This is a genomic window from Streptomyces sp. NBC_00273, from assembly GCF_036178145.1.
GTDB lineage: Bacteria > Actinomycetota > Actinomycetes > Streptomycetales > Streptomycetaceae > Streptomyces.
On sequence record NZ_CP108067.1, the window covers coordinates 5,020,424 to 5,076,432 of the forward strand.

The following is a 56,009-nucleotide window of genomic DNA, read 5'->3' on the forward strand; positions in this document are numbered from 1 at the left end:
TGTACGTGGCCTTCCAGACGGCCACCGGACTGGCCCCCGCCAAGAGCTACACGGGCTGCCCCGAGCACCCCAACGGCGCCCTGGACCCCGAAGCGCCCGAAGGCTGGGGCCGCTGCCTCATCTGCAACGACCGCCGGCGCCTCGGACAGCGCCGCCACGGCGGCCCGCCCGCCGCCCCCGCCGGAGAACAGCGGCGCCTCGGCTACCCCGTACCGGACCCCCCGTACACGCTCGAGCGGCTGCGCACCTACCTGCGCACCGTCGAGGACCAGCGGTTCCACCTGGGCCTGTCCTCGCCCGCGGACGACTTCGTCCGCATCGCCGACGACCTCCACCGCGCCTTCATCGTCGCCCGCGAACTTTCCCGGCCGCGCAACGCCTCGGGATGCGCCGAACATCCCGGCGCGCCGATCGACCCCGACGCTCCTCCCGGTGAGGCCTGTATCTTCTGCGCCGGACGCAAGAGACGCGCGCAGCGCTCCCCGCAGACCCCGGAGATGCTCCCGCGCATCCGCCGGGGCGAGCGCAGGCAGCTACAGCGCCGATTCGAGCGCCCGCCGGGCTGACAACCGACGGGACCACAGAGGCAACGAGCGCGGACCCAACTCTCCCGGCTGTCGCACGGTCCAGCCATGACGAACACGAACCCGACCCTCGTTAAGGTGAACCACTTGGCTTCCTCCCCTCCTTAGCAGGAGGGGGTTCCCACACTCACGCGTGGGGATTCCCGTTTCGCCACGGACCGCCCCGACCGAGAGGAGGACTCCCGATGAGGTCTCGCATCCGCTCCACAAGCAGCCACACGGGTGCGCGCCTTGATCCGGTTGTTGCTGCCCTCCGCGGAGCGGAACCCACTGCGGGTGTACTCGGCGCAGGCACGCGACTTCCGCTTCGAATCGAATCGCGGATGCTGGGACCGCTTCTCCCAGGTCTTCTTCCACGCGGTGAGCATGGCCGATGCCTGCCCGAAGCCCATCCGCTCGCCGCTCGCCTTCCAGGCCTCGGCACGGGCGGCCAGAGCCGGGTCGTAGACCTTCCGCACGCACCCGAACGTCCGCGACAGTTCCACGGCTTGCGCGTCCGTCGGATAGAAACGGTACTTGAACGACCGCTTCACGGAAGGAAACCCCACACCGCGGAGGCTACGGTCGGTCACGATCCGAACAAAAGCACAGGTCACAGCCTCACGCTGCAGCACTCCGCCGCAGCGAGGCTCCGAGCCGGAACTGCGTTTCCTCACCCGGCTGAAGCCGGGGGCTTCCACACAAGGGAAATACGATGAGCTCTCCCGCCCGCTTCGACCGCGGCCACACCGACGATCTGATGACCTTCCTGACGGCCAGTCCGTCGCCGTACCACGCCGTGGCCAACGCGGCGGAGCGGCTGGAGAAGTCGGGCTTCAGGCAGTTGTCGGAAACGGACGCCTGGGATGCGGGCACCGGGGGCAAGTTCGTGCTCCGCGGCGGTGCGCTCATCGCCTGGTTCGTCCCCGAAGGCGCGGCCGCACACACCCCGTTCCGGATCGTCGGCGCGCACACCGACTCCCCGAACCTGCGGGTCAAGCCGCTGCCGGACACGGGCTCGCAGGGCTGGCGGCAGATCGCCGTCGAGATCTACGGCGGCACCCTGCTCAACACCTGGCTGGACCGCGACCTGGGACTGGCCGGGCGGCTGACCCTGCGCGACGGCACCGAGCGCCTGGTGAACGTGGACCGCGCACTGCTGCGCGTACCCCAACTCGCCGTGCACCTGGACCGGTCGGTCAACAGCGACGGCCTCAAGCTCGACAAGCAGCGGCACATGCAGCCGATCTGGGGGCTGGGCGATGTGCAGGAGGGCGACCTGATCTCCTTCCTGGAGGAGGAAGAGGGCCTGGACCAGGGGTCGGTGGCCGGCTGGGACCTGATGGTCCACTCCATCGAGCCGCCGTCGTACCTGGGCCGCGACCGCGAGCTGGTGGCCGGACCGCGCATGGACAACCTGCTGTCGGTGCACGCGGGCGTCGCGGCGCTGGCCGCGGTCTCCGCCGCCGACAAGCTGGACCACATCCCGGTGCTGGCCGCCTTCGACCACGAGGAGAACGGCTCGCAGTCCGACACCGGCGCGGACGGCCCGCTCCTGGGCAACGTGCTGGAACGTTCAGTCTTCGCCCGCGGAGGCTCGTACGAGGACCGCGCGCGGGCCTTCGCGGGCACCATCTGCCTGTCCTCGGACACCGGGCACGCCGTGCACCCCAACTACGGTGAGCGGCACGACCCGACGCACCACCCGCGCGCCAACGGCGGACCGATCCTGAAGGTCAACGTCAACCAGCGGTACGCCACCGACGGCAGCGGGCGCGCGGTGTTCGCCGCCGCCTGCGAACGGGCCGGCATCCCGTGGCAGACCTTCGTCTCCAACAACTCGATGCCCTGCGGCACGACGATCGGCCCGATCACCGCAGCCCGCCACGGCATTCAGACCGTGGACATCGGCGTCGCGATCCTCTCGATGCACAGCGCCCGCGAACTGTGCGGCGCGGACGACCCGTTCCTGCTGGCCAACGCCCTGGTGGCCTTCCTGGAGGGCTGAGCCCCCAGGAAGGCCGGCGCCGCCCGGCTACCCCTCGGCGTCCATCCCGGCGAGGACGAGGGGCAGCCGGGCGGCGCCGTCGGCGGTGACCCGAACCGGAACGCCCCAGTCCTGCTGGTGGACGTGGCAGGCCGGGTACTCGTTGGCGGGGTCGTCGTCGCAGGACGCCGCCATCGCCGAGACGTGCAGGACGCCCTCGGTGACGTCCGGGTTCAGCGCGAGCTCCCGGAACAGGTCGGTTCCGGCGCCCTCGCCGCCCGCCAGCAGCTCGGGCGGGGTCGAGGAGACGAGCAGCCGGGTGGAGGGCCCGTAGCGGGTGTCGAGCTTCTGCCCGGCCGGCGCCTGGAAGACGATGTCGAGGCGGAGCGTGCCGGGCGCCACCTCGGTGGCGGCCCGCTGCGTACGGTGGGCGACCGCGTCCACCCGGACCGCCTCCTCCGGGAGGCGCAGCCGGGTCAGCCGGTGCCGGGCCGACTCGACGACCACGATGTCCTCGCCCACCAGCACGGCGTCGCTGGGCTCGCGCAGGTCGGTCGCGAGGGTCGAGACCTGGCCGGTGGCCGGGTCGTAGCGGCGCAGCGCGTGGTTGTACGTGTCGCACACCGCGACCGAGCCGTCGGGCAGGGCGGTCACGCCGAGCGGGTGCTGGAGCAGGGCCTGGGCGGCGTCGCCGTCCCGGTGTCCGAAGTCGAACAGCCCGGTGCCGACGGCGGACTTGATCACGTACCCCTCGTCGCCGGCTTCCACGTACCGCAGGGCGCTGGTCTCGGAGTCGGCGATCCACAGCCGGTCCCCGGCGGCCGCGAGCCCCGAGGGCTGGGCGAACCAGGCCTCGGCGGCCGGCCCGTCGAGCAGCCCCTCGTTGGTCGTACCGGCCGCGACCTCGACGGTCCCGGCCTCCGGGTCCCAGGTCCACAGCTGGTGCACACCGGCCATGGCGATCCAGACCCGGCCCTGCCACCAGGCCACGTCCCACGGCGAGGACAGGTCCACCTCCAGCGCCGGCCCGGAGGTCGGCGACCCCTGCCACCACTGCCGGCCGGTCCCGGCAACGGTCTCCACGTGCCCGGTGGCCGGGTCGTAGGTGCGCAGCGCGTGGTTGACGGTGTCGGCGACGACGACCTTGCCGTCGGGCAGCAGCGCGAGGCCCTGCGGCTCGCTGAAGCTGTCCCCCGCGAAGCCGCGCTCGCCGCTGCCGATGCGGCGCACGACGCTCTCGCCGTCGGCGGCCAGCTCCACGAGCTGGTGCCGGGTGGAGTCGGAGACCAGCAGGTTCCCGGACGGCAGCAGCAGCGCCTTCCCGGGGAAGCGCAGGGCTCCGGCCACCGGCTCGGGCGCCACGTACGGCCCGTCGCCGCGCCGCAGCGTGCCCTTGGCCTCGTGCTCGGCCTCCAGCTCCTCGACCAGGCGGGCGATGGCGTGCGCGTGCCCCTCACCGGCGTGCTGGGCGACGATGTACCCCTCGGGGTCGATCACGACGAGCGTGGGCCAGGCGCGTACGGCGTACTGCTTCCAGGTCGCGAGCTCGGGATCGTCCAGCACGGGATGGTGCACCTGGTACCGCTCGACGGCATCGACGACGGCGGCGTGCTCGGCCTCGTGCACGAACTTCGGGGAGTGCACGCCGATGATCACGACGGTGTCGCGGTGCTTCTCCTCCAGCTCGCGCAGCTCGTCCAGGACGTGCAGGCAGTTGATGCAGCAGAAGGTCCAGAAATCTACAACAACGCACTTACCTCGCAGGTCGGCGAGGGTCAGCACTTTGCCGCCGGTGTTCAGCCAGCCGCCCTTGCCGATCAGCTCGGGGGCACGGACTCGGGCACGTCGGCGGGGCTCGGGCGCGGGGGTGGGCGCCGTGGCAGCATCGTTCATCCTTCAAGCTTGCCATCCTGGTATGAACGTCGTATCACGCGCATGCGGCAGGCCACGGCCTACGACGGGGGAGCGACGGATGACCGCGGACGGGAAGACGGCAGGGTTCATGGCGCTGCCGGGGGGCGAGGAAGACCGGCGGGAGGTGTTCGCCAGGTCGCTGGCGGACGTCTTACGGCTCCTCGGGATCGGGGTCGCTGCCGAGCCGGGGCCGGGGCCGGAGCCGGCCGACGGACTCACCTGGGAGCGCCGTGCCCGGGCGGCGCTGCGCAAGGTCTGGCGGGACGGCGTGGTCCTTTCCGAAGAGGCCTTCGACGCACTGGTCAAGGCGGCGGTCCACGACCCCAACCCGAGTTTCAACCGTCAGTTCGTCGAGCCGGCCCTGAACGCCTTCGGACACCGGCGCGTCCAGGCCGCGCTGCTCGCCTACCTGCGCACCGGTACGGATCCCGAGCGGGCGGGCGCCGCGCGGGCCTGGTACTGGTCGGCCCTGACCCTGGAGATGCCGCGCGTGCGGGCCGAGCACCCGGCACCGGCCGACGAGGGCACGAAGGTGTTGAAGGAGTGGCGCGAGGCCGCGCTGCGCGAGTTCGTGCGCAACGAGCACCTGGACGTCCGGCGCTGCATCCTCCCGCTGCTGAGGCTGCGGAAGTCCTCGTATCCGGCGGAGCTGCACGACCTGGTGGACGAGGCGGTGGCCACGGCCCGCTCCCACCCGGACGAGTACATCCGCCATCGTGTGGAACACCAGGTCGGCGACTGAGGTCCGCCACGACGGCTCGTGGCGAAGTGCACCCGCAGGGGTGACGACGGGCTACGGGACCCCGTGGGAGCCTGGTCCCAGGAAGCAAAGGGAGGCGTCCGGAATGACCACCGCGCACGACTACAGCGAAGGCGTCGATCCCGAGCGCGCGCTGAAGTACGCCATCCAGCACCACAGCGGGGACCGCACCGAGATCGTCGAAGGGGTCATCAGCAACGTGACGCCGAGTTGGGACCACGAGCGCGCCGCAAAGATCGTGCGCCGCCAGATCGAAGGCCGGGTGGACGAGCTCGACTGCGTAGAAGGCTCGGGGAACCTGGATCTGCCAGGATCGTCGAACTGGTACGTGCCGGACATCGCGGTTGTGCCCGAGCAGCTCGCGCTCCGGGGCAAGGCGCTGGTACCCGATCAGACACTGCTGATCGTCGAAGTCACCTCCGAGTCCAACGCCGAGACCGACCGCGTCGTCAAGCGCAAGCGGTACGCCGAGTACGGAGCTCCGCTGTACCTGCTGGTCGACCGGGTGGAGGAGACCGTCACGCTGTTCGCGCTGCCCGGGCGGCTCGGATACACCAAGGTGGACGGGCCGCACCCCTTCGGGACGCCGGTGCGGTTGCCCGAGCCGTTCGGGATCGACCTCGACACCAGCGGGCTCTAGCCGGCACCCGGTAGCGTGCGGAACGTGACGGTCAGCACGCCGCCGGGCGGGTGGACGGCTACGCGTGGTCGAAGAGGGCGCTCAGCCGGGGCAGTCGGGCCGATATCTCGTCGGTGTCGTCGAAGTCGAAGTCCCAGGACGGGTCCAGGGCCGGGTAGCTGATCGTGAAGGAGTCCGCGGGCAGTTCGCGGCCGGTGCCGGCCTCGTAGGCGGTCCAGGCGATCGAGAGGGCGGACTCGTCCCACAGTTCCAGGCCGTGCTCCGCGGCCTCGCGGACCGCGGGGTGCGCGGCCAAGGAGTCGGGGTCGGCCAGGGCCGTCTCGAAGACCTCCCGGCCCTGGGTGAGGAGCCAGCCGCGGAAGTAGTCGAAGCCGTCGTCCGAGCAGCCCCCGTTGATCACGTAGGCCGCGGCCCAGAGCGGCGCCCGGTAGGACTCCGCCAGCAGGTCCCACAGCACCTGCTGGGACGCGGCTATCTCCGTCGCCGCCCGGTCCGCGAGGAGCTGCGCCGCGCGCGAGGCCACCTCCTCGGGTTCCGCGTCGGCGCGGGCCGTCTCGATCAGCTTCCAGAACGTCTGCTTGTCCATGGGGAAAGCCTGGCAGCCGGGTCTGACATCAGGCGGTGGTGCTGAGGAAGGTGTGGAGGGATCTTGTGAGCGCGCCGACGAAGGCGTCCTGTACCGGCGCCGGGACGAGGTCCAGGGACAAGTACGGGTTCAGGTCCTCCAGTTCGACCAGGAGCAGTTCGCCGGACGGCGCCCGGCAGGCGTCGACGCGCTGGATGCCGTGGTCGAGGGTGTTCCAGTCGACGAAGGAGCGGGCGAAGGCCAGGTCGGCCCCGGTCGGGGCGTAGGGCGCGAGCTCCCAGCGGCGGTCCGGATCGGGGGCGTACAGCGCGTACTGGAAGGCGTCGTCGACGAAGTAGAAGGACACCTCGTACGCGAAGTCGATGCGCGGCTGGATCAGCACGGACCCGGCCGGCCCGTCCGGTGTCGCGGTGAAGGTGAGGCCGATGGAGTCGGCGCCCTGCTTCGGCTTGACCGCGTACTGCGGCACCTGCGGCAGTTCCGCCAGCCGGGCGGGGTCGTCGACCGTCGGGATGACCGGGTAGCCGGCGGCCGTCAGGTCGAGGAGGTACTGCTTGCCCGCCATGTCGCCGCGGCCGGTGAGCGGGTTGTAGACGCGGGCCCCGGCGGCGAGGGCGGCCGCGCGGAAGGAGTCGTAGGCCTCCTGGTAGTGCAGGACCGGGCCGCTGTTGCGGACGATCACCGCGTCGAAGCCGAGCGGCAGCATGGCCTCCGCGTCCGCGGGATGGCACAGGGCCAGGTCGAACGCGGCGCGCAGCCGGGACGTGAGGAATATGTCCTCGTCGCAGTAGCGGCGGCCGCGTGCGGGGTACGCCAGGTCGGTCACGTAGAGCAGGGGCATGAGGGCAACCTATCGCGGGCACTGATCAGCGCATGAAATGCCCCGTAGGGGACAAAATGCTGGCCGTCGGGGACGACTGCTGGATCGAGGACGAGGACGGCCGGCACGCGTTCCTCGTCGACGGGAAGGCGCTGCGCTTCCAGGACGCCCTGGAGCTGAAGGATCCGGACGGGCCGATCCTGATCACCTTGCGGGGGAAGCCGTTCACCCTGCGGGACCGAGCTCGACGCCAGCGCGTACGCGGTGGACGTGGTCCGGGAGGACGCGGACGCGGCGCTGCTGATCGCGGTCGCGGTGTGCGTGGTCCGGTTGGCCGAGAAGGAGCGGGAGGGCGGGGTCAGTCCCGATGGTGTTCCCGGGCCGTGAGCTGACCCTGGACGTAGGCGTCGGCGTCCGGTGCGTACGGGCCTCCGTGGTCGAGGAGGAGGTCGGTGATGCGCTGCCACTCCGCGGCCTCGGCGCGGACGGCGGGGTCGGCGGACTCCAGGTCGTCGCCCGCGTCCGCCAGCACGGCCTCCAGGGCCGCCTGCGCCGTGTGGTGGGTCATCCCGGTGGCCCGCTCCCGGACCCGCCGGCGGGCCTCGACCTCCGCGGCGGAGGGCTCGTGCGGCTCCAGGGCGGCCTCCAGCACGGCCTCTGCGTCGTCCGTCACGGCGTACCCGCCTCCTCCTCGTGGCCCCGGCGGCCGGCGCCGCCCGTCCCCATCGTCTGCCCGGAAACCCCGGCGCCAACCGGGGTCTCCGGGCCGGCGTCAGCGGCCCAGGCGGCGGTCCTTCAGGGCCGGGAACTGGGAGCGGGTGTCGGGGACCTTGGCCGGGTCCAGGTCCACGGTGAGGACCTCCTCGCCGGGGCCCGCCTCGGCCAGGACCTCGCCCCACGGGTCGACCACCAGGCTGTGCCCGGCCTGCTCCACGCCCGCGTGGGTGCCTGCCGTCCCGCACGCCAGGACGTAGGACTGGTCCTCCACGGCGCGCGCCCGGTTGAGTAGGGTCCAGTGCGAGCGGCGGCGGGCGGGCCAGCCCGCCGCGACGACCATCGTGGTGGCCCCGGCGTCGACCAGGCCGCGGAACAGCTCCGGGAAGCGCAGGTCGTAGCAGGTGGCGATGCCGAGTGTCTGCTCCGGCAGGGTCACCGTGGTCAGGGAGTCCCCGGCCGACATCAGCACCGCCTCGCCCTGGTCGAAGCCGAAGCGGTGGATCTTCCGGTACGTGGCGGCGAGCTCGCCCGCCGGGGAGAGGACGAGGGCGGTGTTGTAGAGGGAGCCGTCGCCGGCGCGCTCCACGACCGAACCCGCGTGCAGCCAGACGCCGGCGTCGCGCGCCGCCTTCGACATCGCCTCGTAGGTCGGACCGTCCAGCGGTTCGGCCTCGGTCTCGAACTGCTCGTAGGCGAACGCGCCGACCGGCCACAGCTCCGGCAGGACGACGAGATCGGAGCCCGCCTGCTCCCGTACGAGTTCGGCCACGCGGACGCGTCGGGAAGACACCGACTCGCCCTCGTTCACTGCGATTTGGATCAGCGAGGCGCGCACACTACCACCGTCCTGGCGTTCAAGCCGTCAACTCGGGCCTACGATCGTCACACGAAAGCACTGCCGGGGTGCTCACCGGCAGCGTAGTTTTGGAAACTGAGTCCACCGCTTCCGAAACGCGCCATTGAACAGCACCGCGAGGGGTCCCGTTGACCGTCCAGCCGCATCCCGCCCTCCAGCCCTATGCCGACGCCTGGACACACTCCATCGAGGCGATATCCGAGTTGGTCCTCCCGCTGACGGAGGGCGAGTGGAACCGGGCGACGCCGTGTCCCGGCTGGTCGGTCCGTGATGTCGTGTCCCACATCATCGGCATCGAGTGCGAGCAGCTCGGGGACCCGCGGCCGATCCACACCGTGGCACGGGACCTGCGGCACGTGGTGGACGAGTTCAGCCGGTACATGGAGGTGCAGGTCGACGTGCGGCGCCACCACACCGCGCCGGAAATGACCTCGGAGCTGGAGTACACGGTGATCCGGCGCTCCCGGCAGCTGCGGAACGAGAAGCGGGATCCGGCCACGATGGTCCGCGGGCCGCTCGGCGACCAGGTGACGCTGGAGCAGGCGCTGCGGCTGCGGGCCTTCGACGTGTGGATCCACGAGCAGGACCTGCGGGCGGCACTGGGGGCACCGGGGAACTGGGACTCGCCGGGCGCCTACGTGGCGCGGGACCTCCTACTGGCCGGCCTGCCGAAGGTGGTGGCCAAGCGGGCGGGCGCGCCGGCGAACTCGGCGGTCGTCATCGACGTCCACGGGCAGCTGGAGTTCATGCGGACGGTACGGGTGGACGCGGACGGCCGCGGCACGGTGGACAAGTCGCCGTCGCTCGGTCCGGCGGTGACCCTGACGCTGGACTGGGAGACGTACGTCCGCCTGGCGGCGGGCCGGGTACGGGCGCACGCCGTCGCGGACCGGGTGAAGGTGGAGGGCGACGTGGAGCTGGCGGACGCCATCCTCACGCAGTTCTCCGTGACCCCGTAGGGCCCGGGCCGACCAGGGCCGCACCGTCCAGCCGGGTGGCCCGGGCGGCCGTGCGGCGGAACGCGGTGGGGCTGATCGCGTACGCGTCCCGGAAGGCACGACTGAAGGCCGCGGCATTGGTGAAGCACCAGCGGGCGCCGATCTCGTGGACGGGCCGTCCGGCCAGCTCGGGGCGGGCCAGGTCGGTGCGGCAACGCTCCAGGCGGCGGCGCCGGACGACGGCCGCGACGCTCTCCGGTCCCTCGCGGAAGAGCCCGTGCAGGGCGCGTACGGAGATGCCGTGGGCGGCGGCGATCAGGCCGGGGGTGAGCGCCGGGTCCCCGAGGCCGTCCTCGATGAAGGTGTCGATCCGCTCGCGCAGGGCACGGGCGCGGACCTCGGCGGGCAGCTCCCCGTAGGCGTCGAGGCGTTCGGCGAGGCAGGCGGCGGCCAGCTCGATCGTGGCCGTGCCGAGGTGGCGCAGCTCTTGCGGCCCGCAGTCGGAGCCGTGCCGTCCGAGCGAGGCGACGAACCCCGCCAGAACGGCCCCCAGACCGCTCTCCGCGCCGATGCGGTGGCCGAGCAGCGGATCGATCCGGCCGGCGCGCAGCGGCAGCACGGTCTTCGGCAGCTGGACGACCAGCGCCCGGAGGGTGCCGTTGCCCGGTCGGCAGTCGGCCTCGAAGGGGCGCGAGGTGTCCCAGAGGATCATGTCCCCGGGGGCGAGCTCCGCGTCGCTGCCGCGCTGGGACATCCACATCCGGCCGCGGGTCAGCAACGCCAGCTGGTACTGCTCCGGGTCCGAGCGCCGGATCAGGGCGGGGGTGCGGCGTGAGCGCACGTGGGAGTACTCGAAGGAAGAGACCTGTACGGCGCCCAGGTCCAGGACCGCCGCCTCCGCCTGGAAGTCGGCGGAGCGTTCGCTCCTGAGCGCGGTGGGCATCAGCGAGTGGGAGATGACGTCCGTGAACCAGTCGAACCTCTCCGCGGTCGGCACGGTGCCTGCGGACAGCTTCGTCCACATCTGCGGCGGATCCCCCTCCCGACACCGCTCTCCCGGGGGACGGCGGCGGACCTACGGCGCCTCGCGCCCTGCTGTTTCCGGGAGGGGACACGCACGGGACACCGGTTCCGGTTCCGGTTCCGGTTCCGGCCTTGGCTCCGGCTCCGGCTCCTGCGCGGGGACGGTGACGCGACTCCGGGCGGCTTCACGGGACAGGGCCAGGGGTCGCAGGCGCAGGATGCTGATGACTCCCACCGCTTCGAGGACGAAGACCGTGGAGAAGGCGACGCGGTAGTTGTCGCCGGTGGCGTCCAGCAGGACGCCGACCGTCAGCAGGGTGGTCATGGACGCGATGAAGCCGCCCATGTTCGTGATGCCGGAGGCGGTGCCCTGGCGCTCCGCCGGGTTGGCCGGGCGGGCGAAGTCGAAGCCGATCATCGAGGCCGGTCCGCACCCGCCCAGGACCAGGCACAGGGTGACCAGCAGCCACATCGGCGCGTGCTCGCCCGGGTAGGCGAGGACCGAGGCCCACAGCAGGGCGGTGAGGCCGACCGTGCCCAGGGCGAGCGGGATCCGCGCGGACTGGCGGCGGCCGACGAGCTGGCCGTAGACCAGCCCGAGCACCATGTTCGAGGCGACGACCAGCGTCAGCAGCCCGCCCGCGGTGGTCCGCGCCAGCCCCTGCGCCTCGACCAGGAAGGGCATGCCCCACAACAGCAGGAAGACCATCGCGGGGAACTGCGTGGTGAAGTGCACCCACAGGCCGAGCCGGGTGCCCGGTTCGGCCCAGGACTCCCGGATCTGGCGGCGCACGAAGCCCCCCGGGGCGACCGGAGCGCCCGGAGCCCCGGCGGCGCGGGGCGCGGGCCCGTACCCCTCCGGGTGGTCCCGCAGGAACAGCACCAGCGGCACCAGCACCACCAGCCCCGCCGCCGCGCTGCCCGCGAAGGCGGCGGTCCAGCCGACCCCGTGCAGGACCGGGGCGAGGACGAGGGTGGAGACGAGGTTGCCCGCCATGCCGACCAGCCCGGCCAGCTGCGCCATCAGCGGCCCGCGCCGGGCCGGGAACCAGCGGGTGCCGAGCCGCAGCACCGAGATGAAGGTCATCGCGTCGCCGCAGCCCAGCAGCGCCCGTGCGGCGAGCGCCATCCCGTAGGAGGGCGACAGCGCGAAGCCGAGCTGGCCGGCGGTGAAGAGCACCGCGCCCAGGGTCAGCACCCGCTTGGTGCCGAGCCGGTCGACCATCAGGCCCACCGGTATCTGCATGCCCGCGTAGACCAGCAGTTGGAGGAGGGAGAAGGTGGCCAGCGCCGAAGCATTGACGTGGAAGCGGTCGGCGGCGTCCAGGCCGGCCACGCCCAGGCTGGTACGGAAGATCACCGCCACGAAGTAGACGGCGACGCCGATGCCCCACACGGCGACGGCCCTCCGACCGCCCGGTGGATCGGAGGGTATGTCGGCCCTGGCGGGGGAGGCGTTCACCGAACCGCTCACCGAACCGCTCACCGGCCCGTTCACCGGCCCGGCCCCCGCACCAGGGCCTCGACCCGGCCGATGTGCCCGCGGACCGCCGCGGCCGCCGTGTCCGCGTCCCCGGCGCGCAGCGCGGCCAGGATCTCCGCGTGCTCGGCGAGGGTGCGGTCCAGCCGTTCGGGATGGGCGTGCAGCAGGGCCACGCCCATCCGCAGCTGCCGGTCGCGCAGTTGGTCGTAGAGCCGGCACAGGATCTGGTTCCCGGCGCTGCGCACGATCTCGGCGTGGAAGCCCCGGTCGGCGGCCATCATCGCGGCGAGGTCGCCCTCCTCGGCGTGCCGGCGCTGTTCGTCGAGCAGGGCGGCGAGCCGGTCCAGCAGGCCCGGTGGGGCCGGCACGGCCCTGCGGACGGTGAACTCCTCGACCAGCAGCCGGGTTTCGAGGACGTCGGTGATCTCCTGCACGGAGACCTGGAGGACCAGGGCGCCCTTCTTCGGGTACAGCTTCAGCAGCCCCTCGGTCTCCAGCCGCAGCAGCGCCTCGCGGACGGGCGTACGGGACACCCCCACGGCGGCGGCCAGTTCGCCCTCGGTCAGCAGGGTGCCGCCTTCGTAGCGGCGGTCGAGCACCCCCTGCTTGACGTGCTGGTAGACGCGGTCGGCGGCGGTCACGGCAGTGGCGGGGGCAGGCATGCGCACAGGATAGATACAACAGGGGTGGAAGCCCTGCCGGGTCCAGGATGCGGACCCGGCCCGGACGGAACCCCGGGTGTGGTCCGCGGGCCCTCCGCTGCATCGAAGGATGTAGCGCGCCTTCGTCCGCCCGCAGGACGTACGGGGCCGCGCGCGCCGAGACGCTGAAGTCATGGCCCACACCCTGCTCGCCCCGGTGGTACGCAAGACCGCCCGGCTCCCCCTCCTGGACGTCCTGCGCGGCGCCGCGATCCTCGGCACGCTCATGACCAACGTCTGGATCTTCACCTCGCCCGGCTCGGAGTGGGGGGTGCTCCAGGGCGGTCTGAAGCTGCCCGACCCGATCGCCGACCCCTCCGCCGCCCACCTCGCCGAGAGCGTCTTCCGCTTCCTCGCGGACGGCAAGTTCCTGGCGCTGCTGACGGTCCTGTTCGGGGTGGGCCTGGCCATCCAGTTCGACTCCGCAGCCCGCCGCGGCGACCCCTGGCCCGGCCGCTACCCGCGCCGCGCCGCGTTCCTCTTCGTCGAGGGCACCGTCCACTTCGTGCTCGTCTTCGCCTGGGACGTGCTCATGGGGTACGCCGTGACCGCCCTCCTCGTCGCCTGGCTGCTGGCCCGCTCCGAGAAGGTGCGCAAGGTGGCCATGTGGACGGCCGGCGGGCTGCACCTGGCACTGGTCTCCCTGGCGACCCTCGACGCACTGGCCCGGCCCGCCGGCGCCCCGAAGAGCCCGGACCCGGCCGCCGTCGAGCTGTACGCCCACGGCGGCTATCCGGCCCAGATCGCCCTCCGCCTGGAACACTTCCTCGCGCTGCGCATCGAACCGGTCTTCTCCTTCGGGCTGCTCGTGTTCCTCTTCCTCCTCGGCGTACGGCTGCACCGCGCGGGCGCCTTCACCGCCACCGCCGAAGGCCGCCGCATCCGGACCCGGATGGCCGCCTGGGGCCTGGGCCTCGGGCTGCCGCTGAACGCCGCGACCACCCTCGGCGGCTCCGACTTCTACATCCTGGGCCGCTACGGCGCCGCGCCGCTGCTCGCCCTCGGCTACATCGGCCTGATCGGCATCGCCCTCGACCGGCGGTGGATCCCGACCCCGGTGAGCCGTGCCCTCGGCTCCGTCGGCCGCACCGCCCTGTCCTGCTACGTCGCCCAGAACCTGCTCTGCATGCTGCTCTGCTACGGCATCGGGCTGGGCCTCGCCGAACGGCTCGGCGGCAGCGGCCCCTGGTGGGTGATGGGCCTGTGGGCCGGCGTGAGCCTGGCCCTGGCCGCCGGATCGTGGCTGTGGTTGCGCCGCTTCGACCACGGCCCCCTGGAAGCCGTACAGCGCACGGTCCTCAAGAGCCGCCGGTGAGCGCCGCCACCTCCACGTCCAGGACGAACTCGTCGTAGGGCGCCTCGTCCGGGTAGGGCGGCCGGACCTGCGCGAAGCGGATCCGGGCCCGGCTCCCGCCCGGGGGCCGGGCTCGGACCACGTAGGTCCGCTCCACCGGGGCCCCCGGCAGCGGGGCCGCCCCACCGGCCCCGGCGCCGGCCCCGGACCCGGGAGCCTCCGCCACCGTCACCGCGTCCGCGTCCCCGGTGACCTGCCAGGTCCACACGTACCCGCGCGCGCCGCGCCCGGTGAGCCGCAGCTCGTACGACTCGTCCGGGCCCAGCACGATGCTCCGTACCTCCACGCCCGCCCGGTCCTCTCAGACGGGGCCGATCACCGACCCCTCGTGCCAGCCCGCGCCGTCGCGCCAGTAGTGCTGGAGCCGGCGGTCGGTGCGCAGGACGATGACTTCCAGGTTGAACCCGAAACTGCCCTGGAGCATCCCGGTGACGGAGGCGACGTCGTGCCCGAAGACCGCGCTGCGCCGCCAGGGCGAGCCGACCGCGTTGCCGCGCCACCAGTGCTCCACGCCGCCGCCGGCGACGGCCACGCACAGCTCGTAGTTCCCGGCGGTGTCCTCGTCCGCGGCCCCGAACTGCCCCTCGATCAGGCAGGGCGCGGAGACGGCCGCCGTACCGCTGCCGAAGATCTCCCCGGCCCGCCAGGCGAAGCCGTTCGGATCGTCGCGCCACCACAGCTGCATGCGGCCGTCGGTGCGGGTGGCGACGAGGTCGAGGTGGCGGCCGCGGGTCTGGACGAGGGCGGGCCCGTAGTGGGCGATGCCGGAGGCGAACCGGCCGCCGTCGTTCCAGTTCCAGGGGGCGCCGTTGATCCGCCACCAGTGGTTGAGGCGGCCGTCGGCGGTCCGGACGACGACCTCGAAGTTGCCCGGCTTGCCGTAGTCGCTCTGGATGAACGCCGGGGTCGAACCGACGGCCGCGTCGCCCGGCCCGAAGACGCCGCCGTCGCGCCAGGCCCCGCCGGACTGCTCGTAGTACCAGTGGCGCAGCCGGCCGCCGGTGGTCACGTGCAGGGACTCCATGTTGCGGTTGTAGGTGGTGCCGGTGAAGGCGGGCTGTCCGGAGGCGTCGGCGGCGAAGGTGCCCGCGCGGGCCCAGGCGAACGGGGAATCGCCCTCGCGCCACCAGTGCTGGAGGCGGTCTCCGGGGGCGGTGGCGAGCAGCTCGAAGTTGCGGTGGGCGCGGCCGTTGCCGCTCTCGTAGACGTTGCCGGTGTGCAGGCGGCGCTTGGTCCACGGGTCGGGGTTGGTACCGCGCAGGCCGCACTTGGCCCAGTAGTCGATGTTGACCTCGCCGTAGGCGATCCGGCCGTAGCCGCCGACGTGGTAGCCCGTCCCCCAGGAGTTCTTGAACAGCCAGCACCCGGCCGCGTCGTCGTAGCCGACGATCAACACGCAGTGGCCGCCCGCGAGATGGTCGCTCGTACGGTGGTACACGCCGGAGCCGAGGCCGAAGAAGTCGTCGTACACGTCGAAGCAGGCCGTCAGCGGGCCGACCGTGTCCAGCCAGACCTTCTGCTGCTCCACGTCGCCGAGCCGGACGTAGTCCGTGATCCGGACGGTCCGGCCGGACCGGTCCCAGCTGGGCGTGTACTCGGCGCGCCAGGCGTCGCGGCGGGCGGCCGGCAGACCTGCGGGCGGGGTGCTGTACGGCCAGCAGTCCGGGTCCGCGAGCCCGCCGTTCGCCCTGATCCAGTCGAGGGCGGTCTCCGGATTGCTGCCCTGGCCGCAGGTGAAGCGCAGGCCGTCGTGGACGTCCCCCTCCGAGCGCTCCGCCCATACGTCGTGCTCGATCCGGGCCATGGACTCCACCAGGCCGGTGGCACCGAAGGCCCAACAGGAACCGCACGGGTTCTGGTCCTTCACCTTGGTGATCCACGGCCAGCCCCAGCGGCTGCGCCAGTCCACGGCGGCGGGCCGGGCCGAAGCGGCCGTCCCCCGGACCCCGGGCAGCAGCCCGTGGGCGGCGCGGCGCCGGGTCAGATGCGGATTGCCGCTCGCGCGGCCGATCGTCCCCGGGAGGTCGATCACCCCTGCGTCCTCTGCGGTGGTCAGGTTCGCCCCGGGCTCCAGACCGAGCGAGGGCCGCGGCACGGGCTCCTCGTCGGCGAGGTGCTCCAAGACCGACCAGCGCGCCCCCTGCGCGATGAGCTGCGCACGCAGCTCGCCCACCGACTGGACAGACTCCTCCGGCATAGCGGCCCCCCAGCTGCAACCGTTCGGATCCAAGACCCGGGAGCGTCTCCCCCGCGCCCGGGGGCGTCAAGGGGGTCCGCACGGTCGCGCGGGGGCACGAGGGGGCGTGCCGTGCCGCGGGGCCCGCGGGCTCGGCCGGGACGGCACCGGGAGCCGGGTCGCCGGATGCCGGATGCCGGGCGCCGGGTCGCCCGCAGCCGTGAGGGCGGCGTGCCGGGGTTCAACCGTCCAGGGAGATCGCGTTCTTGGCGCGCTCCACGGATTCCTCGGACGCGGGTCCACCCGGGTTCTCCGTCGCCAGTGCCTGGTTGAGGTCGACGAAGGGCCGCATCCGCTCCTCGTAGCGGGCGTACGCGGCGAGGTGGTCGCCGGGCGCCTGGGCGAGGGAGTCGGCCAGCACGTGGGCGCCCACCAGGGCCAGGCTGGTGCCCTGTCCCGAGAGGGGGGAGGGGCAGTAGCCGGCGTCCCCGAGCAGGGCGACCCGGCCCCGCGACCACTGGTCCATGCGGATCTGCGCCATGGCGTCGCAGTAGAAGTCGGGCGCCTTGCGGGCGGCCCCGGCCAGGCGGGCCCCTTCCCACCGGACGGTCTCCAGCCGGTCGACGACGGTGCGCCGCAGGGCCTCGCCGGTACGCAGTTCCGGGGCGAGGGGGGCGGACTCGAAGCCGAAGGCGATGCGCAGTTCGGTGTTGTCGCGCACGGGCATGATGCCGAAGCCCATGTCCCCGTCCCGCAGCCACATCTGCCAGTCCTGCAGGCCGAGGAAGTTGTCCGCGCCGAACACCGAGAGGTAGCTGCCCAGGTGGTGGGTGTAGTCCTCTTCGGGGCCGAAGGCCAGGCGCCGCACGGTGGAGTGCAGACCGTCCGCGCCGACGACGAGGTCGAAGGTGCGCGGCGCCGCGTGCGCGAACTCCACCCGCACTCCGCTCTCGTCCTCCTGCAGCCCCGTGACGGTGTCGCCGAAGAGGTACTCGACGTCCGCGCGGGTGTGCTCGTGGACCATCCGCACCAGGTCCTCGCGCAGCACCTCGATGTCTTCGCCGTCGAGCCGGCCGCTGCTGAAGGTCGCCTCGGTGGAGCGGCCGACCTCGCTGCCGTCGGGGCCGAGGATCGACATGCCGCGCATCCGGGTGCGGACGCGGCTCGCCCGCTCCAGCAGCCCCACGCGCTCCACCACGTCGAGCGCGACGCCGCGGATGTCCACGGCCTGCCCGCCGCCCCGCACGCCCGGGGCGCGTTCGACGACGGTGGCCTCGAAGCCGTGGCCGTGCAGGAGGTGGGCGAGGACGGGACCCGCGATGCCGCCGCCGGAGATGAGTACGGTCCGCATGAGAAGCTCCTTCAGTGGTTTGTACGCTGTACGCAGACTGAATGTACGACGTACACACAGGCCTCTCAACTGGCATGACAACGCATCTGTACTAGCGCAGACCAGCTCCGGAAGAGATCCCCGCTGCTACCCTCTGCACTAGTACAGGACAGAAAGGCGGAAGAACGTGACGCAGACCACAGGCACGGCGGGCGATCCGCCCTACCTGCGCATCGTCGCCGCGATCCGGCGGCGCATCGCGGACGGGGAACTGGCCCCCGGGGACCGGGTCCCCTCCACCCGGCAGATCGCCGCGCACTGGGGCGTCGCGCTCGCCACCGCCACCAAGGCGCTGACCACCCTGCGCCTGGAGGGCCTGGTCGAGGCCCGCCCCCGGATCGGCACGGTCGTCGCCGGGAGCGCCCCCGCCCCTGCCGCCGCACCGGCCCGCAGGCGCCCCTCGCCCGCCCCGGACACCGAGCCGGAGCTGACCCTCGACCGGATCGTCCGCGCCGCCATCGACATCGCCGACGCCGAAGGACTCGCGGGGCTCTCCATGCGCGGTGTCGCGGCCCGGCTCGGCGTCGCCGCCATGTCGACCTACCGGTACGTCCCGAGCAAGGAGGACCTGATCCTCCTCATGGCCGACGCCGCCTTCGGGGAGGAGTCCTACCCCGCCGAAGCCCCCGCCCACTGGCGGGCGCGCATCGAGGTGGGCGCCCGCACCCTGTGGGGCCTGTACCGCAAGCACCCCTGGCTGGCCCAGATCAGCTCCCTCACCCGCCCGTTGCTCCTGCCCAACCTGCTGGTCCACGGCGAGTGGATGCTGGCCGCCCTCGACGGCCACGGACTCGACCCCACCACCCTCTTCGACATCCACGTCCTGCTCTACAGCCATGTGCAGGGCCTGGCCGTGCACATGGAGATGGAGGCCAACGCCGAAGCCGCCACGGGCCAGTCGGAGGACCAGTGGATGGACAGCCGCGCCCCCGTCCTCCAGGAGCTGGTGGACTCCGGCCGCTTCCCGACCTTCGCCAAGGTGGTCGGATCCTTCGAGGACGGCTACGACCTGCGGCTCGACGCGCTCTTCGACCTCGGCCTGGGGACCCTCCTGGACGGCCTGACCCCCGTCGTCGAGGGCTGAGGACGCCCCCTCGGGCTCCCTCGGGCCCCGCCGGGAGCCCGGCGGAGGCCCGTATAGGGTCGGGCCGTATGGGGACGTGGAGCGCACCGAGCGCCATCGAGAGAGAGCTGTACGAGGCCAAGACCGCCGGCAACTGGGCCGCGTACTTCGACGTGCTGGCCCGTACGCCGCTGTACGTGGCGCAGTCCCGCGCACAGTCCGACGCGCACCCCGACTCGGTGTTCTTCCACGCCACCCCGGACCGGATGCTCGTCGTCCACACCGCCGGCATGCTGCCCGCCCCCACCCCCGAGACGGTCTACGAATCGCGCAGCCTGCGCTGGTTCGCCAAGGTCTGGGCCGCCGACGACCCCGCCTTCCTCGCCGTCAACCCGGGCTCCCCCGCCGAGGCCTACCTCACCACCACCCCCGCCGACCTGGCCCGCTGGCGCACCCACGCGGAGGCCGCCCCCCACTACGGCCTGCCCGAGGGCAAGGTCCACGCCCTGTTCACCGGCGGCCCGCTGCACGGGCCCGTCGCCCACGGTCTCGCCGTCGGCGGCCATCTCGCCGTCACGAACGGCGAGTTCTGGAACTCCCTCGCCTACCACGGCAGCGGCTACCAGTACGAGCGCCGCCGCGTCGCGAAGAGCTGGAGCATCACCGACCGGCCCGACTGGCTCTCCACCCTGGAGGCGCTGTTGGAGTGCGGGATGGTCAGCCCCGTCTGGGAGTACGCGCTCCGCGTCCGCCGGGCCCTCGCCTCCGACTTCGCCGGGCCGGTGGACATCGAGCACTGGCGGCACGCCGCCGAGGCCGCCCTGCGCCGCGGCGCCGAACGCGCCGCCGAACCGCAGCTCACCCCCGACGGGGTCACCGTCGCCCAGCCGCGGCCGGTCGCCGAGGTCGAGGGGGAAATAGCCGGCGTCAAACGCCTGATCGGCCGGATCACCCGCTACGAGCAGCGCTTCCGGGCCGACGGACTACTCCCCGAGGACGGCTGGGTCCGCTCCGTGGAGGGCTGGGACATCGGCCGGGCCTCGCAGATGGCCCGCTGGGGCGTCGGCTGCCGCTACGGGACCGTCGCCGAGGCCGAGAAGGCCGTACTGCGCGCCGGGGAGTCCGCACGCGACACGTACCGCTCGTGGGCGGAGTTCTCCGCCGGGTACGTCCTCGGCCGGTGCCTGCACTTCGACGAGGAGGAGTTCGGCACCTGGTACACGACCGCCCTCGCCGCCCACCTCGCACTGACGACGGACCCGGCCAGTCCCTGGCTCAACATCCCCTGGAACTAGGCCGTTCCCCCCGGCCGTCCGGACGGTGTCCGACCTCGGGTAGTCGGCGGCCGCGGCCGGAAACCGGCGGCGGGCCACCGGCTCCCCGACTAGCCTCGCCGCCATGACTGTTGAGCTGAACGAGACCGTGCGTGGGCTGCTCGACGCGCCGCACCCCGCCGTCCTGTCGACCATCAACCCCGACGGAAGTCCGCAGAGTTCGGTGATCTGGGTGACCCGCGACGGCGGCGACCTGCTGGTCTCCACCGAGCAGGGCCGCCGCAAGGAGCGCAACATCGTCCGGGACGGGCGGGTCGGGCTCACCGTCTTCGACCTGGCCAATCCCTTCCTCTACGCGGAGATCCGCGGCACGGCCACCGTCACCGAGGACATCGGCCGGGCGGTGGCCGTCCGGATCGCCGAGGAGTACATGGGCCCGGGCGCCGGCAAGGAGTACGCGCAGGCCCCGGCCGAGGACGTCCGCGTGGTCGTCCGCATCACCCCGACCAAGGTCCTCGGCAACGCGGCCCGGTAGACCCGACGGCGTGCGGTCCGACCTAGGGAAGGTCGGGCCGGACCGTCGCCCAGGCGTCGACCGCCCGCGCCGCGGGGTCGGCGTCCGCGAGGTGGGGCCGTACGAGCACCAGCCACGGGACCAGGCTCTTGATCCGGCGCAGGTGCCGGATCCGGTGGTACGGGAGGTCCCGCCAGGCCCGGCCCTGGGCCGCGGCCTGCTCCGGGGTCAGGTCGATCAACGCCAGCAGCTCCCGGCACAGGGCGGCCGGGTCACCGCCCCGGTCCGGACCGAACTGCTGGATCAAGTAGACCTGTACGCAGGCCAGTTCTGGCGCCCGGAGCAGATCGGGCCCGCCTTCGGCCCGCGCGCAGCGGTGGGTGGCGGCCAGCGCGATCCGGCCCCAGCGCAGCCGGATCCCGTCCGGCAGCCGCTCGTCCCGCATCCGCACCCCGGCCAGGACGCGCAGGGTCCGCGGGTGCGGTTCGTCGCGCAGCGGCGGGTCGGTGGCCAGCCAGGCCTCCAGCTCCTCCAGCGCGTGCCCGTCGGGCGGCACCGAGGTCAGCACCTGCCCCCGGGTGAGCAGCGCGACCATGGCGCCGGCGAGGTGGACCTTCGCGACGTGCCCGGCGTCGAAGGAGCCGACGGCCCGCCCGTGGCGTTCGATGCGGCGCAGGCCGATCCTGGATTCCCCGACGGCGTAGACCTGTCCGGCCCGCGCCACCCCGCCGACGCACCGGACCACGCACACGCCGCCCGTGACGTCGGCCTCCTCGACGGAGTACACCTGCAATTCGGCGATGGACACCCGCGCCCCCTTCCCCGGGCGGAGGTTACCTCCCGGGGCGGCCGCACGCGCTCACGGGAGCCGTGGAGGTTCCAGCCGTGGAGGTTTCACCCGGACGGTGCCTCCAGGACGAGGCGGATCTCGGTGACCTCGTAGCCGGCGCGGTCGAAGGCGGCGGCCATCGGCGCGTTGACGGTGTCGGTGGTCGCGGTGATGCGCCCGGCGCCCGCGGCGGCGTGGAAGCGGGTGATCTCGCCCAGGATCTCGTCGATCAGGCCCTGGCCGCGCTGCTCCGGTACGACGCCCAGGTAGCCGACGTTGCGGTGGTACGGGGTCGCCGACGGGACGGCCAGGCCCGCGAGGCGGCCGTCCGGGAGGTGGGCCAGGCGCCACCAGGAGCGCTCGCCGGGGCAGTCGAGGTAGAAGTCGAAGTCCTCGCGGGCCAACTGCTCGGCGTCCATCAGCTCCAGCTCGTGCTGCGTGGCCAGGTCGAGGCTGCCCTGGGAGAGCCGGACGAAGGCGTCCAGCATCTCCTCGTCCGTTCCCTCGCGGAAGACGAGCCGGCCGGTGGGCCCGGCCGTCCCGGCGGCCGGGGTCCACTCGTAGCGCAGGCGCTCGATCTCGCGCGTCAGGCCCGCCTCGGCCGCGGCCTCCTGGCGCCAGGCGACCGCCGCGGCCAGCTCCGGCTGCTCCCGCCAGCCGCGCGGCAGGGAGATGTTGTAGCCCGGCCGCGTGCCGAAGGCGGCGTGCCCGGCCTCCAGCAGCCCGGCGGCGACCCCGGCCGGGTCTGCCACGTCCTCGCGCACCTGGAGGCAGTCGAGCGCGACGGGCCGCTCGCTGTCGGCGCGACCCCACCACAGGGCGCGGGCGAGGATCCGCCCGTCCTCGTCCTCGGCGAACCAGATCCACTCGGGCCGGATCTGGTTCTCCGCGAGCTCCTCACGGATCCGCTCGGCGGTCAGGGCGGGCACGGGCCCGTCGGCCGGATGGGCAACGGCACGGTCCAGGTCCGCGGGGTCCGCGGTGGCAGCACGAAAGATCATCTGGCGATGATCACACGGGGTTCACCCCGCTGACCAGGGGTTTCCCCCACAGCCCGGGCGCTCCCCCTGTTCCACGATCCCTTCCAGGACGTGGGCGTACTCCCGCAGGCGCCGCTTGAAGGGCTCCGCCGAGCCCGACGGGGGCATCAGGAGCCCGGGCAAGAACGCGACCCTCCACATCAGGAACACCTCGTGGAGCGACCGTCCACGGCCGGCCCCGCCCCACGTGCACGCCGCGCCGATCACCTCCGCGATCTCCCGGGCCCGGCCCTGCACGTCGTCGCCGCCGCGCAGGGCCGCCACCCCCACCAGCGCCTGGAGGAAGTGCGCCAACTGGCGGTCGGCGCCCGCCCGAGCCATGCGGCGAACGGTTTCCGGCGCGCCGAGGTCCGGGGTCAGCTCCTCGATGCCCCCCGACCACATCAGCAGGACGGCCGGCGCAACCTCGTGCTCGCGCAGGTACCCGAGCCCGTCCATGATCTCCATCGACGCGTCGTGGAAGGCGCCCAGCCGCCGCACCACGTCCAGCAGCCGGTCCAGTTCGCCGCGGTGACGCGCGACGAACTCGCCCACCGACGCCGATTCCAGCGCCGCGCCGCACTCGACGAGGCCGCCGAGCGGTCCGAAGACCTCCCGTACGAGCGTCGTCTCCGACGCCACGGGTGCCGCCGGGACGTGCTCTTCCACCGCACCGCTCCTTCGCACCGCTCCTGCGGGACGTTCCTTCGTTGCGCACGGCCGATGGCCGGCCTCCGCAGGGGAGACCGGCCATCGGGTGGGGCGTCGTACGTGCCGCTACGACCAGGTGACCAGGCGGCGGGGGTGTTCCAGGACCGCCGCGATGTCGGCGAGGAACTTGGAGCCGAGCTCGCCGTCGATGAGACGGTGGTCGAACGACAGCGCCAGGGTGGTGACGTGGCGGGGCTTCACCTTGCCCTTGTGGACCCACGGCTGGAGCTTGATCGCGCCGACCGCGAGGATCGCGGACTCGCCGGGGTTCAGGATCGGCGTACCGGTGTCGACGCCGAAGACGCCGACGTTGGTGATGGTGATCGTGCCGTTCTGCATGTCCGCCGGGGAGGTCTTGCCGTCGCGGGCCGTGGCGACCAGCGAGGACAGGGACTCCGACAGCTCGCCGAGGGTCTTGGCGTGCGCGTCCTTGATGTTCGGGACGATCAGCCCGCGCGGAGTGGCCGCCGCGATGCCCAGGTTGACGTAGTGCTTGAGCACGATCTCCTGGGCCGCCTCGTCCCAGGACGCGTTGACGTCCGGGTTGCGGCGGATGGCCACCAGCACGGCCTTGGCGATGAGCAGCAGCGGGTTGATCCGCAGCCCTGCGAGGTCCGGGTCGGCCTTGAGCTCCTGGACCAGCTTCATCGTGCGCGTCACGTCGAAGGTGATGAACTCGGTGACGTGCGGCGCGGTGAAGGCCGAGCCGACCATGGCCTGCGCGGTGACCTTGCGGACGCCCTTGACCGGGATGCGGGTCTCCCGCGCCGAGGCGTCGGCCGCGGGGGCCGCGGCCACCGCGACGGGCGCGGCCGCTGCGGCCGGGGCGACGGCCGGAGCCGCCGCGGGCGCGGCGGCCTGCGGGGTGATCGCCGCGGCGGCCGCAGCGTGCACGTCCTCCCGGGTCACGACCCCGCCGTCACCGGTGGGGACCACCGAGGCCAGGTCGATGCCGAGGTCCTTGGCGAGCTTGCGCACCGGCGGCTTGGCCAGCGGCCGCTCGCCGGTCGGCTGTGCCGGAACGGCGGGGAGCGGCGCCGGGGCGGCCGGGGCCTCCGGGGCGGCCACCGGGGCCGTCGTGCCGTTCTGCGCGGCCACGGCGGGCGCCGGAGCGGCCTTGCGCGGGCGGCGCTTGGTGGAGGACTCGGAGACTCCGTAGCCGACCAGGACGGGCTGGCGGGCGGCCGGGGCCGGCTCGGCGGCGGCCGGAGCCTCTGCCGCCGCGGCAGCGGGGGCCGGGGCCTCCGCCTCGCCGGTCTGCACCGAGATGATCACCTGGCCGACGTCGACCGTGGTGCCCTCCTCGAAGAGGAGCGCGTGCACGACGCCGTCGAACGGGATCGGCAGTTCCACGGCGGCCTTGGCGGTCTCGACCTCGCAGACGACCTGGCCGTCGGTGACCGTGTCGCCCGGCTGGACGTACCACTTGAGGATCTCGGCCTCGGTGAGGCCCTCGCCCACATCGGGCATCTTGAATTCGCGGATGGTCATGACGCGGGTCTCCTAGTACGCCAGCGAGCGGTCGACGGCGTCGAGCACCCTGTCCAGGCCGGGCAGGTACTCGTCCTCCAGGCGGGCCGGCGGGTACGGGGCGTGGAAACCGCCCACGCGCAGGACCGGCGCCTCCAGGTGGTAGAAGCACCGCTCCGTGATGCGGGCGGCGACCTCCGCGCCCACGCCGAGGAACACCGGCGCCTCGTGGACGACCACGAGCCGACGGGTCTTCTCGACCGAGGCCTGGATCCCGTCGAAGTCGACCGGCGACATCGAGCGCAGGTCGAGGACCTCCACCGACTTGCCCTCCTCGGCGGCAGCGGCCGCGGCCTCCAGGCAGACCTTCACCATCGGGCCGTAGGCGGCCAGGGTGACGTCCGAGCCCTCGCGGCTCACGCGCGCCTTGTGCAGCTCACCGGGGATGGCGTCGAAGTCGACCTCGCCCTTGTCCCAGTAGCGGCGCTTCGGCTCGAAGAAGATCACCGGGTCGTCGCTGAGGATCGCCTGCTGGAGCATCCAGTAGGCGTCGCTCGCGTTCGAGGGGGAGACCACCTTGAGGCCCGGCACGTGCGCGAAGAGCGCCTCGGGGGACTCGCTGTGGTGCTCGACCGCGCCGATGCCGCCCGCGTACGGGATGCGCACGACGACGGGCATCTTGACCTTGCCCAGGGCGCGCGCGTGCATCTTCGCGAGCTGCGTGACGATCTGGTCGTACGCGGGGAAGACGAAACCGTCGAACTGGATCTCCACGACCGGCCGGTACCCGCGCAGGGCCAGGCCGATGGCGGTGCCGACGATGCCCGACTCGGCGAGCGGCGTGTCGATGACCCGCTCCTCGCCGAAGTCCTTCTGCAGGCCGTCGGTGATCCGGAAGACACCGCCCAGCTTGCCGACGTCCTCACCCATGATCAGGACCTTGGGGTCCTGCTCCAGGGCCTTGCGCAGCGACTCGTTGAGCGCCTTAGCGATCGACATCTTCTCGACAGCCATCAGTGACCCTCCTCGAAGGACGCGAGGTAGGCGGCGAACTGGGCGCGCTCCTCGTCGACGAGCGCGTGCCCGTCCGCGTAGACGTTCTCGAAGATCGCCATGGTGTCCGGGTCGGGCATGGCGCGCACGGCCTCGCGCACGCGCTTGCCCATCGCCTCGCTCTCCGCCTCCAGCTCCGTGAAGAACGCCTCGTCGGCGCCCCCGGTGGCCAGCAGGTGGGCCTTCAGGCGCAGGATCGGGTCCTTGGCCTCCCAGGCCGCCGTCTCCTCGTCCCGCCGGTACTTCGTCGGGTCGTCGGAGGTGGTGTGCGCGCCCATGCGGTACGTGAACGCCTCGACCAGGGTCGGGCCCTCGCCGCGGCGGGCCCGGTCCAGGGCCCAGCGGGTCACGGCCAGGCAGGCCAGCACGTCGTTGCCGTCGACGCGCACGCCGGGGAAGCCGAAGCCCTGCGCGCGCTGGTAGAGCGGCACGCGCATCTGGCGCTCGGTCGGCTCGGAGATCGCCCACTGGTTGTTCTGGCAGAAGAACACCACGGGGGAGTTGTAGACGGCGGAGAAGGTGAACGCCTCCGCGACGTCACCCTGGCTGGACGCACCGTCACCGAAGTAGGCGATGACCGCGGAGTCCGCGCCGTCCTTGGCCACACCCATCGCGTAACCGGTCGCGTGCAGCGTCTGCGAGCCGATGACGATCGTGTAGAGGTGGAAGTTGTTGGTGTTCGGGTCCCAGCCACCGTGGTTCACGCCGCGGAACATGCCGAGCAGGTTGGTCGGGTCGACCCCGCGGCACCAGGCCACGCCGTGCTCGCGGTACGTCGGGAAGACGTAGTCCTCGTCGTTGAGCGCCCGGCCGGAGCCGATCTGCGCGGCCTCCTGGCCCAGGAGCGAGGCCCACAGGCCCAGCTCGCCCTGACGCTGCAGGGCGGTCGCCTCGCCGTCGAACCGACGGGTCATGACCATGTCGCGGTACAGCCCGCGCAGGTCCTCGGTGGTGATGTCGGCGACGAAGGGGGCGAACTCGGCGTTCTCCGCGTTGTCGACGCGGTCCCCTTCGGGCGTCAGCAGCTGTACGAGCTGAGGTACGGCGTCCTGCGTCTGCGCGGTGGCAGCGGCGGGCTTGGCGGCGGCGTTCGCCGCGCCTGCCGCCCGCTTGGTGCCGCTGCTGCGTCGCGGCTTGCGCGCGGCAGTGCTCTCCACGGTCACGTGTGCTCCTCCGTCGGTCCGGCACCCGGGTTCTCCGGGGTCCAGTGCGGCTCACCTGTATCCGTAACGAGCACACGGGGTGGGTGCGCTTCGCGTACGGGGATTCAGGCGTGACAGGTGTCCCGGCGAGTGCCCTGCGCAATGCACGTTACCCAGTGCGCCGCATAACTGCGAAACCCCGTTTGACCTGCGTTTTTGCTTGGATTTCCTAGTAAAAACGTAGCAACGGGAACAACCACTGGTCACAGCCTTGCAGGGGCCGGGAACAACGGCACGTTATCCCGGGTAACTCCGACAGGGAAGGGGTGAGTGTGTGAAACTGACTTCGTGCGCGAAGACGGAAAAATCAAGGTATTCCTCCTGGACGACCACGAAGTGGTGCGTCGGGGCGTCCACGAGCTCTTGTCGGTCGAAGAGGACATCGAGATCGTCGGCGAGGCCGGCACCGCCACCGACGCACTGGTCCGCATCCCCGCCACCCGTCCCGACGTGGCCGTCCTCGACGTCCGGCTCCCCGACGGCAGCGGCGTGGAGGTCTGCCGCGAGGTGCGCTCGCAGGACGAGGACGTCAAATGCCTGATGCTGACCTCCTTCGCCGACGACGAGGCACTGTTCGACGCGATCATGGCCGGCGCCTCCGGTTACGTGCTCAAGGCGATCCGCGGCAATGAGCTGCTGAGCGCCGTACGCGACGTCGCCGCCGGCAGGTCGCTGCTGGACCCGGTCGCCACCGCCCGCGTGCTGGAGCGGCTGCGCGACGGCGGCAGGAACGGCCGGGGCGACGACCGCCTCGCCCACCTCACCGAGCAGGAGCGGAAGATCCTCGACCTGATCGGCGAGGGCCTGACCAACCGCGTCATCGGCGAGCGGCTGCACCTGGCCGAGAAGACCATCAAGAACTACGTCTCCAGCCTGCTCTCCAAGCTGGGCATGGAGCGCCGCTCCCAGGCCGCGGCCTACGTGGCCCGCCTGCAGGCCGAACGGCGCTGACCCCGCCGCACGCGCCGCGGCGGTCCGGGTTCCACGGGGCCCGGCGTTCCATTCGGGACCAACGTCCCCGGTCCTGGGGGCGGGCTGCTCTTCCCCGGCGGGGTGTCGGTGACCGAGAGTGGACGGCATGTCCCCCGAGGAACTCCACGCCGTCGAACTGCTGCGCCGGGTGCCGTACGGCCGCGTGGCCACCAGCATGCGCGCGCTGCCCTTCCTCGCGCTCGCCCGGCACATCGTGGTGGACGGCGGGGTGCTCTTGAGAATGCATTCCGGTTTCGGCTACCACCAGGCCTGCAACGGCAGTGTGGTGGCCTACGGGGCCGACAATTCCAATTCGCCGGACGCCGAGCTCTGGTCGGTCCAGTTCACCGGAACGGCGCAGGTCGTCGAGCCCACCAACGCCGAGCTGGAGCTCTTTGGTCCGGTTCCGCATTTCATCGACGGCCAGGTCTTCGACCCCGTCTACATGCGGATCGAACCCCAGTTCGTCACCGTGCACTCGCTCGCCCGGATTCCGGACCGGCAGTACCAACACGCACTCTGACCCGCGCTCACGCGGATACGGGAACGGGCCCGGCGGAATTGATTCCGTCGGGCCCGTCCGTGCGTCCGTCTCACTCCTCCGAGTTGGTACCGCCGCCGCCACCACCGGCGCCGCCACCAGGGCCGCCGGCACCGCCAGTCGTCTCCGTGGGCTTCGTCGACGGCTTCGTCGACGGCGTCGTCGGCGGGGCCGTCGGGGACTTCGTCACCGCCGAGCTGCTCGGCGAGGCCGTACCCGTCGGCGTGTGCGTCGCGGTGGCCGTCGGCGTCGGGCTGAAGCTCTGCGTCCGGCCGCGGGTGGGCGGCGGCGAATTGTCGGTGGTGGCCGGAGGGTTGTCCTGGGTCTGCGGCGGCTGGGTGAGGCTCGGGGAGGCGGACTTGCTCGGCTCGCCGCTCGGGGTGCTCTGGGTGGTCTCGGGCTTCTTGTTGTCGACCTTGCCCATGCTGTTGACGGCGTAGGCCACGCCGCCCATGACCGCGACGACCGCGAGGACCGCGAACAGCCACACCTTCCAGCGGCCGCCGCCACTGCGGTCGTCGTAGCCGTCATAGCCGTCGTACCCGCCGTTGCCGGCCTGGCCGTGACCGCCGGGGAAGGCCGAACCGTCGTCCGGGTTCAGCGACGGCACCATCGGCGCCTGGAACTGCGAGGTCGAGGCGTGCGCCCCGTACTGCTGCCCGCCGGTCCCGCTCACCGGCATCGCCGTGGTGGGCGCGGCACCGCCCCGCCCGTGCGGCAGGGACATGGTGACCGGGCCGGTGCCCCAGGTGCCGGTGTTCGGCCCCTGGTCGTGCAGCATCTGGAGCGCGTACTGGACCAGCCCGCGCATCTCCTCGGCGCTCTGGAACCGGTCGTCCGGATCCTTGGCGAGGGAACGCATGACCAGGCCGTCGAGCTCCTGCGGGAGGTGACGCCCCTCCGGCAGCTGGGAGGGCGGCACCGGCGCGTCCTGGACGTGCTGGTAGACCACCGACAGCGGGGTCTCGCCGGTGAACGGGGGACGCAGCGCGAGCAGTTCGTAGAGCAGGCAGCCGGTCGCGTACAGGTCGGAGCGGTGGTCGACGGCCTTGCCGAGGGCCTGCTCGGGCGACAGGTACTGCGGGGTGCCCATGACCATGCCGGTCTGGGTCATCGTCGACTGGGCGCCGTGCAGGGCGCGGGCGATGCCGAAGTCCATCACCTTGACCGCGCCGGTCTCGGTGATGATGACGTTCGCGGGCTTGATGTCGCGGTGCACGATGCCGTGCTGGTGCGAGTAGGCGAGGGCTTCGAGCACGCCCGAGGTGATGATGAGCGCCTGCTCGGGTCCCGGGGCCTCCGCGCTGAGCAGGAGGTCACGGATGGTGCGGCCCTCGACGAGCTCCATGACGATGTACGGGACGGTGTTCGGGCCGACCCGGTCCTCGCCCGAGTCGTACACGGCGACGACGGCGTGGTGGTTGAGTCCGGCGACGGACTGCGCCTCGCGCGTGAAGCGGGCCTTGGACACCGGGTCCTCGGCGAGGTCCGCGCGCAGCAGCTTCACGGCGACGGTGCGGCCCAGTCGGACGTCCTCGGCCGCGAACACCTCGGCCATGCCGCCGCGCCCCAGCCGGTGCGTCATCCGGTAACGGCCGTCTCCCACCAGGCCGCCGGCGCCCCATTGCTCAGGACCATCGGTCATCCCGGCGCCGTTTCCATCGGGTTCGGGTGCCATCAGTCCTCGCCGTCGTATCTCTCGGTCGCCGCTCAGCGGTCGTCCTCTTCGTCGGTGCTCCGGTGAACGCTACAGCCTCGGAACCGGTCACCGTTCGGACAAGGCCGCCTGTGCCCGTGTGGTCACGGAACGGGTACCTGGCTTGACGTGTGCTTGCCCTCGGGCAGACTGGGCGCCATGTGCGCCCGGCCAGCGGCGTGGGAAGACATCCCGAGGGGGAGCAACAGTCATGAGCCAGGACGGCACTCAGGGCCAGTACGCGGGCGGCTCTTTGGCCGGTGGCCGTTACCAGCTAAGGGACTTGCTGGGTGCGGGCGGCATGGCGTCCGTGTACCTGGCGTACGACTCGGCCCTCGACCGGCAGGTCGCCATCAAGACGCTGCACAGCGACCTCGGCCGCGAGCAGTCCTTCCGCGAACGATTCCGCCGCGAGGCCCAGGCTGTAGCGAAACTGTCGCACACGAACATCGTCTCGGTGTTCGACACCGGCGAAGGCGAAGTGACGTTCGGCGGCGCCGCCGCGGGCGACGGCGCGGTGATGCCGTACATCGTCATGGAGTACGTGGAGGGCCAGCCGCTGGGCTCGGTGCTGGAGGAGGACATCCGCCGGCACGGAGCCATGCCGGCGGACAAGGCGCTGAAGGTGACGGCCGACGTGCTGGCCGCCCTGGAGACCAGCCACGAGATGGGGCTCGTCCACCGCGACATCAAGCCCGGCAACGTCATGGTGAACAAGCGCGGCGTGGTCAAGGTGATGGACTTCGGCATCGCCCGCGCCATGCAGTCGGGGGTCACCTCGATGACGCAGACCGGCATGGTCGTCGGCACCCCCCAGTACCTCTCGCCCGAACAGGCGCTGGGGCGCGGGGTCGACGCCCGTTCCGACCTCTACTCGGTCGGCATCATGCTGTTCCAGCTGCTGACCGGGCGGATCCCGTTCGACGCGGACTCGCCGCTGGCCATCGCCTACGCCCACGTGCAGGAGGAGCCGGTCGCCCCGTCCTCCATCAACCGGTCGCTGACCCCGGCGATGGACGCGCTGGTGGCACGGGCCCTGAAGAAGAACCCGAACGAGCGTTTCCCCACGGCCGCGGCCATGGGGGACGAGGTCGCGCGGGTGCTGGGCTCGGGGCAGACCGGGGCGCCGGTCATCGTCCAGGGCCACGGGCCCCTGAGCAGCGGCGCGGGCGTGGCCTCGGCCGTGTTCCCGCCGGTGGAGTCCGGGTACCAGGCGCCCCCGCAGTCGGTGCAGCAGCCGTACCAGGCGCCGCAGACCCCGCCGCCGGCCCCGTACGCACCGACGCCGGCCCCCCAGCACGCGCAGGGCGGCTACGCCTACCCGCACACGCCCCCGCCGCAGCAGCAGTACGCGCCGCAGACCCCGCCGCCGTACACGATCTCCCCGACGAGCACGCAGTCCGCGGCGTCCGGTGACGGCAAGCGGAACAGGCCGGTGGTCATCGGCGCGATCGCGGTGACCCTGCTGGCCGTCGGCGGGCTGATCGCGGCGATCTCGATGAACGGGGACGACAAGGACAAGGGCGGCACCACGGCGGACCCGGGGAGCTCCGCGTCGGCCTCCGCGAAGGCCGGGTACAAGGGGCCCGACCTGACGCGCACGATCGACCCGAAGAAGTGCTCGGAGCCGGTGAAGCACTACAGCGAGGCCGGCAAGTACTCGGCGCCGGACCTCAAGTACAAGAACCTGCTCTCCGTGAAGGAGTGCATCCAGGCCTCGCGCGGCAAGTACAAGATCGTGGAGAAGGACGAGGCCGTGTACGGCAAGGACACGGTGCTGTTCCAGTCCCCGGCCGCCGGCGAGAAGATCGACAAGGAAGGCACGGAGTACACGCTGACCGTGTCGACCGGAAACCCCGAATAGCGCGGCGGGCGCCGCCACACGGCGGCGCCCGGCGGCGCGGTGCGCAGCGCAGACCGACACACCGGCATCCCGGGCACCCCGATGGGGCGTCCGGGATGCCGGCTTTGCCCCACTATGTAAATCTGGGCGCATATCTCTGACGCGCAGCGAGCAGCTCGTGGCTCGGGACGGGAGGGGCTCCCCGTGATCCAAGGCTTCGGCCCGCCGCACTGGCTGGCCTGCGCAGCCCTCGCCGCCGCCGCCCTCGCGCCCACCGCTTCCGCGTACGCCGGCCCCTTCCTCGGCCCGGCCCGACAGGTCAACGCACCCGCCGCACCCGCCTCGCCCGACGACCCCTACGAGGAACTGGCCGGCAGCGTCGCCGGGGTCGGGCGCGAGCGCCCCGGGCGGCCGGTCGGCGAGCCTGCCAACCCGGAGCTGACGGTGGCCTCCCGGCCGCTGCTGCCGGTGCGCCCCCCACGCACCGAGCACACCGAGCACACCCGACCCGCCCGGCCCACTCAGCCCACCCGGCCGTCACCACCATCGCCACCACTGTCACCACCGCCGACCGCCGCCGTCGCCGCCCCGAGCCCGCCGCCGTCGGTGGTCACCGCCCTCGGCAACGCGCCCAACGACCGGGCTGCCGACCTGGCCGCGCACATACTGCCGCTCGGCACCGGATTCGCCCTGATGGGCCTCGGTCTCGGCTATCTCGGGATGCGTCTGCGCCGGGGGATCTGAGCGGCCCGAACCTCCCCCTCCGGACGGGCGTCCCCCGCGCGGCGTACGCCTCAGGACGGTTGCCGGGAGTGAACATACTCGGTATACATACCGAGTATGTCGATCCGTCACGGGCTACTCGCCCTGCTGGAACGGGGTCCTCGGTACGGCTCCCAGCTGCGCACCGAGTTCGAATCCCGCACCGGCTCCACCTGGCCGCTCAACGTCGGGCAGGTGTACACGACCCTCGCCCGTCTCGAACGGGACGGCCTCGTCGCCCCCGACGGCGAGGACGCCGCCGGCCACACCCTCTACGCCATCACCGACGCCGGGCGCACCGAGCTGCTCCAGTGGTACGGGCGCCCCGTCGACCGGGCCAACCCGCCCCGCGACGAGCTGTCCATCAAGCTCGCCATGGCCGTCGGCGCCCCCGGCGTGGACATCCGCGCCGTCATCCAGTCCCAACGGCACGCCACGATCAAGGCGATGCAGGACTACACCCGGCTCAAGGCCACGGCGCTCGCCGCGGTCGAGAGCGGCCGGTCCCGCGAACGCGACGACGTGGCCTGGCTGCTCGTCCTGGAGCAATTGATCTTCCAGACCGAGGCCGAGGCCCGCTGGCTCGACCACTGCGAAGCCCGGCTCGTCCGGCTCTCCCTGCCGGCCGACCGGAGAGCCGCGGAACCCGAACCGCCCCAGGCCGCCCCAGCCGAGACCCCGGCCCCGACCACCACCACCCCGCCCCGTACCGCTCGTACGCGCCGTGGCTGAACCACCGTTCCAGGGGGGACACTCCATGCCTGACCAGCCCCAGCCCCAATCCCAGTCCCAGCAGCCCGTACTGCAGTTGGACCGACTCGTGCGCACGCACGGCAGCGGCGCCACCGAGGTGCACGCCCTGCGCGGGATCGACCTCTCGGTCTTCCCCGGCGAACTCGTCGCCGTGATGGGCCCCTCCGGCTCCGGCAAGTCCACGCTGCTCACCCTCGCGGGCGGACTCGACACCCCGAGCAGCGGCCGGGTGATCGTCGAGGGCACCGACATCACCGCAGCGAGCCGCAAGCAGCTGGCCGCCCTGCGCCGCCGCAGCATCGGGTACGTCTTCCAGGACTACAACCTGATACCGGCCCTCACCGCCGCCGAGAACGTGGCGCTGCCCCGGGAACTCGACGGGATATCCGCCCGCAAGGCCCGCGTCTCCGCGCTCGCCGCGCTGGAGGAGATGGGCCTGGGCCAGCTCGCCGAGCGCTTCCCCGACGAGATGTCCGGCGGCCAGCAGCAGCGCGTGGCCATCGCCCGCGCCCTCGTGGGCGACCGCCGCCTGGTCCTCGCCGACGAGCCGACCGGCGCCCTGGACTCCGAGACCGGCGAGTCCGTCCTCGCCCTGCTGCGCGCCCGCTGCGACGCGGGCGCCGCCGGGATCCTCGTCACCCACGAGCCGCGGTTCGCCGCCTGGGCCGACCGCGTGGTCTTCCTGCGCGACGGCAGCGTGGTCGACGAGACCCTGCGCAGCCACGCCGACTCCCTCCTCTCGGGGCAGGCGGCCGGCCAGTGACCACTCCGCTCCAAGGCTGGTACCACTCCTGGGTCGCGGCCCTGCGCATAGCCCGCCGCGACGCCTGGCGCGCCAAGGGCCGCAGCTCCCTCGTCCTCGCGATGCTCGCCCTGCCGATCGTCGGGGTGAGCGCCGCCGACCTCACGCTGCGCAGCGCCGAACTCTCCCCCGAGCAGAGCCTCACCCGGATGATCGGCGCCGCCGACGCCCGGGTGAGCCACTCGTACCTGTCCGGGCCCGTCTACCAGAACCCCGACGGCACGAGATCCTCGCCCGTCGGCGGCTACAAGGACTACGACCCCTCGAAGTCCTCGCGGGAGAAGCCGGAACCGGTGGAGTCCCTGCTCCCGCCCGGGACCCAGGTCCTCAAGGACAGCAGCGGCTACACCAAGGTCCGCACCACGCACGGGCTGCTCGACACCCAGCTGCGCGAACTCGACACGCACAGCCCCCTGGTGAAGGGCATGATCACGCTCAATCGCGGCCGGCTGCCCGAGGCCCCGGGCGAGGTCATCGCCACCCAGGCCTTCCTGAAGGACTCCGGCTACTCCGTCGGTTCCTCGGTCACCCCGCGCGGCGCCACCTCCCCGTACAAGGTCGTCGGCGCCTACGAGCTGCCGGACGAACTCTCACGCCCCGAGATCATCGCCCCGCCCGGGACGTTGATCGACCCGCTGAACAAGGCGCTGGTGGCGTCCGGCGGGCGCACGGTGAACGCCGACGACAAGTACCTGGTCAAGGTCAGCGGCGCGGGCGTCACCTGGGACGCGGTCAAGGCGGCCAACACCAAGGGCCTGGTCGTCGTCTCCCGCGCCGTCGTCCTCGACCCGCCCGCCGACTCCGAGGTCCCGCTCTACCAGGACGAGCCGAGTTCGAAGTCCGAGCGGGACGGCAACAAGACCGTCCAGACGGCCATCCTGGCCACCGTCGTGGGCCTGGCCATGCTGGAGATCTGCCTGCTCGCCGGACCGGCCTTCGCGGTCGGCGCCCGCCGCTCGCGCCGCCAGCTGGGCCTGGTCGGCGCCAACGGCGGCGACCGGCGCCACATCCGCTCCATCGTGCTCTCCGGCGGCCTGGTCCTCGGCGCCGTCGCCGCCGTCATCGGTACCGTCGTCGGCGTCGTGCTCACCGTCGTGCTGCGACCGGTGCTGGAGGAGTCGCTCGGCAACCGCTTCGGCGGCTTCGACTTCCGCCCGCTGGAACTGGCCGGCATCGCCCTGCTCGCCGTGATCACCGGCCTGCTGGCCGCGATCGTCCCGGCCGTCACCGCCTCCCGGCAGACCGTGCTGGCCTCGCTGACCGGCCGCCGCGGCATCCGCCGCGCCAATCGGGTGCTGCCCGTCATCGGCCTGATCGCCGTCGGCGCCGGCGCGGCGATCGCCCTCTACGGCACCACCTCGGACCTGGGCAGCCCCGTCGTCGCGGGCGGCAGCGCCCTCGCCGAACTCGGCATCGTCGCCCTCACCCCGGTCCTGGTCGGCCTGTTCGGCCGGCTCGGGCGGTGGCTGCCGCTGTCGCCGCGGCTCGCGCTGCGCGACGCCGTCCGCAATCGCGGGCGTACGGCCCCCGCCGTGGCCGCCGTACTGGCCGCCGTCGCCGGAACCGTCGCCGTGGCGACGTACCAGCACAGCTACGACGTGCAGATGCGCCAGGAGTACCGGGCTGAACTGCCCCACGGAACCGGGCTGCTGGACGCCACCGAGAACAGTGCGTACAAGGAGGTGCCCGCCCTGCGCGAGGCCCTTGCCAAGCAACTGCCGCTGGCCCAGCGGGCGGACGTCGACCGGCTGGTCGTCGGCAAACCGAGCTGTGAATCGTTCTCCTCGGACCCCGGCTGCGGCCGCGCCGAGGTCATCACGCCCAAGGACCAGCGCTGCCCGCTCTACGAGGACGTCAAGGGCAGCGAGGCCTTCTCCGACGCGCAGCGCAAGGAACTGCGCCAGGACTGGCGCTGCCAGGAACCCCGGCACGGCACGCAGCACCCCGTCGTCGTCGGCGACGAGAAGGTGCTGGGCGTGCTCGCGGTCACCGACCCGGGCTCCGTGGCCGCGCTCAAGGCCGGCCAGGCCGTCTCCTTCGACAAGCGCCAGGTCAAGGACGGCAAGCTCACCCTGCGGATCATCACCGAACAGGGCAAGGACGACATCATGCGCGGGCGCTACGACGAGACGCCCGGCGAGGACAAGGTCCTCACCGTCCACCAGGCACCCGACTCGGTCGAGAGCTGGGGCGTCGATCTGATCCTGCCGCCCGCGGCGGCCAAGGCCGCCGGGCTGGTCACCGCGCCCGTGGGCTCGTACTTCCGCCTCGACGGGACGGCGTCCAGCGAGCAGCGCCAGCGGATGGACGGGGAGATCGAGCGGATGGGCGTGGAGGTCGCCCTGCGCATCGAGGCGGGCTACGAGGGCGACAACAGCCTCGTCATGCTGGCCCTCGCCGTCTTCGCGGGACTCGTCACCATCGGCGCGGCCGGCATCGCCACGGGGCTCGCCCAGGCCGACGCCGAGGCCGACCTGAAGACGCTGGCCGCGGTGGGCGCGGCGCCGCGGGTGCGGCGGACGCTGAGCGGCTTCCAGTGCGGGGTGGTCGCCCTCATGGGCGTCGTCCTGGGCTCGGCGGCCGGGATCCTGCCCGCCGTCGGCCTGCGCCTGACGGAGCAGCGGGAAGCGGACGCGCTCTACCAGGAGTCGATCGATCGGGGCTACTCGGCGATCACGGAAGCGGTGCCGTTCGTGCCGATCTCCGTGCCGTGGGAGACCCTCGGCGGGCTGGTCGTCGTGGTTCCGCTGGGCGCGGCCCTGCTGGCGGCCCTCGTCACCCGCTCCAGCGGCGCGCTGGCCCGCCGGGCCGCGGGGTAGCCGCGGCCCGGAACCGGTTCCGGCTGGTGCCCCCGTACAGGGTGGATCACGACTGTACGGGGGCACACCGTGTGAGTACGGAGGTGTGCGAGAGAATGACGGCATGGAGATGCCGAGGAGTGAACGGTCGCAGGACAGCCCCCCGCACGTCCTGATCGTGGGACAGGACGGGACGGCGGTCGGCGACGCCGATGACGAGTCGCGCGAGGTCCCGGTGACGGAAATGGTCGAACAGCCCGCCAAGGTCATGCGGATCGGCAGCATGATCAAGCAACTCCTGGAAGAGGTACGTGCCGCGCCTCTCGACGAGGCGAGCCGGGTCCGGCTCAAGGACATCCACGCCGCCTCGGTCAAGGAGCTGGAGGACGGCCTGGCCCCGGAGCTCGTGGAGGAACTGGAGCGCCTGTCGCTCCCGTTCACCGAGGAGGCCATTCCTTCCGAGGCCGAACTTCGGATCGCCCAGGCCCAGTTGGTGGGCTGGCTGGAGGGCCTCTTCCACGGCATCCAGACGGCCCTGTTCGCACAGCAGATGGCGGCGCGGGCCCAGTTGGAGCAGATGCGCCGCGCCCTCCCGCCGGGCGGACCGCACGACGACGACGAGGACGGCGGCCACGGCGCGATCCGCTCGGGCCCGTACCTCTAGCCTCCGGCGGACAGCGAAAGAGGCGGGTCCGGCCCACGCCCCCGGCGCGGCCCGGCCCCGCCCCCTTCCAACCCCACCGACCTTCCAGCCCCGCCGGCGCTTGAGGCGACCTCCCAGCCCCGCCGGCACTTGAGGCAACCTCCCAGCCCCGCCGGCACTTGAGGCGACCTCCCAGCCCCGCCGGCACTTGAGGCGACCTCCCAGCCCCGCCGGCGCTTGAGGCGACCTTTCAGCCCCGCCGGCGCTTGAGGCAACCTCCCAGCCCCGCCGGCGCTTGAGGCGACCTTTCAGCCCCGCCGGCGTTTGAGGCGCGGGGGTCCGGGGGCAGCGCCCCCGCAACGGCGCCGCACCCGGCATCCGGACGGCCAGCCCGACGCGGGTAAGCCCCCGATAAATACGGCTCCCCGCCAGGGACATGGCCGCCGCATACTCAAGGGCATGAGCTACGACGCGATCGTGCTGGCCGGCGGCGCCGCGCAGCGACTCGGTGGGGCCGACAAGCCCGCGCTGAGCGTCGGCGGCCGCGCACTCCTCGACCGCGTCCTCGACGCCTGCCCGGACGCCCGGACCACCGTCGTCGTCGGCGGTCGCCGCGCCACCGCGCGCCCGGTCCGCTGGACCCGTGAGGACCCGCCCGGCGGCGGCCCCGTGGCCGCGCTGGACGCCGGTCTGCGCCTCACCTCCGCCGAGCTGGTCCTCGTACTCTCCGCCGACCTGCCCTTCCTCGACCGGGAGACCGTAGGGACCCTGCTGGACGCCGCCGGCGGGGACGGGGCGATGCTGCGGGACCCCGACGGCCGGGACCAGCCGCTGGTCGCCGCCTACCGGGCCGAGCCGCTGCGCCGCGAGATCGCCCTGCTCGCCGCCGAGCACGGCACGCTCACCGGGCTCCCGCTCCGTGCGCTCACCGCCGCACTGGACCTCGCCCGCGTCACGTCCCGGCCGCTCGCCTCCTTCGACTGCGACACCTGGGACGATCTCGCCGCCGCCCGCGCCCGGATCAGGGAGCATGGAAGCGTGCTGGAGCAATGGATCACCGCCGTCAAGAGTGAGCTGGGCATCGACCTCCCCGTCGACACCAAGACCCTGCTCGACCTCGCCCGGGACGCCGCCCACGGCGTCGCCCGACCCGCCGCCCCGCTGACCACCTTCCTGGTCGGCTACGCGGCGGCGCATGCCGCCGCCACCGGCGCCGACCCCGCCCAGGCCGTCGCCGAGGCCTCCCGCAAGGCGGCCGACCTGGCGCTGCGGTGGGCCGACGAGGCGGCATCCGACACCTCCGAACGGAACGGCTCCGGATGACCCCCACGAACTCCGCGGAGCAGGCTCTCGACGAGGCCCTCGCACTGGTCAGCCGCACCCCCGAGGGCGGCGGTACGGGCGGCGCGGGAGGCGGCACGGGCGGCCACCGCGCCTCCGGCTGGCAGCGGGCCCGGGACACCGCCGCACAAGCCGGGAGCAGGGTGCGGCCCCGTACCCACCGCGTGCCCCTCGCGGACGCCCTCGGCGAAGTCCTGGCCACCCCCCTGGACGCACTGACCGACCTGCCGTCCTTCGACACCTCCGCCATGGACGGCTGGGCCGTCGCGGGCCCCGGCCCCTGGAGCGTGCGCGCCGGCGGCGGCGTGCTGGCCGGCTCCGAACGGCCGGAGCCCCTCACCGACGGCGAGGCCGTACGGATCGCCACCGGCGCCCGGATCCCCGGCGACGCCACCGCCGTCATCCGCACCGAGCACTGCCGCGAGGCCGGCACCCAGCTCTTCGCCGACCGGCCCGTCCTCACCGGCCAGGACATCCGCCCGCGGGGCCAGGAGTGCCGCTCCGGCGACCTGCTGCTGCCCGCCGGCTCCCTGGTCACCCCGGCCGTGTTGGGGCTCGCCGCAGCCGCCGGGTACGACGAGCTGACCACCCGGCCCCGCCCCCGCGTGGAGATCCTGGTGCTCGGCGACGAGCTGCTCACCGAGGGCCGCCCGCACGAGGGGCTGGTCCGCGACGCCCTCAGCCCCATGCTCGGGCCCTGGATGGACCGCCTCGGCGCCGAGGTCATCGGCACGCGGCGGCTCGGCGACGACCCGGCGGGGGCCGCGGCGCTCCTGGAGGCCGTCACCACGAGCACCGCCGATGTCCTCGTCACCACGGGCGGCACCGCCTCCGGCCCCGTCGACCACGTCCATCCCGTACTGCGGAAGGCCGGCGCCGAACTGCTGGTCGACGGGGTGGCGGTGCGCCCCGGGCACCCCATGCTGCTGGCCCGCATCGGGTCCAGGGCCGCCGCCGAGAACGACGAGAACGACGGGAACACGGTGCGCCATGTCGTCGGGCTGCCCGGAAACCCGCTGGCCGCCGTCTCCGGGCTGCTGACCCTCGCCGAACCCCTGCTGCGCGCCCTCGCCGGCCGCCGCAGGCGCCCCCGCTACACGGCGCCGGTGCAGGGCGACGTACCGGGCCACCCGTACGACACCCGGCTGGTCCCGGTCCTGCTGAGCGACGAACACGCGGTGCCGCTGCGCTACCACGGACCTGCGATGCTGCGCGGTGTGGCCGCCGCCGACGCGCTGGCCGTCGTACCGCCCAAGGGCGCGCGGTCCGGGCAGGAACTGGAGATCCTCGATCTGCCCTGGGCTTCTGGAGGATGTTTCACGTGAAACTGCACGGCCAGGACTCCATGGCCCGCGGCGCCGACGAGAAACTCGTCTCCCGGCGCATCAAGCTGCCCAAGCGCGTCGTCGAGAACCCGCTGAGGCAGGTCACCAAGCGCCTGCTGATGGCGTTGTTCGTACTCTTCCTGACGGTCTTCATCGTGTGGCTGGACCGTGGTGGCTACCACGACAACGCCAACGAGCAGGTCGATCTCCTCGACTGCTTCTACTACGCCACGGTGACGCTGTCCACGACGGGCTACGGCGACATCGTGCCGTACAGCGACAGCGCACGACTGATCAACATCCTGCTGATCACCCCGCTGCGCGTGCTGTTCCTGATCATCCTGGTCGGTACCACCCTGGAAGTCCTGACGGAACGGACGAGGGAAGAGTGGCGGCTGAAGAGCTGGAGGAAGAACTTGCGTGAGCACACGGTCGTCATCGGCTTCGGCACGAAGGGCCGCTCGGCCCTCCAGACGCTGCTGGCCACCGGCCTCTCCAAGGAACAGGTCGTCATCGTCGACCCCAGCGCCAAGGTGATCGACACGGCCAACGCGGAGGGCTTCACGGGCGTGGTCGGCGACGCCACCCGCTCCGACGTCCTGCTCCGCGCCGAGCTACAGAAGGCCCGTCAGATCGTCATCGCCACCCAGCGGGACGACACGGCGGTCCTGGTCACCCTGACCGCCCGACAGCTCAACCGCGGGGCGAAGATCGTCGCGGCAGTGCGCGAGGAGGAGAACGCCCCGCTGCTGCGCCAGTCCGGCGCGGACGCGGTCATCACGAGCGCGAGCGCGGCCGGCCGGCTGCTGGGCCTCTCGGTGCTCAGCCCGAGTGCGGGCACCGTGATGGAGGACCTGATCCAGCAGGGCAGCGGTCTCGACCTCATCGAACGCCCCGCCCGCAAGTCCGAGGCCGGCAAGTCAGTACGGGACACCGAGGACCTGGTCGTGAGCGTGGTGCGCGGCCACCGGCTGCTCCCGTACGACGATCCGCACGCGAGCCCGATCCAGCTGACGGACCGTCTCATCACCATCGTGCGGGCGACGCCGCCGGCCTCGCCGCAGGTGAGGTTCGGACCTGCCGATTAGGCCGTCTCTGGCGTAGCCTCCGGGCCATGCATGCGATCACCATCGAGCAGCCCGGCGGCCCCGAGGCCCTCGTCTGGGCCGACGTACCCGATCCGGTGCCGGGCGAGGGCGAGGTCCTCGTCGAGGTCGCGGCGAGCGCCGTGAACCGCGCCGACGTTCTCCAGCGACAGGGGTTCTACGATCCGCCGCCCGGCGCCCCGCGCCATCCGGGGCTGGAGTGCTCCGGGCGGATCGCCGCGATGGGGCCGGGGGTGTCCGGCTGGTCCGTGGGCGACGAGGTGTGCGCCCTGCTGGCGGGCGGCGGGTACGCGGAGCGGGTGGCCGTGCCGGCGGGGCAGCTACTGCCGGTCCCTGCGGGCGTGGACCTGGTGACGGCGGCCGCGCTGCCCGAGGTCGTCACGACCGTGTGGTCCAACGTGTTCATGGTGGCGGGGCTCCGCCCCGGCGAGACCCTGCTGGTGCACGGCGGATCCAGCGGGATCGGGACCATGGCGATCCAGCTGGCGAAGGCGGTGGGCGCGACGGTCGCCGTGACGGCGGGCGGCCCGGAGAAGCTGGCGCGCTGCAAGGAGCTGGGTGCGGACATCCTGATCGACTACCGCGAGCAGGACTTCGTGGCCGCGCTGCGCGAGGCGACGGGCGGAGCCGGGGCGGACGTGATCCTGGACATCATGGGCGCGAAGTACCTCGCCCGGAACGTGGACGCCCTGGCCGTGAACGGGCGGCTCGCGGTGATCGGGCTCCAGGGCGGGGTGAAGGCCGAGCTGAACCTCGGCGCGTTGCTGGCCAAGCGGGCGGCGATCACCGCCACCTCGCTGCGCGCCCGCCCGCTGGAGGAGAAGGCGGCCATCGTCGCCGCCGTGCGCGAGCACGTGTGGCCGCTGGTGGCCGCGGGGCGGGTCCGCCCGGTGGTCCACGCGGCGTTCCCGATGCGGGACGCCGCCGAGGCCCACCGGGTCCTGGAGTCCAGCGCCCACGTGGGCAAGCTGCTGCTCACGGTGTGACGGCGCTGCGCGGAGCCTCTCCCCGCCCCGCCCTTTCGCCGTTTCCCGGGCTCTGCCCGGACCCGGTCCTCAATCTCCCCCAGCTACCGCTGGGAGGTGCCCCCTGGACGGGCTGGAAAATCCAGCCCCGCCGGCATTTGAGGCTCGGGGTCCGGGGCGGAGCCCCGGCAACGGCGCCGCCCGGCTACAGGCTGCGCAGCAGCACCGCCGGGGATTCCACGCAGTCGGCGACGTAGCGCAGGAAGCCGCCCGCCGTGCCGCCGTCGCACACCCGGTGGTCGAAGGTCAGCGACAGCTGGACGACCTTGCGGACCGCCAGCTGACCCTCGTGGACCCACGGCTTGTCGATGATCCGGCCCACGCCCAGCATCGCCGCCTCGGGGTGGTTGATGATCGGCGTGGAGCCGTCGACCCCGAACACCCCGTAGTTGTTCAGGGTGAAGGTGCCGCCGGTCAGATCGGCCGGGGCCAGCTTCCCGGCCCGGGCGAGCTCGGTCAGTCGGGCGAACTCCGCCGACAGGGACTCCGGGTTGCGGTGCTGCGCGTCCCGGACCACCGGGACCACCAGGCCCCGCTCGGTCTGCGCGGCGAAGCCCAGGTGCACCGACGGGAGCCGGACGATCTCCTTGGCCGCGAGGTCCACGGTGGAGTTGAGCTCCGGGTACCGGGCCAGGGCGGCCGTGCAGATCCGGGCCAGCAGCGCGAGCACCGAGATCTTGGGACCGCCGACCGCGTTCATCGCGGCTCGGGCGGCCATCAGCTCGGTGGCGTCCGCGTCGACCCAGCACGTGGCGTCCGGGATCTCCCGGCGGCTGCGCGAGAGCTTCTCGGCGACCGCCCCGCGCACTCCCTTGAGCGGGATCCGCTCGCCCCGTGCCGCCACCGCAGGTGCCGCGGCGACCGGGGCCGGTTCGGGCGCCCGCAGCGCGGCCAGCGCCGCCTCGACGTCGGCCCGCAGGATCAGACCCTCGGGCCCCGACCCCGTCAGCGCACGCAGGTCGACCCCGCCGTCCTTGGCCAGCTTGCGCACCAGCGGCGAGATCACCGGCACCGGGCCGGCGACAACCGCCGGAGCAACAGGAACCGCCGGAGCGACCGGAGCGACCGGAGCGGCGACGACCGGCGCCGACACCGCGGCGGTGACGGGTCGCACCCGTCGCCGACGCGCCGGGCGCGAGTGGTCCTCGCCGTAACCGATCAGGGGCCGGGGCACGTTGCCGGCGCCCTCGGCCTCGGCCGCCTGCGCGGCCGGGGCCTGCGGGAGCGACGCCGCCCCCACCGCCACGGTGATCAACGGTGCTCCGACGGGCAGTTCCGTGCCCTCCTCCCCGAAACGGGCGGTGACCACACCGCCGTAGGGGCACGGAACCTCCACCATCGCCTTGGCCGTCTCGACCTCGACCACCGGCTGGTCGATGGCGACGACATCGCCCACCGCGACCAGCCAGCGGACGATCTCGGCCTCGGTCAGGCCCTCCCCGAGATCGGGAAGCTTGAATTCCATTACCTGCGGCATCAGTTCTCCCACTGCAGGCGGGCCACGGTGTCCAGGATCCGGTCCACGCCCGGCAGGTGGTGCTTCTCCAGCATCGGCGGCGGGTAGGGGATGTCGAAGCCCGTCACCCGCAGCACCGGCGCCTCCAGGTGGTGGAAGCAGCGCTCCGTGACGCGGGCGGCGATCTCCGCGCCCGGGCCGCCGAAGCCGTTCGCCTCGTGCACGACCACCGCACGCCCGGTGCGGCGTACGGACTCCACGACCGTGTCCTCGTCGAAGGGGACCAGCGAGCGCAGGTCGACGACCTCCAGGTCCCAACCCTCCTCGCGCGCCGCCTCGGCCGCCTCCAGGCACACCGGCAGCGAGGGCCCGTAGGTGATCAGGGTCGCGCTCGTGCCGGTCCGCCGGACCAGTGCCTTCCCGATGCCCGGCACGGCCGCCGGCGCCTCGGGCCGCCAGTCGGCCTTCGACCAGTAGAGCCTCTTCGGCTCCAGGAAGACCACCGGGTCGTCGCTGGCGATCGACGCGCGCAGCAGCCCGTACGCGTCCTCGACCGTGGCCGGGGTCACCACGTGCAGGCCGGGCGTGGCCACGTAGTACGCCTCGGAGGAGTCGCAGTGGTGCTCCACGCCGCCGATCCCGCCGCCGTACGGCACGCGGATGGTGATCGGCAGCGGCATCGCGCCGCGGGTGCGGTTGCGCATCTTCGCCACGTGCGAGATCAGCTGCTCGAACGCCGGGTAGGCGAAGGCGTCGAACTGCATCTCCACCACCGGGCGCAGCCCGTACATGGCCATGCCGACCGCCGCGCCCAGGATTCCCGCCTCCGCGAGCGGAGTGTCCGTGCAGCGCTCCTCGCCGAACTCCTTCGCGAGCCCGTCCGTGATCCGGAAGACCCCGCCCAGCGTCCCGACGTCCTCGCCCATCACGTGGACCGTCGGGTCCTCGGCCATCGCGTCGCGCATCGCCCGGGTCAGGGCCTGCGCCATCGTCGCGGGCTTGGCCCCCGACTTCGCGGACTTCGCCGCCACCGTCGTCACGACTGGTCCTCTGCTTCCAGCTCTGCGCGCAGCATGGCCGCCTGCTCCCGCAGCCGGTCCGTCTGCTCCGCGTACACGTGCGCGAACAGGTCCATCGGGTCCACCACCGGGTCCGCGTTCATCCCCTCGCGGAGCGCCGCGGCCATCGCCTCGGCGTCGTCGCGCACCGCCTGGATCGCCGCTTCGTCGATGATCCCGCGGGCGGTCAGCTCGCGCTCCAGCAGGTCGACCGGGTCGTGCGCCTTCCAGGCCTCGACCTCGGCGTCACCGCGGTAGCGGGTCGCGTCGTCGGCGTTGGTGTGGGCCTCCATCCGGTACGTGACGGCCTCGATCAGGGTCGGACCACCACCGGCCCGGGCCCGCCGGACCGCCTCGGACAGCACCTCGTGCATGGCGGCGATGTCGTTGCCGTCGACCAGCCGGCCGGGCATCCCGTATCCCACGGCCTTGTGGGCCAGCGTCGGGGCGGCGGTCTGCTTGGCGAGCGGGACGGATATCGCGAAGCCGTTGTTCTGCACGAGGAAGACCACCGGGGCCTGCCAGACGGCGGCGAAGTTCAGTGCCTCGTGGAAGTCGCCCTCGCTGGTGCCGCCGTCGCCGACCATGGCGAGGGCGACGACGTCGTCGCCGCGCAGCCGGGCCGCGTGCGCCAGGCCCACCGCGTGCGGCAGCTGGGTGGCGAGCGGGGTCGAGAGGGGGGCTATGCGGTGCTCGCGCGGGTCGTACCCGGTGTGCCAGTCGCCGCGCAGCAGGGTCAGGGCCTGTACGGGGTCCAGTCCGCGCGCCACGGCCGCCAGGGTGTCCCGGTAGCTCGGGAACAGCCAGTCCTGCTCCTCCAGCACCAGTGCGGCCGCGATCTCGCAGGCCTCCTGGCCGACGGTGGAGGGGTAGACGGCGAGCCGGCCCTGCTTGGTGAGCGCCGTGGCCTGGGCGTTGTAGCGCCGGCCGCGCACCAGCTCGGCGTAGCAGCGGCGCATCAGCTCCGGGTCGAGCCCGTCCGCCGCCTCGGTGCCCAGTACCCGGTAGGGCTCGGGGTCCGGAAGCAGCGGCGCGGCGTCCGTGCGGGGGCTCCAGGCGGGCGGCTGGGTGGAACGGTGGGACGCACCGGCACCGGGCAGCTCTTGGACCGTCATGGCGGCGTACACCTCCTCGTGGGAAGCGGGCAGGGGGTGCCCCGGATGTGAGGCCCCTCACCTACCGATTGTTCGGTTGTCTGCGCAATTTGGCTACAGGCGGCTCCAGGCTGTGGACAAACGGGCGCCGGGGCCCTGGGATGGATGCAGGACGTCCAGGAGAGGGAGGCATCGGGCAATGCCGGATGAACAAATGGCCGGAACTGGTTCCGCACCGGCTGCGCCGGGGGGCGCCCCGGGAGCCACTTCGGGCCCGCCCGTCGCACCCCGCCCCCTGGATCCGATCGACCGGTCGATCATGCGGCTGCTCCAGGCGGACGGCCGCGCGTCGATACGGTCGGTGGCCGAGCAGGTGCACGTCTCGCGGGCGAACGCCTACGCCCGGATCAACCGGCTCATCGACGACGGGGTGATCCGCGGGTTCACGGCCCGCGTCAACCACGAACGCGCGGGCCAGGGCGCGTCCGCCTACATCACCTTGAAGATCGTCCAGAACTCCTGGCGCACGGTCCGCGAGCAGCTGCGCGAGCTCCCGGGCGCCGCGCACATCGCCCTGGTCAGCGGGGACTTCGACGTCCTGCTGCTGGTGCACACCCCGGACAACCGGACCCTGCGCGAGCTGGTCCTGACCCGGCTCCAGGCCATCCCCGAGGTCCTCTCGACGCGCACCCTGCTGGTGTTCGAAGAAACGGATCTTCTGGACACCGGACCGGGCCCGGCCCCCGGACCGACGATCTCGGAGGAGTAGGCCCCCGACCGGCGGCGAGGAAGTCCGGCCCGCGCCCCGGCCGGCCGGGGCGCGGCTCAGGCGGTCGGCGGGTGGGGGGCGGTGCGGAGGCCGTCGAAGGCGAGGTGGACCACCGCGTCGGCGAGCTGGGCGTGACCGGCGCCCGGGTGCGGTCGGTACCACTCGACCAGGGAGTTGACCATGCCGAAGAGGAGCCTGGTGGCGAGGCGTATGTCCACGTCGGCCCGCAGGTCGCCCTCCGCCGCGGCGGCCCCCAGCAGGTCAGCGACCTGGTGGTCGAACTCGCGGCGGCGTTCCAGCGCCCAGCGCTCGGTGCGGGTGTTGCCGCGGACGCGCAGCAGCAGCGTCACGTACGGCAGCTCGCCGACCAGCACCTCGACCGTGCGGCGCGTGACGTACTCAACGCGTTCGACCGCCCGGCCGCGTACCGCGCCCGGCTCCTCCAGGATCCCGAAGAGCCCGTCCAGGGCGCGGCTCACGGCCCGCCGCAGCAGCTCCTCCTTGCCCGCGACGTGGTGGTAGATCGAGGACTTCGAGATGCCCGCGGCCTTGGAGAGGTGCTCCATCGAGGTGCCGTCGTAGCCGCGCTCGTTGAAGACCTGGACGGCGACCGACAGCAGCGTCTCGGGCGTGTAGGTGTCCCGCTTGGCCGTCGTCACTCGTTCTCCCCCGTGTCGTCCTGGTCGCCGTCGCCGGCCCCGTCGCCGTCCTCGTAGCCCAGTTTGAACAGGGCGAGGGAGGGTGCGTAGCGGCCGCCGGGGACGCGTTCGTCGAGGTGGTGCAGCAGGTCGTAGGCCCAGTCGCGGCCGATCCGGTCGTGCCATTCGGACGGGCCCAGCGGGTAGTTGACGCCCAGTCGCATCGCCGTGTCGATGTCCTCGGCGGAAGCGACGCCCCGGGCGACCGCGTCGGCCGTCAGGTCGATCAGCATCGCGACGGTCCGCGCGACGATCATGCCCGGGACGTCGCCGATCACGGAGACCTGCTTGCCCAGCTTCTGGAAGAGGCCGATCGCCTCGGCGAGGGTCCGCTCGCTGGTGTCCGCGCTCGCGGAGAGCGCGATCCGGGTGGCGCCCCGGTAGTCGAGGGCGAGGTCGAAGTAGACGACGTCCGCGAACTCCACCGAGGTCTTGCCGTCCGCGAGGACCAGCTGGCCCTCCCCGGGGAGCTGGATGTACGGGCCGCCCTGCCCGGTGGCCGCGACCGCGATCCCGGCCTCCTCCAGCAGGTCCACCAGGTCGGCGGCGGGGCCGAGGTCACCGACGACGGTGACCTTCGCCGGGGCCTCCTCGGGCGCGGCGGTGTGCGGGAGCGCGGGCTCGGCGTCCGGACCGTACGGGTACCAGCCGTGTCCGGACTTGCGGCCGAGCCGGCCCGACTGGACGAGGCGGCGCTGGGCGAGGGAGGGGGTGAACTTCGGGCTGCGGAAGAAGGACTCCCACACCGAGCGGGTCACGGCCTCGTTGACGTCCTGGCCGATCAGGTCGGTCAGCTGGAAGGGGCCCATCTTGAAGCCGCCGCTCTCGCGGAGCACTGCGTCGATGGTGGCCGGGTCGGCGCCCCGCTCCTCGTACACCGCGAAGGCCTCGGCGTAGAAGGGGCGGGCGATCCGGTTGACGATGAACCCGGGGGTGTCGGCGCAGCGGACCGGCGTCTTCCCCCAGCCGAGGACGGTGCGGTACACGCGCTCGGCGGCGGCCGGGTCGGTGGCGAAACCGCTGACCACCTCGACGAGCGGGAGCAGCGGGGCCGGGTTGAAGAAGTGCAGGCCGAGGAAGCGGCCGGGGTGCGCGAGCCCTGCGGCGAGCTCGGTGACCGAGAGGGAGGAGGTGTTGGTGGCCAGCAGCGCGTCCGGCGCGACCACCTCTTCGAGGGCGGCGAAGAGCGTCTGCTTCACGGTGACGTTCTCGACCACGGCCTCGATGACGAGGGCGGCCCCGGCGAGGTCCGCGAGGTCGCCGGCCGATGCGATCCGGCCGATCGCCTCCTCGGCCTCGGCACGGTCGAGGCGGCCCTTGGCGGCCATCCGGTCGACCCGGTCCTGGACGAAACCGACGCCGTCGGCGGCGAGCGCGGCGTTGATGTCGTAGATCAGCACGCGGTGACCTGCGAGAAGGGCGACCTGGGCGATGCCCTGTCCCATGGTGCCGGCGCCGACGACCGCCACAGTGCGGGACCGCTCGATTGCTGTCATGCCCTGATCCTCCCGCACACACTTGTCCACAGGTCCGCCGGGCCCTCTTGTCCCGACCGATCGTTCGGTTACTCTAACTCCAGTCTGCTCTCCTTCGCCCGGCTCAACGAGGAGTTGGTCCCTGATGGCCGCCGAGCTCACCGTCCCCCAGCTGTCCGCCAAGCACCGGCCCACCCTGGACCAGGCCCTGTCGGCGATCCGCAGCCGCGCCTACTGGTCCCCGCATCCCGAACACCCCAAGGCGTACGGCGAGACCGCGCCCGCCGACGGTCTCGCCGCCTTCGAGGCCGTGCGCGGCACGCGGCTGGACCTGGGCCAGCCCGGCACCGACGGCTGGACGGGCGCCGAGGTGTCTCCGTTCGGCCCGGAGCTGGGCGTCGAGTACCCCCACGTGGACCCGGACGTGCTGCTGCCCGCGATGAAGGCCGGCATGGGTGCCTGGCGCGACGCGGGACCCGAGGCGCGCGCCCTGGTCTGCATCGAGATCCTGTCCCGCATCTCCGCCCGGACCCACGAGTTCGCGCACGCGGTCATGCACACCAGCGGCCAGGCCTTCATGATGGCGTTCCAGGCCGGCGGCCCGCACGCGCAGGACCGTGGCCTGGAGGCCGTGGCCTACGCGTACGAGGAGCAGACCCGGGTCCCGGGCCAGGCCGACTGGTCGAAGCCGCAGGGCAAGAAGGACCCGCTGGAGCTCGGCAAGACCTTCACCGCCGTCCCGCGCGGTATCGCCCTCATGATCGGCTGCAACACCTTCCCGACCTGGAACGGCTACCCCGGCCTGTTCGCCTCCCTCGCCACCGGCAACGCGGTGCTGGTCAAGCCGCACCCGCGGGCCGTGCTGCCGCTCGCGCTGACCGTCCAGGTCGCCCGGGAGGTCCTGGCCGAGGCGGGCTTCGACCCGAACCTGGTGGCGCTCGCGGTCGAGCGCCCGGGCGAGGGCATCGCCAAGGCCCTCGCGGTCCGCCCCGAGATCAAGCTGATCGACTACACCGGGTCCACGGAGTTCGGCGACTGGCTGGAGACCAACGCCCGCCAGGCGCAGGTCTACACGGAGAAGGCCGGCGTCAACACCGTCGTCCTGGACTCCACCGACAACTACAAGGGCATGCTGTCCAACCTGGCGTTCTCGCTGTCCCTGTACAGCGGCCAGATGTGCACCACCCCGCAGAACCTGCTGATCCCGCGCGACGGCATCGCGACGGACGCCGGCCACAAGAGCTACGACGAGGTCGTCGCCGACCTCGCGGCTTCGGTCGGCGGCCTGCTGGGCGACGACGCCCGGGCCAACGCGCTGCTCGGCGCACTGGTCAACCCGGACGTCAAGACGCGGCTCGAGGCCGCGGCCGCCCTGGGCGAGGTCGCGCTGGCCTCCCGTGAGGTCGTGAACCCCGAGTTCCCGGACGCGGTGGTCCGCACCCCCGTCATGGTCAAGCTGGACGCCGCACGCAAATATTGGGATGTGGCGGACCCGGAGGCGCCGTACCTCTCCGAGTGCTTCGGCCCGGTCTCCTTCGCGGTGGCCGTGGACACCACCGCCGACGCCCTCGACCTGCTGCGCCGCACGGTGCGGGAGAAGGGCGCCATGACGGTGGGCGCGTACACCACGTCCTCCGACACCGAGCGGGCCATCGAGGAGGTCTGCCTGGAGGAGTCCGCGCAGCTCTCCCTGAACCTGACCGGCGGGGTGTTCGTCAACCAGACCGCCGCGTTCTCGGACTTCCACGGCTCCGGCGGCAACCCGGCCGCCAACGCGGCCCTGTGCGACGGCGCCTTCGTCGCGAACCGCTTCCGGGTGGTGGAGGTCCGCCGCCAGGCGTAACCGCGTCACCGCAACACCCCGGCCCGGGTGGACCGCGCCCTCCTCCTACTCCTGCCGCTCCTCGGCGAAGAGGCGGGAGGACGCGTCCACCTGGGCCATCCTGCGCAGGGCCGCGAACACCGCGTCGCCCACCACCGTGCCCACGACCACCGACTCGACCAGGTCCTCGCGGTCCGCGTGGCGGGCCGTGTACTCCAGGTCCACCCGGGCCACCCGCTCGGCCGCGTCGGCGTAGTCGTCGAGCAGTTCGGCGAAGGAGCCGTGGCCCACCCGCGCGAGTGAGGCGAGGGCGGCCGCCAGCGCGTCGGCCGCCTTGTTCCCGGGCTGGATGCACCAGCCGCGCGCCTCGATCAGCCGCGCCACCCGCTCCCGGGCCAGCACCGCCTCGGCGTCGTCATGGCCCCCGACGTCGCCGTACTCGGGCACCAGCCGCTGGGCCGCGGCGCCGAGGAGCTTGTGCACCGGCTGCTCCTTGTCGTCGATGGCCACGAGGACGTCCCCGATGGCCGCCACCGACAGCCCGCCGACCTCCAGCAGGGCGCGGATCAGCCGCAGCCGCCGCTCGTGCCCGTCGTCGTAGCTGGCCTGGTTGGGGCTGCTCAGCTCGCCCGGCGGAAGCAGGCCCTCCCGGACGTAGTACTTGATCGTCGGTACCGGGACCCCGGTCCGGCGGCTCAACTCTCCGATGCGCATGGCGTTTTCACTCGCTTCTTCTTCTTGCCCCGTCCCCGCCCATCATAGATAGTGGGGCTATCAGATAGCGGCGAGCGTCACTATCCATTCTCTTGGGGGTCCCATGCCTGCGTTACGTACCTGGCACCGTCCACTGACCGTGTTCGCCGCCGTGATGGTGGTGTGGGCCGCCGGCTCGGCCGTGGGTCTCGCCGTCGACGGCCGCATGCTGGTCGGCGCCCCGATCTGGGCCAAGCCCTTCAAGTTCGCCGTCTCCTTCGTCGGCTACGCGCTCAGCCTGGCCTGGATGCTCTCCCTGGCCGTCGCCGCCCGCCCTCGCCTGCGCAGGCCCGCCTGGTGGGCCGGTACCGTCGTCGTCGCGGCGAGCACGGTGGAAATGCTGATCATGACGGGTCAGGTGGTCCGCGGCCGGCAGAGCCACTTCAACCGGCAGACCCCCCTCGACGCGCAGATCTACGGCGCCATGGCCGTCACCGTCGTCGTGCTGTGGACGGCCACGCTCGTCATCGCCGTCCTGCTCTTCCGGTCCCGCGTGGTCGACCGGGCCACCACCTGGTCGATCCGGATCGCCGCCGTCCTCGCCCTCGCGGGCGCGGGGCTCGGCTTCCTGATGACCACCCCCACCGAGGCCCAGCTCGCGGTCGACGACGTACCGGTGGCGGGCGCCCACAGCGTGGGAGTGCCGGACGGCGGACCCGCCATGCCGCTGACCGGCTGGTCGACCACGGGCGGTGACCTGCGCATCCCGCACTTCTTCGGCATGCACGCGCTCCAGTTGCTGCCGCTGTTCGTGCTCGTGCTGGCCGCCCTCGCCGGCCGCTTCGCCCTGCTGCGCCGGGAGCGGGTGCGGCTGCGGCTGACCCTGGTCGCGGCCGGGGTCTACGCGGCGGTGTTCGCGCTGGTGACCTGGCAGGCACTGCGCGGCCAGGCGCTGGTCCACCCGGACGGGGCGACGCTCGGCGCGGCCGCGGCGATCGTGGCCGGGGGAATCCTAGGAGTCCTCGCCGCCCTGTTCGTGGGCCGGGGGGCCGCCCCAGTGGAAGAGGGTCATGGCCACGCTGGTGGCGAGGTTGTAGCTGGAGACCTGGGGGCGCATCGGCAGGGAGACGAGGTGGTCCGCCCGGGCGCGCAGCTCCGGTGAGATCCCGTGCCGCTCCGAGCCGAAGGCGAGCAGGGCGTCGTCCGGGAGGGTGAGGGCGCGGATGTCCACGCCCTCCGGGTCGAGCGCGTAGAGCGGCCCGGGCGGCAGCTCGTCCAGTGCGAGGCGCTCGACGGTGGTGGCGTAGTGCAGCCCGGCCCCGGCCCGGACCACGTTCGGGTGCCAGGGGTCGAGGTCGCCGCGGGTGACGACACCGGTGGCGCCGAAGCCGGCGGCGAGCCGGACGACGGCTCCGACGTTGCCCAGATTGCGGGGGTTGTCGAGGACGACGACCGGCGCCGGCCGTGGCATCCGCCCCAGCCCCGCGAGGCCGGCGGCCCGGTCGGGCCGTACCGCGAGGGCCGCGACCCCGGTGGGGTGCACGCGCGGCAGCACCTCCTTGAGCGCGGCCCGCCGCACCAGCCGCACCACGGCGGCCTCGACGTCCGGAGCCAGCTCACGGGCCAGCGCCCGTACGGCGCCGGGGTCCTCGGCGATGACCATCCGCACGTCGGCCCCGAACCGCAGGGCGTGCTTCAGTGCGTGAAACCCGTCGAGCAGCACGAGATCCCCCGCCTGCTCGGCCTCCCGCCATTCCCGCACCGTGTCGTCCATACCCCGACCCTAAGCTCCGCCGCAGGGCTCGCGGACCGGACGATCCGGCCTCGCCGGCGTTTGAGGCGCGGGGTCCGGTGCGGAGCCCCGGGAGCGGCGCCGCAGGGCGCCGTCAGCGCTGTGCGGGCACCTGCGCCGGCACCGGGTCGGCGGGATCCGCCACCGGCTCCACCGCACGCCGCCGTCGCGTGACGGCCCGCGCTCCCAGCCACACCAGGAACCCGGTCGGCAGGAACACCGCGTCCGCGGCGATCATCGCCAACGAGAAGAACGGCAGCCCCAGCAGCACCGCGATCCCCACGTGCTCCAGCATCATCAACGCCAGCAGCACGTTCTTGATCCGCCGGTTGAACAGCGTGAACGGGAACGCGACCTGCACCACCACCGTCCCGTACGACAGCAGCATGACCAGCGTCCCGCTCCCCGCCACCAGCGCCGACAGCGCCGGCCACGGGGTGAAGTAGTCCAGCCCCAGCGGGTAGTACAGGGCGGTCCCGTCCTGCCACCGGGACCCCTGGATCTTGTACCAGCCCGCCGTCGCGTAGATCAGACAGACCTCCGCCATGATCACCAGCATGCCCGCGTTGTGCAGCAGGTTGGCCAGGACGTCCAGGAACGCCCGCGCCTCGCCCTCCGGCTCGTGGCGGTCGACCAACCACCACAGCCCGCAGACCACCCACACCGCCGCGAACGCCGCCAGCCAGCCGTAGCCGAACCGGCCGGTGCCCCCTCCGAAGACGAACACCGCGCCCAGCACGCCCCACAGCACCGGCCCGGCCGCCCCGGCCGTCGCCGAGCCGTGCGTACGGGCCCTGCGCGCGTCCAGCGACCAGACCTGCGCGCACCGGGTCAGCACCAGGTAGATCGCCATCAGGTGGATGACGTTGTCCCCGCCGTCGCCCATGAACACGCTGCGGTTCTGCAGCGACAGCACGCCGACCATGAAGACCACGGACGTCGCCCGCGTCCGCCAGCCCAGCAGCAGCCCCGCGCTCGCCAGCACGGACACCGCGTAGACGAGCTCGAACCACAGCGTCGAGTCCGACCACATCAGCACCGTGAAGGCGTGGTTGGAATCGATCAGCCGCTCCGCGAGGTCCCAGCTCCACGGCCCGTCCGGCCCGTACAGCTCGGCGCGGTTGGGGAACTCGCGCAGCAGGAAGAAGAGCCAGGTCGCGGCGAAGCCGATGCGGACCACGGCGCTCTGGTACGGACCCAGCGCCTGCCCGGTGATCTGCGCGACCGCCCGGCCCGCCGCCTCGCGGGCGCGCCTCACACCGTCCACCACGGCAGCTCCCGGTAGTAGGTCTGGGTGTCGGTGGTCTCGGTGCTCCACTTCGGCGCGGGCACCGCCGTGGTCGCCGAGCGCAACTGGATCCGCAGGACGGTCCCGTCCCGCGGTTGCGGGGGGAACCTGTTCAGCGCGATCCGCCGGAGGTACTCCTCGGACAGTTGCCCGCGCTCGCCGTTCGGCCTGTTGTCCTCGTCGTGGGAGCCGGTGAAGAAGTCCCAGGCGCGGCGGAGCTCGTTCTGCCGGGTGTGGCTCGGCAGCAGGCTGTGCCGGATGGCCTCGCCGTCCTCGGCGCTCAGGTCGTGCCAGGGGGTGGTGACCACCTCGCCGCCGGCGGCCCTGACCTCCGCACGCGCCTCCACCGCGATGTTCTGCTGCAGCGGGTTGGGGGCGAACAGCTTCCAGTTCTGCTCGAACTCGGGGTAGACCCAGGCGTCGATCGTCTTCGCGTGCTGCGTGCTGAGGGTGTTGCTCGGGGCCACGTGCAGGAAGACGAGCGCGAGGTGCGCGCAGGCGCCGACCGCGATCACCCCCAGGGCCAGTGCGGTCATGACCCGGAACGGGGCGGACAGACCGGCGATTCCGGGCGTCCGCGGGAGTGGCGGAGCGGCCCCTTCAGAGGGCTCGTGCTCGTTCGAATCCATCCCCACCCGATCGTCCGGCATCCACAGGGTTGACCTCAGAGGTTGACACCCTACGGGCCGCCCGCTCACCATTGAAGCGAATGAACCGAACGATCGGTCGGTCGGGCGGACAGCGGACTCTGGCAGGGGGCCGGAATGGTGGCAGTGACCCCGGAGACGGGGCCGGACACGGCCCTCGGGACAGACGGGACGGACGGGACAGGCATGACTGCTGACCTGGGCGCACAGCTCGCGGCGGCATTCGACGCGGCCGTGGCGGCCGACGAGCGCGTGGAGCCGCGCGACTGGATGCCGGACGAGTACCGCGCCTCCCTGGTGCGCCAGATGGCGCAGCACGCCCATTCCGAGATCATCGGCATGCAGCCCGAAGCCAACTGGATCACCCGCGCGCCCTCGCTGCGCCGCAAGGCGATCCTGATGGCCAAGGTCCAGGACGAGGCCGGCCACGGGCTGTACCTCTACAGCGCGGCCGAGACCCTCGGCACCAGCCGCGACGAGCTGCTCGACAAGCTCCACTCGGGCAAGCAGAAGTACTCCTCGATCTTCAACTACCCCACCCTGACCTGGGCGGACGTCGGCGCCATC

At 72.7% G+C, this 56,009-nt stretch carries 52 protein-coding genes and 3 pseudogenes (2 of these 55 running past the window's edge); 27 read left to right on the forward strand and 28 right to left on the reverse strand.

Going from position 1 to position 56,009, the window contains the following annotated elements; genetic code table 11:
• Both OG386_RS21965 and OG386_RS46955 read left to right on the forward strand, forming a co-directional pair.
• Positions 1–566, forward strand: partial view of a hypothetical protein gene (locus tag OG386_RS21965; protein ID WP_327384244.1) — the 3' portion only. Its footprint begins 163 nt before the window's first position; only the last 566 of its 729 coding nucleotides appear in the window; its start codon lies off the left edge, out of view; its stop codon occupies positions 564–566.
• Between the two features lie 240 nt (positions 567–806).
• Positions 807–1,031, forward strand: a complete 225-nt coding sequence (locus OG386_RS46955; RefSeq protein ID WP_405790930.1) for a hypothetical protein — start codon at positions 807–809, stop codon at positions 1,029–1,031.
• Between the two features lie 11 nt (positions 1,032–1,042).
• Here OG386_RS46955 and OG386_RS46960 read toward each other — a convergent pair.
• Positions 1,043–1,264, reverse strand: a pseudogene (locus OG386_RS46960) (helix-turn-helix domain-containing protein); the annotation flags it as partial.
• A 14-nt stretch (positions 1,265–1,278) separates the two neighbouring features.
• On the opposite strand from OG386_RS46960, the gene OG386_RS21975 reads away from it, so the two are divergent.
• Positions 1,279–2,571 carry a M18 family aminopeptidase gene (locus OG386_RS21975; protein ID WP_328789567.1) on the forward strand — a complete coding sequence of 431 codons (1,293 nt, stop codon included), beginning with the start codon at positions 1,279–1,281 and terminating at the stop codon, positions 2,569–2,571.
• 27 nt (positions 2,572–2,598) lie between these two features.
• On the opposite strand, the gene OG386_RS21980 is transcribed toward OG386_RS21975, so the two are convergent.
• Positions 2,599–4,443, reverse strand: a complete 1,845-nt coding sequence (locus OG386_RS21980) for an NHL domain-containing thioredoxin family protein (RefSeq protein WP_328789568.1) — start codon at positions 4,441–4,443, stop codon at positions 2,599–2,601.
• 79 nt (positions 4,444–4,522) lie between these two features.
• Here OG386_RS21980 and OG386_RS21985 point away from each other — a divergent pair, with 79 nt between their 5' ends.
• Positions 4,523–5,206: a hypothetical protein gene (locus OG386_RS21985; RefSeq protein WP_328789569.1), complete on the forward strand. Its 684-nt coding sequence runs from the start codon at positions 4,523–4,525 to the stop codon at positions 5,204–5,206.
• Between the two features lie 103 nt (positions 5,207–5,309).
• Positions 5,310–5,864, forward strand: a complete 555-nt coding sequence (locus OG386_RS21990; RefSeq protein ID WP_328789570.1) for a Uma2 family endonuclease — start codon at positions 5,310–5,312, stop codon at positions 5,862–5,864.
• A gap of 58 nt (positions 5,865–5,922) precedes the next feature.
• Here OG386_RS21990 and OG386_RS21995 read toward each other — a convergent pair whose 3' ends face one another.
• Together OG386_RS21995 and OG386_RS22000 are read right to left on the reverse strand one after the other, a co-directional pair.
• On the reverse strand, positions 5,923–6,450 hold the full coding sequence (locus OG386_RS21995; RefSeq protein WP_328789571.1) for a DUF4240 domain-containing protein: 528 nt from the start codon (positions 6,448–6,450) through the stop codon (positions 5,923–5,925).
• Positions 6,451–6,478: 28 nt separating this feature from the next.
• The gene (locus tag OG386_RS22000) at positions 6,479–7,291 is read right to left on the reverse strand and encodes a hypothetical protein (protein ID WP_328789572.1); all 813 of its coding nucleotides are present in this window, start codon (positions 7,289–7,291) and stop codon (positions 6,479–6,481) included.
• Positions 7,292–7,323: 32 nt separating this feature from the next.
• Here OG386_RS22000 and OG386_RS22005 point away from each other — a divergent pair.
• Positions 7,324–7,657: pseudogene (locus OG386_RS22005) on the forward strand (LURP-one-related family protein).
• Here the strand turns inward: OG386_RS22005 and OG386_RS22010 are convergent.
• Positions 7,629–7,943 (reverse strand): hypothetical protein, encoded by a 315-nt coding sequence (locus tag OG386_RS22010; RefSeq protein WP_328789573.1) that lies wholly within the window; start codon positions 7,941–7,943, stop codon positions 7,629–7,631. The pseudogene OG386_RS22005 and the gene OG386_RS22010 overlap by 29 nt on opposite strands.
• Before the next feature lie 99 nt (positions 7,944–8,042).
• Positions 8,043–8,822, reverse strand: a complete 780-nt coding sequence (locus OG386_RS22015; protein WP_328789574.1) for a carbon-nitrogen family hydrolase — start codon at positions 8,820–8,822, stop codon at positions 8,043–8,045.
• A gap of 149 nt (positions 8,823–8,971) precedes the next feature.
• On the opposite strand from OG386_RS22015, the gene OG386_RS22020 reads away from it, so the two are divergent.
• Positions 8,972–9,802 (forward strand): maleylpyruvate isomerase family mycothiol-dependent enzyme, encoded by an 831-nt coding sequence (locus OG386_RS22020; RefSeq protein WP_328789575.1) that lies wholly within the window; start codon positions 8,972–8,974, stop codon positions 9,800–9,802.
• Here the strand turns inward: OG386_RS22020 and OG386_RS22025 are convergent.
• The 3 genes from OG386_RS22025 to OG386_RS22035 are packed head-to-tail and all read right to left on the reverse strand — an operon-like array spanning position 9,777 to position 12,949.
• Positions 9,777–10,805, reverse strand: a complete 1,029-nt coding sequence (locus OG386_RS22025) for a helix-turn-helix domain-containing protein (protein WP_328789576.1) — start codon at positions 10,803–10,805, stop codon at positions 9,777–9,779. The two genes, OG386_RS22020 and OG386_RS22025, sit on opposite strands and share 26 nt — an antisense overlap.
• Before the next feature lie 51 nt (positions 10,806–10,856).
• Positions 10,857–12,278, reverse strand: a complete 1,422-nt coding sequence (locus tag OG386_RS22030; RefSeq protein WP_328789577.1) for an MFS transporter — start codon at positions 12,276–12,278, stop codon at positions 10,857–10,859.
• Between the two features lie 20 nt (positions 12,279–12,298).
• A complete protein-coding gene (locus OG386_RS22035; RefSeq protein WP_328789578.1) occupies positions 12,299–12,949 on the reverse strand; it encodes a GntR family transcriptional regulator in 651 nt (216 codons plus the stop codon).
• A 172-nt stretch (positions 12,950–13,121) separates the two neighbouring features.
• Here OG386_RS22035 and OG386_RS22040 point away from each other — a divergent pair, with 172 nt between their 5' ends.
• Complete coding sequence (locus OG386_RS22040) at positions 13,122–14,303, forward strand: DUF418 domain-containing protein (protein ID WP_328789579.1); 1,182 nt, start codon at positions 13,122–13,124, stop codon at positions 14,301–14,303.
• Here the strand turns inward: OG386_RS22040 and OG386_RS22045 are convergent.
• The 3 genes from OG386_RS22045 to OG386_RS22055 form a co-directional block, all read right to left on the reverse strand.
• Positions 14,287–14,628, reverse strand: a complete 342-nt coding sequence (locus OG386_RS22045) for a hypothetical protein (protein ID WP_328789580.1) — start codon at positions 14,626–14,628, stop codon at positions 14,287–14,289. The two genes, OG386_RS22040 and OG386_RS22045, sit on opposite strands and share 17 nt — an antisense overlap.
• Positions 14,629–14,643: 15 nt before the next feature.
• Positions 14,644–16,539, reverse strand: a complete 1,896-nt coding sequence (locus tag OG386_RS22050) for a C1 family peptidase (protein WP_328789581.1) — start codon at positions 16,537–16,539, stop codon at positions 14,644–14,646.
• A 220-nt stretch (positions 16,540–16,759) separates the two neighbouring features.
• Positions 16,760–17,869, reverse strand: a complete 1,110-nt coding sequence (locus OG386_RS22055) for an FAD-dependent monooxygenase (protein ID WP_328789582.1) — start codon at positions 17,867–17,869, stop codon at positions 16,760–16,762.
• A gap of 166 nt (positions 17,870–18,035) precedes the next feature.
• Here OG386_RS22055 and OG386_RS22060 point away from each other — a divergent pair, with 166 nt between their 5' ends.
• From OG386_RS22060 to OG386_RS22070, 3 genes are all read left to right on the forward strand, one after another.
• On the forward strand, positions 18,036–18,992 hold the full coding sequence (locus tag OG386_RS22060) for a GntR family transcriptional regulator (RefSeq protein ID WP_328789583.1): 957 nt from the start codon (positions 18,036–18,038) through the stop codon (positions 18,990–18,992).
• 68 nt (positions 18,993–19,060) lie between these two features.
• Positions 19,061–20,266, forward strand: a complete 1,206-nt coding sequence (locus tag OG386_RS22065) for a DUF1266 domain-containing protein (protein ID WP_328789584.1) — start codon at positions 19,061–19,063, stop codon at positions 20,264–20,266.
• A gap of 103 nt (positions 20,267–20,369) precedes the next feature.
• Positions 20,370–20,780 carry a PPOX class F420-dependent oxidoreductase gene (locus OG386_RS22070; RefSeq protein ID WP_266594675.1) on the forward strand — a complete coding sequence of 137 codons (411 nt, stop codon included), beginning with the start codon at positions 20,370–20,372 and terminating at the stop codon, positions 20,778–20,780.
• A gap of 22 nt (positions 20,781–20,802) precedes the next feature.
• Here OG386_RS22070 and OG386_RS22075 read toward each other — a convergent pair whose 3' ends face one another.
• From OG386_RS22075 to pdhA (OG386_RS22100), 6 genes are all read right to left on the reverse strand, one after another.
• Positions 20,803–21,567: a hypothetical protein gene (locus tag OG386_RS22075; RefSeq protein ID WP_328789585.1), complete on the reverse strand. Its 765-nt coding sequence runs from the start codon at positions 21,565–21,567 to the stop codon at positions 20,803–20,805.
• Between the two features lie 86 nt (positions 21,568–21,653).
• Positions 21,654–22,589, reverse strand: coding sequence for a GNAT family N-acetyltransferase (locus OG386_RS22080; RefSeq protein ID WP_328789586.1), 936 nt, complete (start codon positions 22,587–22,589; stop codon positions 21,654–21,656).
• Positions 22,590–22,610: 21 nt separating this feature from the next.
• Positions 22,611–23,276 carry a hypothetical protein gene (locus OG386_RS22085; RefSeq protein ID WP_328789587.1) on the reverse strand — a complete coding sequence of 222 codons (666 nt, stop codon included), beginning with the start codon at positions 23,274–23,276 and terminating at the stop codon, positions 22,611–22,613.
• 108 nt (positions 23,277–23,384) lie between these two features.
• Positions 23,385–24,809, reverse strand: a complete 1,425-nt coding sequence (locus OG386_RS22090; RefSeq protein ID WP_328789588.1) for a dihydrolipoamide acetyltransferase family protein — start codon at positions 24,807–24,809, stop codon at positions 23,385–23,387.
• A 12-nt stretch (positions 24,810–24,821) separates the two neighbouring features.
• Entirely contained in the window at positions 24,822–25,802 is a 981-nt protein-coding gene (locus OG386_RS22095) for an alpha-ketoacid dehydrogenase subunit beta (protein ID WP_030010542.1), read from the reverse strand.
• Positions 25,802–27,004 carry a pyruvate dehydrogenase (acetyl-transferring) E1 component subunit alpha gene (gene pdhA / locus OG386_RS22100; RefSeq protein WP_033214801.1) on the reverse strand — a complete coding sequence of 401 codons (1,203 nt, stop codon included), beginning with the start codon at positions 27,002–27,004 and terminating at the stop codon, positions 25,802–25,804. Before pdhA (OG386_RS22100) ends, OG386_RS22095 begins: the two co-directional genes overlap by 1 nt.
• A gap of 327 nt (positions 27,005–27,331) precedes the next feature.
• Between pdhA (OG386_RS22100) and OG386_RS22105 the strand changes: the two genes are divergently transcribed.
• Positions 27,332–27,994: a response regulator transcription factor gene (locus tag OG386_RS22105; RefSeq protein WP_328789589.1), complete on the forward strand. Its 663-nt coding sequence runs from the start codon at positions 27,332–27,334 to the stop codon at positions 27,992–27,994.
• Positions 27,995–28,121: 127 nt separating this feature from the next.
• Entirely contained in the window at positions 28,122–28,538 is a 417-nt protein-coding gene (locus OG386_RS22110) for a pyridoxamine 5'-phosphate oxidase family protein (RefSeq protein WP_328789590.1), read from the forward strand.
• 70 nt (positions 28,539–28,608) lie between these two features.
• Here the strand turns inward: OG386_RS22110 and OG386_RS22115 are convergent, their stop codons facing one another.
• Positions 28,609–30,234: a protein kinase domain-containing protein gene (locus tag OG386_RS22115; RefSeq protein WP_328789591.1), complete on the reverse strand. Its 1,626-nt coding sequence runs from the start codon at positions 30,232–30,234 to the stop codon at positions 28,609–28,611.
• 229 nt (positions 30,235–30,463) lie between these two features.
• Between OG386_RS22115 and OG386_RS22120 the strand changes: the two genes are divergently transcribed.
• From OG386_RS22120 to OG386_RS22165, 10 genes are all read left to right on the forward strand, one after another.
• Positions 30,464–32,116: a protein kinase domain-containing protein gene (locus OG386_RS22120; RefSeq protein WP_328789592.1), complete on the forward strand. Its 1,653-nt coding sequence runs from the start codon at positions 30,464–30,466 to the stop codon at positions 32,114–32,116.
• A 183-nt stretch (positions 32,117–32,299) separates the two neighbouring features.
• A complete protein-coding gene (locus OG386_RS22125) occupies positions 32,300–32,839 on the forward strand; it encodes a hypothetical protein (RefSeq protein ID WP_328789593.1) in 540 nt (179 codons plus the stop codon).
• 96 nt (positions 32,840–32,935) lie between these two features.
• A complete protein-coding gene (locus OG386_RS22130; RefSeq protein ID WP_327384273.1) occupies positions 32,936–33,589 on the forward strand; it encodes a PadR family transcriptional regulator in 654 nt (217 codons plus the stop codon).
• A gap of 25 nt (positions 33,590–33,614) precedes the next feature.
• A complete protein-coding gene (locus OG386_RS22135) occupies positions 33,615–34,373 on the forward strand; it encodes an ABC transporter ATP-binding protein (RefSeq protein ID WP_328789594.1) in 759 nt (252 codons plus the stop codon).
• 101 nt (positions 34,374–34,474) lie between these two features.
• The gene (locus tag OG386_RS22140) at positions 34,475–37,231 is read left to right on the forward strand and encodes an ABC transporter permease (RefSeq protein WP_328793312.1); all 2,757 of its coding nucleotides are present in this window, start codon (positions 34,475–34,477) and stop codon (positions 37,229–37,231) included.
• A gap of 103 nt (positions 37,232–37,334) precedes the next feature.
• Positions 37,335–37,874: a bacterial proteasome activator family protein gene (locus OG386_RS22145; RefSeq protein ID WP_030014634.1), complete on the forward strand. Its 540-nt coding sequence runs from the start codon at positions 37,335–37,337 to the stop codon at positions 37,872–37,874.
• A 438-nt stretch (positions 37,875–38,312) separates the two neighbouring features.
• The gene (locus OG386_RS22150) at positions 38,313–39,176 is read left to right on the forward strand and encodes an NTP transferase domain-containing protein (RefSeq protein WP_328789595.1); all 864 of its coding nucleotides are present in this window, start codon (positions 38,313–38,315) and stop codon (positions 39,174–39,176) included.
• Entirely contained in the window at positions 39,173–40,519 is a 1,347-nt protein-coding gene (locus OG386_RS22155) for a molybdopterin molybdotransferase MoeA (protein WP_328789596.1), read from the forward strand. Before OG386_RS22150 ends, OG386_RS22155 begins: the two co-directional genes overlap by 4 nt.
• Positions 40,507–41,607, forward strand: coding sequence for a potassium channel family protein (locus OG386_RS22160; RefSeq protein ID WP_328789597.1), 1,101 nt, complete (start codon positions 40,507–40,509; stop codon positions 41,605–41,607). The genes OG386_RS22155 and OG386_RS22160 overlap by 13 nt, the downstream gene beginning before the upstream one ends.
• A 26-nt stretch (positions 41,608–41,633) precedes the next feature.
• Positions 41,634–42,611 carry an NAD(P)H-quinone oxidoreductase gene (locus tag OG386_RS22165; protein ID WP_328789598.1) on the forward strand — a complete coding sequence of 326 codons (978 nt, stop codon included), beginning with the start codon at positions 41,634–41,636 and terminating at the stop codon, positions 42,609–42,611.
• A gap of 184 nt (positions 42,612–42,795) precedes the next feature.
• On the opposite strand, the gene OG386_RS22170 is transcribed toward OG386_RS22165, so the two are convergent.
• The 3 genes from OG386_RS22170 to pdhA (OG386_RS22180) are packed head-to-tail and all read right to left on the reverse strand — an operon-like array spanning position 42,796 to position 46,279.
• Positions 42,796–44,127: a dihydrolipoamide acetyltransferase family protein gene (locus tag OG386_RS22170; RefSeq protein ID WP_328789599.1), complete on the reverse strand. Its 1,332-nt coding sequence runs from the start codon at positions 44,125–44,127 to the stop codon at positions 42,796–42,798.
• Positions 44,127–45,095, reverse strand: a complete 969-nt coding sequence (locus tag OG386_RS22175; protein ID WP_327388540.1) for an alpha-ketoacid dehydrogenase subunit beta — start codon at positions 45,093–45,095, stop codon at positions 44,127–44,129. Before OG386_RS22175 ends, OG386_RS22170 begins: the two co-directional genes overlap by 1 nt.
• Positions 45,096–45,142: 47 nt before the next feature.
• Positions 45,143–46,279, reverse strand: coding sequence for a pyruvate dehydrogenase (acetyl-transferring) E1 component subunit alpha (gene pdhA / locus OG386_RS22180; protein ID WP_327388541.1), 1,137 nt, complete (start codon positions 46,277–46,279; stop codon positions 45,143–45,145).
• 178 nt (positions 46,280–46,457) lie between these two features.
• On the opposite strand from pdhA (OG386_RS22180), the gene OG386_RS22185 reads away from it, so the two are divergent.
• Complete coding sequence (locus OG386_RS22185) at positions 46,458–47,027, forward strand: Lrp/AsnC family transcriptional regulator (protein WP_405788050.1); 570 nt, start codon at positions 46,458–46,460, stop codon at positions 47,025–47,027.
• Positions 47,028–47,083: 56 nt separating this feature from the next.
• Here OG386_RS22185 and OG386_RS22190 read toward each other — a convergent pair whose 3' ends face one another.
• Together OG386_RS22190 and OG386_RS22195 are read right to left on the reverse strand one after the other, a co-directional pair.
• Positions 47,084–47,686, reverse strand: a complete 603-nt coding sequence (locus OG386_RS22190; RefSeq protein ID WP_327384280.1) for a TetR/AcrR family transcriptional regulator — start codon at positions 47,684–47,686, stop codon at positions 47,084–47,086.
• The gene (locus OG386_RS22195; protein WP_328789600.1) at positions 47,683–49,221 is read right to left on the reverse strand and encodes a 3-hydroxyacyl-CoA dehydrogenase; all 1,539 of its coding nucleotides are present in this window, start codon (positions 49,219–49,221) and stop codon (positions 47,683–47,685) included. Before OG386_RS22195 ends, OG386_RS22190 begins: the two co-directional genes overlap by 4 nt.
• Positions 49,222–49,345: 124 nt before the next feature.
• Here OG386_RS22195 and paaN point away from each other — a divergent pair, with 124 nt between their 5' ends.
• On the forward strand, positions 49,346–51,043 hold the full coding sequence (gene paaN, locus OG386_RS22200) for a phenylacetic acid degradation protein PaaN (RefSeq protein WP_328789601.1): 1,698 nt from the start codon (positions 49,346–49,348) through the stop codon (positions 51,041–51,043).
• A gap of 45 nt (positions 51,044–51,088) precedes the next feature.
• Here the strand turns inward: paaN and OG386_RS22205 are convergent, their stop codons facing one another.
• Complete coding sequence (locus OG386_RS22205) at positions 51,089–51,736, reverse strand: MerR family transcriptional regulator (RefSeq protein ID WP_328789602.1); 648 nt, start codon at positions 51,734–51,736, stop codon at positions 51,089–51,091.
• Between the two features lie 103 nt (positions 51,737–51,839).
• Between OG386_RS22205 and OG386_RS22210 the strand changes: the two are divergent.
• Positions 51,840–52,775, forward strand: a pseudogene (locus OG386_RS22210) (hypothetical protein); the annotation flags it as partial.
• Here OG386_RS22210 and OG386_RS22215 read toward each other — a convergent pair.
• From OG386_RS22215 to OG386_RS22225, 3 genes are all read right to left on the reverse strand, one after another.
• The gene (locus tag OG386_RS22215) at positions 52,728–53,489 is read right to left on the reverse strand and encodes a TrmH family RNA methyltransferase (RefSeq protein WP_328789603.1); all 762 of its coding nucleotides are present in this window, start codon (positions 53,487–53,489) and stop codon (positions 52,728–52,730) included. The pseudogene OG386_RS22210 and the gene OG386_RS22215 overlap by 48 nt on opposite strands.
• 112 nt (positions 53,490–53,601) lie before the next feature.
• A complete protein-coding gene (locus OG386_RS22220; RefSeq protein WP_405788044.1) occupies positions 53,602–54,774 on the reverse strand; it encodes an HTTM domain-containing protein in 1,173 nt (390 codons plus the stop codon).
• Positions 54,762–55,331: a DUF5819 family protein gene (locus OG386_RS22225; RefSeq protein ID WP_328789604.1), complete on the reverse strand. Its 570-nt coding sequence runs from the start codon at positions 55,329–55,331 to the stop codon at positions 54,762–54,764. The genes OG386_RS22220 and OG386_RS22225 overlap by 13 nt, the downstream gene beginning before the upstream one ends.
• Positions 55,332–55,559: 228 nt before the next feature.
• Between OG386_RS22225 and paaA the strand changes: the two genes are divergently transcribed.
• Positions 55,560–56,009 carry the beginning of a 1,2-phenylacetyl-CoA epoxidase subunit PaaA gene (paaA, locus tag OG386_RS22230; protein WP_405788041.1) on the forward strand. Its footprint extends 612 nt past the window's final position, so only the first 450 of its 1,062 coding nucleotides appear in the window; the start codon lies at positions 55,560–55,562; its stop codon lies off the right edge, out of view.

Bases quoted from the DNA above. Each gene is read 5' to 3' on its own strand.
- OG386_RS22185 (WP_405788050.1), top strand. From the start codon at position 46,458: ATGCCGGATGAACAAATGGCCGGAACTGGTTCCGCACCGGCTGCGCCG.
- OG386_RS21975 (WP_328789567.1), top strand. From the start codon at position 1,279: ATGAGCTCTCCCGCCCGCTTCGACCGCGGCCACACCGACGATCTGATG.
- OG386_RS22065 (WP_328789584.1), top strand. From the start codon at position 19,061: ATGGGGACGTGGAGCGCACCGAGCGCCATCGAGAGAGAGCTGTACGAG.
- OG386_RS22150 (WP_328789595.1), top strand. From the start codon at position 38,313: ATGAGCTACGACGCGATCGTGCTGGCCGGCGGCGCCGCGCAGCGACTC.
- OG386_RS22145 (WP_030014634.1), top strand. From the start codon at position 37,335: ATGGAGATGCCGAGGAGTGAACGGTCGCAGGACAGCCCCCCGCACGTC.
- OG386_RS22175 (WP_327388540.1), bottom strand. From the start codon at position 45,095: ATGGCGCAGGCCCTGACCCGGGCGATGCGCGACGCGATGGCCGAGGAC.
- OG386_RS22070 (WP_266594675.1), top strand. From the start codon at position 20,370: ATGACTGTTGAGCTGAACGAGACCGTGCGTGGGCTGCTCGACGCGCCG.
- OG386_RS22040 (WP_328789579.1), top strand. From the start codon at position 13,122: ATGGCCCACACCCTGCTCGCCCCGGTGGTACGCAAGACCGCCCGGCTC.
- OG386_RS22130 (WP_327384273.1), top strand. From the start codon at position 32,936: ATGTCGATCCGTCACGGGCTACTCGCCCTGCTGGAACGGGGTCCTCGG.
- OG386_RS22225 (WP_328789604.1), bottom strand. From the start codon at position 55,331: ATGACCGCACTGGCCCTGGGGGTGATCGCGGTCGGCGCCTGCGCGCAC.
- OG386_RS22110 (WP_328789590.1), top strand. From the start codon at position 28,122: ATGTCCCCCGAGGAACTCCACGCCGTCGAACTGCTGCGCCGGGTGCCG.
- OG386_RS22160 (WP_328789597.1), top strand. From the start codon at position 40,507: ATGTTTCACGTGAAACTGCACGGCCAGGACTCCATGGCCCGCGGCGCC.
- OG386_RS21990 (WP_328789570.1), top strand. From the start codon at position 5,310: ATGACCACCGCGCACGACTACAGCGAAGGCGTCGATCCCGAGCGCGCG.
- OG386_RS22035 (WP_328789578.1), bottom strand. From the start codon at position 12,949: ATGCCTGCCCCCGCCACTGCCGTGACCGCCGCCGACCGCGTCTACCAG.
- OG386_RS22135 (WP_328789594.1), top strand. From the start codon at position 33,615: ATGCCTGACCAGCCCCAGCCCCAATCCCAGTCCCAGCAGCCCGTACTG.
- OG386_RS22170 (WP_328789599.1), bottom strand. From the start codon at position 44,127: ATGCCGCAGGTAATGGAATTCAAGCTTCCCGATCTCGGGGAGGGCCTG.
- OG386_RS21995 (WP_328789571.1), bottom strand. From the start codon at position 6,450: ATGGACAAGCAGACGTTCTGGAAGCTGATCGAGACGGCCCGCGCCGAC.
- OG386_RS22120 (WP_328789592.1), top strand. From the start codon at position 30,464: ATGAGCCAGGACGGCACTCAGGGCCAGTACGCGGGCGGCTCTTTGGCC.
- pdhA (WP_327388541.1), bottom strand. From the start codon at position 46,279: ATGACGGTCCAAGAGCTGCCCGGTGCCGGTGCGTCCCACCGTTCCACC.
- OG386_RS22000 (WP_328789572.1), bottom strand. From the start codon at position 7,291: ATGCCCCTGCTCTACGTGACCGACCTGGCGTACCCCGCACGCGGCCGC.
- OG386_RS22055 (WP_328789582.1), bottom strand. From the start codon at position 17,869: ATGCGGACCGTACTCATCTCCGGCGGCGGCATCGCGGGTCCCGTCCTC.
- OG386_RS22195 (WP_328789600.1), bottom strand. From the start codon at position 49,221: ATGACAGCAATCGAGCGGTCCCGCACTGTGGCGGTCGTCGGCGCCGGC.
- OG386_RS22165 (WP_328789598.1), top strand. From the start codon at position 41,634: ATGCATGCGATCACCATCGAGCAGCCCGGCGGCCCCGAGGCCCTCGTC.
- OG386_RS22090 (WP_328789588.1), bottom strand. From the start codon at position 24,809: ATGACCATCCGCGAATTCAAGATGCCCGATGTGGGCGAGGGCCTCACC.
- OG386_RS22115 (WP_328789591.1), bottom strand. From the start codon at position 30,234: ATGGCACCCGAACCCGATGGAAACGGCGCCGGGATGACCGATGGTCCT.
- OG386_RS21980 (WP_328789568.1), bottom strand. From the start codon at position 4,443: ATGAACGATGCTGCCACGGCGCCCACCCCCGCGCCCGAGCCCCGCCGA.
- OG386_RS22155 (WP_328789596.1), top strand. From the start codon at position 39,173: ATGACCCCCACGAACTCCGCGGAGCAGGCTCTCGACGAGGCCCTCGCA.
- OG386_RS21985 (WP_328789569.1), top strand. From the start codon at position 4,523: ATGACCGCGGACGGGAAGACGGCAGGGTTCATGGCGCTGCCGGGGGGC.
- OG386_RS22140 (WP_328793312.1), top strand. From the start codon at position 34,475: ATGCTCGCCCTGCCGATCGTCGGGGTGAGCGCCGCCGACCTCACGCTG.
- OG386_RS22095 (WP_030010542.1), bottom strand. From the start codon at position 25,802: ATGGCTGTCGAGAAGATGTCGATCGCTAAGGCGCTCAACGAGTCGCTG.
- OG386_RS22080 (WP_328789586.1), bottom strand. From the start codon at position 22,589: ATGATCTTTCGTGCTGCCACCGCGGACCCCGCGGACCTGGACCGTGCC.
- OG386_RS22205 (WP_328789602.1), bottom strand. From the start codon at position 51,736: ATGCGCATCGGAGAGTTGAGCCGCCGGACCGGGGTCCCGGTACCGACG.
- paaN (WP_328789601.1), top strand. From the start codon at position 49,346: ATGGCCGCCGAGCTCACCGTCCCCCAGCTGTCCGCCAAGCACCGGCCC.
- OG386_RS22025 (WP_328789576.1), bottom strand. From the start codon at position 10,805: ATGTGGACGAAGCTGTCCGCAGGCACCGTGCCGACCGCGGAGAGGTTC.
- OG386_RS22215 (WP_328789603.1), bottom strand. From the start codon at position 53,489: ATGGACGACACGGTGCGGGAATGGCGGGAGGCCGAGCAGGCGGGGGAT.
- OG386_RS22050 (WP_328789581.1), bottom strand. From the start codon at position 16,539: ATGCCGGAGGAGTCTGTCCAGTCGGTGGGCGAGCTGCGTGCGCAGCTC.